The organism is Duganella sp. P38, from assembly GCF_050859475.1.
Taxonomy (GTDB): Bacteria; Pseudomonadota; Gammaproteobacteria; order Burkholderiales; family Burkholderiaceae_D; genus Rugamonas.
Window position 1 is genome coordinate 3,683,608 of record NZ_CP193936.1, and the last position, 55,081, is coordinate 3,738,688.

Sequence of the window (55,081 nt, forward strand, 5' to 3'; positions counted from 1 at the left end):
GTCCGAAGATCGATGGCGACGCCAAGACCAAGGATGAAAACATCATCGAGAAGGTCACCACCAACTACAACATCGAAGGCGCGGCGGTCGGCTACAAGTGGTTCGACCTGAAAGGCCACAAGCCGCTGTTCCCGTTCGGTTACGGCCTGTCGTACAGCACCTTCGCTTACGACGACCTGAGCGCCAAGCCGGCCGGCAACGGCATCGAGGTCACCTTCAGCATCAGAAACACCGGCAAGCGCGATGGCAAATCGGTGGGCCAGGTGTACGTGTCGCCGGTGTCCGGCGGCTGGGAAGCGCCCAAGCGCCTCGCCGGCTGGGACAAGCTGGACCTGAAGGCCGGCGCCAGTGGCAAGGCCACGGTCAAGGTCGACCCGCGCCTGCTGGGCGTCTACGACAGCGCCAGCAAAACCTGGAAAATCGCCGCCGGCGAATACCTCGTGACGCTGGCCGATTCGGCCGGCGCCAAACCGGCTGCCAGCGTCAAGGTCAAGCTGGACGCCAAAACGGTGGACGTCAACGGCCGCTGATTGCGCTTATCCCGGCCAGGTTGGTAAAATAGCTATTTACCTTGCCCTGGCCCAATGAACCTCATGACCTACAAGGGCGGCATTGCCGCCCTGCTCCTTTGGCGTCGTCAGGCGCCAGCGCGCAGGAAATCAGCGACTACACGCCCAGGTTCGCCCGCCCGCAGCGCGGCGCGGAACCGATCGCCGGCACCTGCAACAAGCCTGAGTGGCCAGTTGCCTCGTTGCGCAACGAGGAAACCGGCATCGTCACGCTGCGCTTCACCATCGCCCCGAACGGCCAGTTGATCAAGAATGAAGTAAGCCGCAGCACGGGTTTCCCGCTGCTCGACAAGGCTTCACTTGTGGGCCTGGCCAGTTGCCGCTTCCGCCCCGCCAGCATCAACGGCAAGCCGGTGCAGTCGGTCGCTTACATGCAATACGTGTGGAGGCTGGACTGATGATCGCAAAAAAACTGATGATGGCCGCGCTGCTGGCCGCCAGCGCCGCGGCGCACGCCGAGACGCCGCCCGCCGGCCTGTCCTGCGCGAGCAAGGGTTATCTGAATGCGTCCACGCTGATGCCGCAGGCGCAATCCAATCTGCGCGCTGTACGCCGCAGCGGCACGCAGGCGGAAGCAGACGCGCTGTATGCGGTGGCAGAACTCAGTACCGGCGCGATGCGCGATGCGTTGATCAAGGAGGCCACCGCCATCTGGGCCGCACAGCCGGCTGACGCCCGGCTGGTGGGCCAGATGCATGAACAGGCACGGAAGCTGATGAAGTCCGGCAACTGCATGGCAGCCGCCGCACTGCTGCGCAGCACCGCTGCCGCTGGCCGAGCAATTCATGCCGCGGGACGAGGTGCAAATCCATGCCGTGCTCGCCGACCTGGTTCGCGTTGCCGCCGTCCAGCGCGACAAGGCGGCCTTGCTGCAAAACGGGCCGCGCCTGACAGCCTACTGGGAGCGCCAAGGCATGCCGGAGGATGCGATCGCATCCCAGGCCTACAGCACCTTGGCGGCGGAGTATCTCAAGGACGCGCAATACGCGCTGGCCGAGCCGCTGGTGCTGCGCAACTTGTACAACGGCGAGCAGAAATACGGCGCCGACCATGTGGCGCTGGCGCCGCGCTTGCAGGATCTGGCGTCGCTGTATTACGGCCAGTTGCGCTTCAACGAGGGCGAGGCGGCCATGGAGCGTGTTGCGACGATCCAGCGCAACGCCAACGCCGCCAGCGCGCAGCGTCCGCTGAGCGCGCAGCAACGCAGCGAGGCCGAGATGCGCCGCCTGTTCAACCAGGGGGATATCGCCGGTGCGCTGGCGCATGGCGAGCAGGAAGTGGCGCGGTTGGAGCCGGTCGCATCAGCGGCCACGCAAGCGCTGCAAGCGGCCACCAAGGCACGCGAGGAGCACCCGCCCGGCAGCGCCACCGCTCACATGCTGGCGCGCCCGGAACAGCAGGCGCGCTACAGGATGGCCGCCAGCGTCGGCGAACTGGCCGCGGCCCGCCTGCGCATCGCGGAAATCCTGCACGCGCAGAAGCGCTACGATCAGGCGCAGGCGCTGTACCAGCAGGCGCTTGACGATATCGCGCGCGCCGGCGGCGATGCGCTGCAAACGGCGCTCGCCAAAAGCGCCCTGGCGATGCTGTATCGCGCCCGGGGCAACCAGGCGGCAGCGCTGCCGATGCAGTCCGAGGCGCTGGAGCTGATGCTGCCGCTGTACGGCCGGGACCATCCCGACGTCATCGACAGTGCGCGGGAGCTGGCCGCCATGTACCAACGCCAGGGCCAAAACGCCGAACTTGCCGCTCTGGCCGAGCGGGTGCCGGCGCTGCGGGCGCGCTGAGAAAGGTTATAGGCGCCCGCACTGTGAATCATCTTTACAACAGTGCAAAGTGTGCATCGCCGGAAGCTGTACACTGGCGGCATGCAGCTGACTCCCAACAAGCAAGCCGAACTCCACCGCGCCTTGCAGGACGCGCTGGACGATCACGCCCTGGCGGCGGCGATGCCAGACCTGGAGCCGCTGGCCGGCACGCCGCCGCTGCCGGCATCGCTGATCGAGGACGAAGCGCTGCATATCGTGCGCCACAGAAACAGTGGCTGCGTGCAATTCGTCTTCCCCGCCAACGGCGCCGGCGCGTCCTCGCCCGCGCTGGTGTCGCAGGGCTGGGACTGGATCGTGCAGGCCTCGCTGCGCGCCGGCGAACGCATGACGCAGGTCATGATCAACAAGATCGAGCAACACAACAAGCCCGAACAATTGCTGGCCCTGAGCCGCGGCCACGGACAGCCGGTGATGCCGGAAGACCTGGCCGCCGCGCGTGGTCGCAAGGTGCTGTTGCTGGTGCATGGCTTGTTCAGCTCGGTGGAAGGCGGGTTTGCCGACCTGGACCTGCAAGCGCTGCTGCAACGCTACGAGGGACGCGTGTTCGGCTACGACCACTGGACCGTCGCCAAGACGCCGCAGCAAAACGCGCTCAACCTGCTGCAACGACTGCCGCCGGACGCCGGCTGGGAGCTGGACATCCTCTGCCACAGCCGTGGCGGCCTGGTGGTGCGCTCATTGCTGACCGAAGGCATGGCCGACATCGCGCAGGCGCGCGCCGGACGCATTGCCGGCGTCGGCAAGGTGATATTTGTGGCCGCCGCCAACCAAGGCTCGCCGCTGGCGTCGCCGGACGACATCAAGCAATTTCTGAATGTGGCGGCCATGCTGGCCTCGTTCAGCCGGGGCATGGCGCTGGACGTGGTGATCGGCCTGGCGCGAATGGTAGTGGCGCTGGGCTACGGCCGCCCCAGCGTGCAGGCGCTGGCGACCGGCTCGGCGCTGATCGAACAGCTGGGCCACGCCGGCACGCTGCTCAACGCCGCCAACAGCTACTACGCCCGCGCCAATTTTGATTACGGCGATTCGCTGCTGGAACGCACCGGCGCCCTCCTCAACCGCGCGCTGATCGACGGCGCCAACGACCTGGTGGTTCCCTACAGCAGCGTGCTGCTGCCGCACGCCATCCCGGACGACAACCACATCCTCAACTTCGGCAGCGCCGAACAGAAACAACGCGAGGTCTGGCATACCGAATTCTTCCGGCACCCCGCCACCCGCGCCTTCATCACTCGGCAGCTGGGCTAGCCTTGCGCCGGCGGCGGGCGTTCTTCGGATCGGCGATCAGCGGGCGGTACAGCTCCACCCGGTCGTGGGCGCGCAGCACCGTGTCCAGCGGCTTTTTCTTGGCGTAGATGCCGGTTTGCAGCTGGCTCAGGTCCAGGCCGGGCACCTCGCTCAGCACGCCGCTGAGCGCAATCGCCTGCTCCAGCGTGGTGCCGGCCGGCACCTGCAAGTCGCGCAGGAATTGCAACGCGTCGCTGGCATAGCACACCTGGATCGTGAAGGTGTCAGCCGCCATACACCGTTTCCGCCCGCTTGCAGAAGGAGTCGACCATGCTGTTGGCGATCATGCCGAACACCGGGCCGATCAGCTTGTCCAGCAGTCCGCTGGAAAACTCGTAATGCAGGTCCAGTTCGATCTTGCAGGCGTCCTCGCGCAAGGCCTTGAAAGTCCACACGCCGTCCAGGGTCTTGAAAGGACCGTCCACCAGCTTCATCTTGATCGACGAGGGCGCGGTGTTTTCATTGGCCGTGGTGAAGGCCTGCTTGACGCCGTGATAGTTGATGCCGACACTGGCCACCACCGTGTTGCCGTTGCGCTCCCTGATTTCGACACCACCGCACCACGGCAGAAATTTGGGATAGTCCTCGATCGCCGCCACCAGATCGAACATTTGCTGGGCGCTGTAACCGAGGAAAACTGATTTGTGCACTACTGCCATTGTCTAACCATTTGCTATGATGTTGAAATATTCGCGCCTGAAGGCGCGCAGCAGTAGTTTAACCGATACCACCACATGACCATAGCCGATAACAAAAAAGCCTTTTTTGACTATTTCATCGAAGACCGCTACGAAGCCGGCATCGTGCTCGAAGGCTGGGAAGTCAAAGCCATCCGCGACAACAAGGTGCAGATCAAGGAAGCCTACGTCACCATCAAGGGCGACGAGCTATACCTGTTCGGCGCCCACATCAGCGCGCTGCCGACCGCCTCCACCCATATCACGCCGGACATGGTGCGCACCCGCAAACTGCTGCTGCACCGCGAGCAGATCGACAAGCTGATCGGCAAGGTCACGCGCGCCGGCTACACGCTGGTGCCGCTGAACCTGCACTTCAAGGGCGGCCGCGTCAAATGCGAAATCGGCTTGGCCAAGGGCAAGAAACAGCATGACAAGCGTGCCACCGAGAAAGATCGCGACAACAAGCGCGAGGTGCAACAGGCGATGAAAGTCCACAAGCGCTAAAACTGTTGCGCACGCTGTACACCACCCGGCCCCGCGCCGGGTTTTTTATCGCCGCAAGAATTTCTAATTAGAAACATCCATGCTAAACTGGGCGCTGGATGATTTTACATTCACGGCCGCCCTGCGGCCGTCAATCTGGACAATTTTGACGACGAGGCAATCATGGCGCTGAAAACTGCAATGGCTCTGGCGGCCGGCATCCTGCTGGCGGGCTGCGCGTCGCACTACACGCCGACGCCGCTGCCGGCCAACTTCGCCACCACCAAGCAAGCCAAGCTGCAAGCGGCTTACCATTGGGGCGTGATTTCCGACAACATCGCCAAGGGCGTGGCGCTGGAACTGCGCAAGAGCCCGCCCCGCCCGGTGTACATCGATGAACCGAAAGACGCCAGCCCGTTCCAGCGCGCGCTGGCCACCCAGCTGACCACCTCGCTGCTGAACGAAGGCTATGTGGTGTCGCGCACGCCGGCCGGCTCGCTGAAAGTGGAGCTGGACGTGCAGGCCGTGACCTTCAGCGCCGACCGCCCGCAATACCGCTACCACGGCGAGAAAAGCATGCTAGCCGGCGGCGTCTGGGTGCTGAGCGAGATCCATATGGGCGCCGCCCTCAACGCCGTCACCGCCGTCGGCGCGATCGACAGCCATCAATGGTTCAATTCGCAGTTCGCGCCGGGCGACACGCCGAAGACCGAAATCATCGTCACCGTCTCGGTGTCCGACCAATACCGCTACCTGGCGCGCAACACCTCGGCCTACTACGTGGCCGACACCGACCGCGCGCTGTACGGCATTGTCGAGCCGAACGCTGATGACGCCACCAAAGTTAGCCGTACCTTCCAGGTACGCGGAGATATCTAATGCAGATGACAACCCTGCTTCGCGCCTCGCTGCTGGCGCTGCCGCTGCTGCTGGCCGGCTGCTCGTCGACGCCGAAGAATGACGAAGGCAATTACGCCACCATCTCGTCGAACCAGTTCATCAACGCCAACTACAAGGCGGCCGACACGCTGCTGGCGCAACTGAACGGCAAGCTGCGCACCGACAAGCCGCTGATCATGGCCACCGTGGTCAATATCGATGCGCTGGACCAGACCACCACGCTGGGTCGGCTGGTGTCCGAACAGCTATCGACACGCCTCGCCCAAGGCGGCCTGAGCATGCTGGAAATGAAGCTGCGCAACAGCGTCTACCTGAAGCGCAACCAGGGCGAGCTGATGCTGACGCGCGAAATCGGCGAGGTAGCCACCACCCACAACGCCCAGGCGATCGTGGTCGGCTCCTACGCCGAAACCAGCGACATGGTGTTCATCAACGTCAAAGTGATCCAGCCGAACACCAACTTCGTGCTGGCCGGGCACGACTACGTGCTGGCCAAGGAAGCCATCGTCCGCTCGATGCTGCAGCGGAACTAAACCAGCAACGGCAGCACCTCCACTGCCGAGGCCTCGACTTTCAAGCCGATCAAGTCATCCGCCCGGGTTTTGCCCAGGTTGATGGCGGCGATCGGCTTATTCGTTTGCGCGGCCAGCTTGGCGAAGCGGTAGCCCGAAAACACCATCAGCGACGAGCCGACCACCAGCACCGCGTCGGCCTGGTCGGCCAATTGCAGCGCGTCGGCGGTGCGCTGCGGCGGGATGTTATCCCCGAAGAAAATCACGTCCGGCTGCAAGGTGCCGCCGCAGGCGCCACAGTAAGGCAGGCGGAAGTCCTGGAACTCGTCCAGTTCGACCTCGGCGTCGCCATCGGGCCGAGCCTCCGGCACCACCTCGCCGGCCGGCCCGGTCGGCACCAGCGACGGATTCGCCTCGACCAGCCAGTGCTGGATTTCGCTGCGCGGATGCACGCGGCGGCAGTCCAGGCACAACACGCCATGAATATTACCGTGCAGCTCGATCAACTTGCGGCTGCCGGCGGCGGTGTGCAAGCCGTCGACGTTTTGCGTGATGATGGCATGGATGCGCCCGGCCGCCTCCAGTGCGGCCAGCGCGCGGTGGCCGGCGTTGGGCGCGGCGCCGGCCAAGGTCGGATAGCCGGCCATGCTGCGCGCCCAATAGCGGCGGCGCACCGCCTCGGACTTGCGGAAATCGGGGCCCTGAATGGGATTACGGCCGCGCCGCACGCCATCCTTATCGCGGTAATCGGGAATACCGGAAGCGGTGCTCAGGCCTGCTCCGGTCAGCACCAGCACGCGCTGATGCTGGTGTAAAAAGTCTGCAGATGATCTACTTGCTGATTCAGGTTCATCCCCGAATGTTACCGCACTATCGGGGTCAGGTCTGACAAACGCACACAGACACTGCTGTAGCCCCCCGCTGAATTGATTTGACAACTTTGCAAATAGCAATTTAATATGGATATACATAAGCACTTATGAATTATTCTTCTTTTACGGAGCCGACTCAAAAATGCGTAAATTTTTCCCCTTGGCCGCCATGGTCTTCTGCGCTCTCGCCACGCTCACCAACGCCGGCGCGCAAGCGCAGGAGCCTCCGCCCGCCACGCAGCGGTCCCAGCCGTTGAGCGCCACCAGCAAGGCTGCCGCCGTCGATCTGCTGGCCCAGCGCCTGTCGGCGAAATACGTTTTCGCCGACGTGGGCGACACGATGGCTGCGGCAGTTCGCGAGCATTTGCGCAAGGGTGACTACGAGAAGGTCGCGACCGACGCGGAGTTTGCCGATTTGCTGAACAAACATATTCGAGCCGTCAATCCAGACAAGCACTTGAGCATCCTCTACGTCCCCAACGCGCGGCCTGACATGCCGCGCCCCTCGATCAAGCAAGGCATGCCTGCCGAAGTGAAACAGCGCATGACCGAAGTGGGCAAACATATCAACTTCACCTTTGAAAAGGTGGAGCGCCTGCCGGGCAATATCATGTACGTCAAGTTCGACGGTTTCTTCGACTTGGATATCGCCAAAGACGCTGCTACGGCCGCCATGACGCTGGCTGCCAACGGCGACGCCATGATCATCGACCTGCGCGAAAACCGCGGCGGCAATCCACGCATGGTGGCCTACATGTCGAGTTTCCTCCTCGGCGACAAGAAGATTCATCTGTCGGACATCTACTTCCGCGCCGATAATGAAACCAATTCGTTCTGGAGCGATCCTACCGTACCTGGCCCGCGCTTTGGCGCCGACAAGCCGGTGTATGTGCTGACCAGCGGAGAGACCTTCTCTGCCGCTGAAGATTTCACCTACAATCTGCAAGCGCTCAAGCGCATCACTGTCGTGGGTGAAACCACCGGCGGCGGCGCGCATCCGATCCAACCGTTCCGCATCGACACCAATCTGGTCGCCGTCATTCCGGTCGGCCGTTCCATCAACCCGGTCACGCAGGGCAACTGGGAAGGTGTGGGCATCAAGCCCGACGTCGCCGTCGCCGCCGACAAGGCGCTGGCCAAGGCCAACGCGCTGGCCCTGCGCCAAGTGCTGCCGCAAATCAAAAATCCGCAAGAACGGACGAGCGTGGAGAAGAAGCTCGCCGAGCTGGAAGCGACCCTGTAACAGGCGCGCCCGCGAAACACGGCCGCCGGCGGCGCGAAACAGGCAGGCGCTAACCCGCTCCGTGCGCGACGGCACCCGGCGTTGCCGGGCGCCCGTCTGTATTGCCGGATGCCGCCGCTGACGGCGCGGTCGCGCATGGAATGCTGAACCTGACGATGACGCCTCTTCTTGGCCCATTCTTCACTGTCAGGTCGCCGCCGAGTCGGGAGATGCGCTCGCGCATCCCGGCGATCCCCCAATGCCGCGTCACGCCATCGTTACCGGCACTGTCAGCCAGGCCGACGCCGTCGTCGATCACGGTTCCTTCCAGCCAATCGCGGTTAAAACTGAGCGTCACAAGGATGTGGCTCGGCCTGGCGTGCCTCGCACTATTCCAGACGGCTTCGCGCAGCACGTAGAAAATTTCGTGCGCGACGATGCGCGATAGCGGAACCACCATTCCCCTCGTTGAACAATTCAACACACGCTGCGCGTCCGGCGTCACGCTCAGGAAGGCCTTGCGCAGGGCGTCGAACAACTCTTCGCAGGACATTTCCCGTCGCAACTCCATGACCTCATCGCGCGTGCTTTCGACCAGTTCTTCGGCATAGCTCAGCACGGCGTCGAGCTTGGCCTGCACCCGCGCCTCGTGCGGCATTTGATACTGGACGCTCTGGAAGCGCAGGATCAGCGCCTGAACAGCCTGCAACAGATTATCGTGCAGCGACCTGGCGATGCGGTTGCGCTCGCTGAGAGTGGCGGACATGCGGACACAGACGCGTTCGTCCGCAAGCTCGGCGGCGCGCCGTTTCCCCCGACGATACGCCATCTGTACACAAGGTAAGCCGCGCCAGCGCATGACAGCGCGCAGCCAAGCTGAAACCAGAAAGTTTCCCAAAACGCTGGCAATATGCGGAACGGCACCGACGCTCCCGCGAGATTCCATACACCGTCTTCGTTGGCTGCAATGACACGAAAGCGATAACTGCCTGGCGACAGATTGGTGTACTGCGCAATACGGCCCCGTTGCGCGAGCTGCCAGTCATCATCAACGCCGTCGAGACGATATTTCAGCTTGACGCGTTCCGGTATCGACAGCGCGGTCGCCGTGAAATGGAAGTCGATCGCCGTGGTGCGCGGCGCCAGCGTCATGCCGCTTACCGCATCGAATTCGCCCTTCTGAGTCCGCAAGGATTGAATAATCACTTCGGGCGGCGTCCTGTTTTGCACCAGCTGCGCTGGATCGACCCACCCCAGCCGCGACGTGGTCGCGTAAAAGACCCGGCCCGCCGCGTCCACGCTCAGCGACGGCAGCGGACGGACCGACGCTGCTGCGCCGATGACGCCGTCTTCGAAGTCGAATAGCTCGGCCTTGACCGGTTGGGTGGGAGAGCGCCAGAAACGCGCGAGTTCAGCGGCGGGGAGCATCAACAGGCCTTCATCGCTGTGCACCCAGAGCTGCTTTTTTGTCCAGCACGATCCCGGTCACGCGCCCTACGGCGTCGTAGCCTGCAAACTGCATGGCGTGCGCGGCGTCCCCTTGAACCCATGCAAGACCCGCTTCGCCACCGGCCAGAATCCGGCCGTCAATGTCGGCGAGACTGAGGACATTGCCGATACGCAGGCGGCCGCTTTCAGGAACAAGCTGTACCGCATCGGCGGCGAGCAGGCCAAGCCGGTTGTTTGTCAGGCCGATCCAGGTTCTGCCGGCGGAGTCGCGCAGCATGCTGACAGGCGTATTGTCGGCCACCTGGCTTAATCGCTGGTCCTTGCTCCACACGCCGCGCTCGAAGCGCCACAAGCCATTGCGCATGATGGACACCAACAATGTCCCGTCGGCATCGAGCGCCAGCGCCTGTAAGTCGAACTTGCCGTTCAGCGAGGCCGGCAATTGCCAAAACCGCTGGCTGCCGCGCTTGAACTCCCACAGGCCGTTTTCGACGCCGACCCACACGTGATCGCCAGCCGCGCGCAGGATGGCGTAGACCTTCCTGACGTTGGTTGCCGCGCTCGTCCCGTCCGGCTTGCGCCGCGACATCGGCTGCGACCAGCCGCCAATCCACATCTCGTCAGCAAGACCTGGCTGGGCCAGCCATAGACTGTCTTTCCTCTGGATCAGATTGAAGCGATGGGCGCGGATCTTTTCGATGCCATCGTAGGTGGTGCGCCACAGGTTGCCTTCACGGTCGGTCAGCAAGCTGATGCCGATACCATCGGTCATGGCCTGCTCGAACGAGCCGTAAACCGCCGGATAATACGCGATTTCGCGCCATACTCCGTTAGGGTCCGGCGCCAGATGGCCGAAACCACCGTCGCGACTGGCGATAAGCGTGCCTTTCGGGCCTGCGGCCAGCCTGCTGTAGCGCCAAGGCTGAGCAAGCTTCATGGGCGCCAGCTTGCCCGATGCTGACGCGGCGGCGAACTGTCCGTTCGGCAGCTTCAGCAGCAATCGATGGTTGTAAAAGACCAGTTGCGACGGCGAGATGTATTTCGTCACGAACGAAAACTCGAGGTCGCCTTTTTCCGGGCGTAAGCCTCATCGTTGGTGAGCACCCAAAAGTTCTCCTCGTTATCGAAACCGGCCGCGTACACCGGGCCGGCAGGCGAGGCTGTGCTTGCCTACAGGACGCCAGCCGTCCGGCCGCAACTGCACCAGGCCGGTGGTGGTGCAAGCATAAATCTCGTCATTGCTGCTGGCAATCGCGTAGACCGTACCTGCTGGAAAGTCCTTTCCTGCGCGGAAATGGGTAACGGCGGACGGACTGAAAATACTCAGCCCGCCGAAAGAATAGCCGACCGCGATCCGCTTGCCGGGCAGCGCCCGCACGGCGGAGATGTTCTGCGACAAGGGCGAGGCGCCGTACACCGACCTCTGGCGTTTGAATGTCACGCCGTCGAAGCTGTACAAGCCTTTCGGCGACGTCAGCCAGAGCATGCCATCGCTGGCCTGGGTCATGCCGAATGCCTGCGGCGGCGCGCCGTCCGCCTGCACCCATCGCCGGCGCTCGAACGAGACATCGGCGGGCGATGCAGCGGCCAGGTGCGGGCACACCAAAAGCAGACATAAATGAACCCACGCTAAACACCGCATAGCATAGCCCTGTTGGTTGAACTCGTAGGCAGCATCAGGCCGATGGTAGCGGTTTTACCCTGTGGCCATATTGAAGAAAAACGGCGTGCCTTTGAACAAAAGCGGCGGCCACTGGCATAAAAAGTTAGAATCAGCAGTTCAAGTTACGTGGAAATATATGGGCAAGGCTTACGGCGATACTATCGGCGGCTATTTCAGGGCAACGCAGCAGCCTTTGTTCGTTCAAAGCGCCGCGATGGAGAGTGACGTCGCCGTCACCTATCTGCGCAGCGAGGGTGGCGGCACCGGTGTCACCGCGCCGATTCCGCCGGAGCCGGCCATCCTGCTGGCGATCCAGTTGCAGCCGCTGCGCGAGCATCGCTTGTGGCTCGATGGCGTCGACATGGCGGTCAAACCCTACGATGCCGGCGCGCTGACGATGCTGGACCTGCGGGCAAGGCCGGTCGCCGACCTCGCCAGCTCCTACGAGTGCGTGCAGATGTATTTTCCGCATGCAGCAATGGATGCCCTGTCGGATGCCGACGACGCGCCCCGCCTCGGCGACCTGCCTCTGCTTAACGGGGCCACGGACCCGGTGCTTGCCCATCTGGCGCACATCGCCAGGGCAGCGGTTTCGCCACCCGGTCCCGCGAGCGCTCTGTTTGTCGAATCCTTGTTTCTGACGGTGCACCGGCATCTGCGCCGGCAGTACGCGGGCATCCAAACGGCCCGGCCCGGCGGAGCCGGCAAGCTCGCTGCGTGGCAGGAAAGGTGCGCCAAGGAGTACATGGAGGCACATCTGGCGCAAAACATTACCCTCGCCGAAATGGCGGCCTTGTGCAAACTTTCAGTGAGCTGGTTTGGCCGCGCATTCAAGGCGACGACCGGCGTGAGCCCGTACCAGTGGCTGTCGGCACGCCGCATCGAGCGGGCCAAGCGCCTGTTGATGGCCGATACAAAGATTGTGGAAATAGCGCTGCAATGCGGCTTTGCCGATCAGAGCCATCTCAGTAGGGAGTTCCGGCGCGCCGTGGGCGCCAGCCCGGCCGCATGGCGTCAGGCGGTCTGCAAAAAGAGGTAAGCCATCCGCTACATTCTGCCAGACGCGTCCCCCTCCTGAATTGTTTATTCTGCCCCCGATTAGCTGACAGCAGGCTAAGGAAAATGACGTTCAACCGCATGGAGGGAAGAAAAATGACGACTACTTTGGAGAAGAAAACAGCGAATCTGGGCGTTGCCTGGGAAGGCATTTACGGCTACAGCCAGGCCGTCCAGGTCAAGGACACGATCTACCTCTCGGGCCAGTTGAGCCATGATGGCGAAGGCAAGCTGGTGGCGCCCGCGGCACTGGACGCCAGCGGCAAGCCGGTCAATTTCGACGCCATGGCCGACCAAATGCGCCAGACCTATCAGAACGCCATCAAACTGCTGGCGGAGTTCGGCGCCACGCTGGACAACGTGGTCGAAGAAACCTTGTACGTGCTGGACGTGGACGCCGCATTCAAGGTCGCCGGCGAGGTGAGGAAAGAACTGTATGGCGCCGGGCAGCCCGCTGTCGCCAGCAATCTGATCGGCGTTTCGCGGCTGGCCTTCCCGGACCAGCTGATCGAAATCACCTTCCGCGCGATTGTCTGACTGTAGCTCAGTTCGTGTGCGTTTGTCAGACCTGACCCCGGGGTTGGTTTAGAGGCGGGCGCGCAGGTCGGCGATGGCGGCTTGCCAGTCGCTGTAGTGCTCGCTCTCCTGCCATAGCTGGCGCAGCTCGCTGTCTTCGGCGACGATGCGCTCGAGCGCGCGCATGGCTTTGTCGGCCAGGTCGGCGCGCGGCTTCGCCTTGGGCTTGCGCGCGGCCACCCATTCGTCGACCGCGGCGCTGTCCTCGCTCGACGCGCCGCCCTTGCCTTGCAGCCGGGCCAGCACTTCGATCGCCACCAGCGCCTCGGCGGCGAACGGCGCTTCCAGTTCGCCCGCCGCCTCCAGCACCGTGTTGAGCGTGTCTTCCACCGCGTCCAGATTGCTTGTTTCGTGCAGGTCTTCCGCCCAGTCTTGCGCGTAGTCGTTGCCGAAGGCGTCTACCGCCCAGGTGCCCATAGTCTTACTCCTTGATGATTTTGCTTTGCGATTTGACGACCTGCATGGCCGTCGCGATCAGGCCGCTCATGTCGCCCATATTGGCCGGGATGATGATCGAGTTGTTGGTCTTGGCCAGCTGGCTGAAGGCGTTGACGTATTGCTCCGCCACTTTCAGGTTCATCGCCTCGTCGCCGCCCGGCTCGCGCAACGCCGCGCCGACCTGGCGCAATGCGCTGGCGTTTGCCTCGGCCAACGCGACAATCGCGCCGGCCTGGCCCTGCGCGCGGTTGATGGCGGCCTGCTTGTCGCCTTCCGAACGGGCGATCTGCGCTTCGCGTTCGCCGTTGGCGATGTTGATCTGCTCCTGCTTGCGGCCTTCCGAGGCGGCGATCAGCGCGCGCTTTTCACGCTCGGCGGTGATCTGCGCCTGCATCGCGTGCAGGATTTCTTTCGGCGGCGTCAGGTCCTTGATTTCGTAGCGCAGCACCTTCACGCCCCAGTTGGCGGCCGATTCGTCGATGGCGTTGACGATGGTGGTGTTGATGTGCTCGCGCTCCTCGAACGTCTTGTCCAGCTCCATGCGGCCGATCACCGAACGCAGCGTGGTCTGCGCCAGCTGGGTAATGGCGGCGATGTAGTTCGACGAGCCGTACGAGGCGCGCATCGCGTCCGTCACCTGGAAGTACAAAATGCCGTCCACCTGCAGCTGCGTGTTGTCGCGCGTGATGCAGACCTGCGGCGGCACGTCCAGCGGGATCTCCTTCAGCAGGTGCTTGTAGGCGATGCGGTCGACGAACGGAATCACGATGTTCAGGCCCGGACCCAGCGTGGCGTGGTATTTGCCGAGGCGCTCGACCACCCACGCGTGCTGCTGCGGCACCACGTTGATCGTCTTGAAGACGAATACCAGCGCCAGGATAAACAGTATGAAGGTGACGTTGCCGATGCTTATATCCATGTAGTTCTCCGTGTGTTAATTCTTATGCCGCCACGATCAGGCGGCTGCCGCGTACTTCGCGTATGGTGTACGCGCCCGGCGCGGCGGTGCCGCCGGGGGCTAATTCCACGTCCCACAGCGCACCGCGGTACATCACCCGCGCCGCGTTGTCCTGCCAGGCCGGCACGTGGATGGTTTGACCGATATCGAGGTTGACGTTGGGATCGCGCTCGGCCTGCACCCGCTGCTGCGCGCGGCCGTAACGGCTGCGCCGCAGCGCCACGGTCGCCGCCACGCCCACCAGCGCGGCCGCCAGCAGCTGCGCTGCCGCGCCCAGGCCCAGCAGCGCCGCGATGCCGCCCGCCGCCAGCCCGATGGCGATCATCAGCAGGTAGAAGGTGCCGACAAACAGTTCCAGTATCACCGTCGCGCCGGCCGCGGCCAGCCAGTAGCTCCAGTCAGTCATCATGCTCTCCTTTTCAAATGCAAACCCCGCCTCCCGTGACGGGAGGCGAGGGTTCATTTATACCACGTTAGCGTTGCGTCAATTACTTTTGCAGACTGGCGAGCTTTTGCCAGGTGTCGATCACCGAGTCGGGATTGAGCGACATCGATTCGATGCCCTGCTCCATCAGCCACGCGGCGAAGTCCGGGTGGTCCGACGGGCCCTGGCCACAGATGCCGATGTACTTGCCCTGCGCGCGGCACGCCTTGATCGCCTGCGACAGCAGCGCCTTGACGGCGTCGTCGCGTTCGTCGAAGTCGGCCGCCAGCAGCGCCATGCCGGAGTCGCGGTCCAGGCCCAGCGTCAGCTGGGTCAGGTCGTTGGAACCGATCGAGAAGCCGTCGAAGTGCTCCAGGAAGCGCTCCGCCAGAATCGCGTTCGATGGCACTTCGCACATCATGATCAGGCGCAGGCCGTTTTCGCCGCGCACCAGGCCGTTCTTGCCCAGCAGGCCGACCACTTTCTCGGCCTGGCCCAGCGTGCGCACGAACGGCACCATGATCTCGACGTTGGTCAGGCCCATGTCGTTGCGTACGCGCTTCATGGCGGCGCATTCCATTTCGAAGGCGCCGGCGAAATCGTCGGCCAGGTAGCGGGCGGCGCCGCGGAAGCCCAGCATCGGGTTTTCCTCGTCCGGCTCGTAACGCGAACCGCCGATCAGCTTCTTGTACTCGTTGGACTTGAAGTCCGACAGACGCACGATCACCGGTTTCGGCCAGAACGCGGCGGCGATGGTGGCGATACCCTCGGCCAGCTTGTCGACGTAGAAGGCGCGCGGCGACGCATGGCCACGGGCCACCGACTCCACCGCTTTCTTCAGGTCGGCGTCGATGTTCGGGTATTCCAGAATCGCTTTCGGGTGCACACCAATATTGTTATTGATGATGAACTCCAGGCGCGCCAGGCCCACGCCGCCATTCGGCACGGCCTGGAAGTCGAACGCCAGCTGCGGGTTGCCGACGTTGAGCATGATCTTGGTCGGCAGTTTCGGCAGCTCGCCGCGCGAGACTTCCGAGATTTCCGTCTCCAGCAGGCCATCGTAGATCTTGCCTTCGTCGCCTTCGGCGCAGGAGACGGTGACGAAGGTGCCGTCCTTCAGCACTTCGGTGGCGTCGCCGCAGCCCACCACGGCCGGCACGCCCAGTTCCCGCGCGATGATCGCCGCGTGGCAGGTACGGCCGCCACGGTTGGTGACGATGGCGGAGGCGCGCTTCATCACCGGTTCCCAGTTAGGGTCGGTCATGTCGGCCACCAGCACGTCGCCCGGCTGCACGCGTTCCATTTCCGACGGGTCGGTAATCACGCGCACCGGGCCGGCGCCGATCTTCTGGCCGATCGCGCGGCCCGAGGCCAGCACGGTGCCCGACGATTTCAGCTTGAAGCGCTGCTGCACGTCGGTCGCCTTCTGCTGCGACTTCACGGTTTCAGGACGCGCCTGCAGGATGTACAGCCTGCCGTCGCGGCCGTCCTTGCCCCACTCGATGTCCATCGGACGGCCGTAGTGGTTTTCGATGATGACGGCGTACTTGGCCAGTTCCACCACTTCGTCGTCGTTCAGCGAGTAGCGGTTGCGCAGCTCGACCGGCACGTCGACGGTCTTCACCGAGCGGCCAGCCTTGGCTTCGCTGGTGAATTCCATTTTCAGCAGCTTGGAACCGATGTTGCGGCGGATGACAGGCGACTTGCCCTTTTCCAGCATCGGCTTGTGGACGTAGAACTCGTCCGGGTTGACCGCGCCCTGCACCACCGTCTCGCCCAGGCCATAGCTGGAGGTGACGAACACCACGTCCTTGAAGCCGGACTCGGTATCGATGGTGAACATGACGCCGGCGGCGCCCAGGTCCGAGCGCACCATGCGCTGCACGCCGGCCGACAGTGCCACCTCGGCGTGGGTGAAGCCCTTGTGCACGCGGTAGGAGATGGCGCGGTCGTTGTACAGCGAGGCGAACACGTGTTTCATCGCGTCCAGCACGTTCTCGATGCCGACCACGTTGAGGAAGGTTTCCTGCTGGCCGGCGAACGAGGCGTCCGGCAAGTCTTCGGCGGTGGCCGACGAGCGCACGGCGAACGAGACTTCGGTCGACGAATCGGCCACCAGTTTCTCGTAGAACGCGTGAATCTCCTGCTCCAGGCGCGGCTGGAATGGCGTGTCGATGATCCACTGGCGGATTTCGGCGCCGGCTTGCGCCAGCGAGCGAACGTCGTCAATGTTCAGGTCCGCCAGGCGGTCGGCGATGCGGTCGGCCAGCGACTTGCCGCCGTCCGCGCTGTGCGACAGGAAGTCGCGGAAGGCCTGGGCCGTGGTGGCAAAGCCGCCCGGCACACGCACACCGGCACCCGCCAGCTGGCTGATCATCTCGCCGAGCGAGGCGTTCTTGCCGCCGACAGATTCGACATCCGTCATCCGTAAATTTTCAAACGAGGCAACGTATACTGCTTCGTTGTTCTGCTCCTTCAATGCTGCGTTGGACATAAAAACACCTTTTTGATGATAGAAATCTTTCCGGCGGTGGGCAGCCCATGTTCTTGTTATTCTGCTGGGCGTGCCGCACAATGCATCCTGTTGGCGCACATTCTACAGCCTGTGACGCGAATTGACGATTCACAATACGATACATGCACTAAACATGACACTAGAACAACGCCCACCCCTGCCCGCAGCCGCCCGCACTGTCTTTTTTGTTTCCGACGGGACAGGCATTACCGCTGAAACCTTTGGTCACTCGGTGCTGACCCAGTTCGAGCTGCGCTTTCGCCAGGTGCGCCTGCCGTTCATCGATACGCTGGACAAGGCGTACGACGCGGTGCGCAAGATCAACGAGGCGTTTGCGACCGACGGTCAACGGCCGATCGTTTTTTCGACGCTGGTGCATACCGAGCTGTCTGATGTCATACGGCAATGCAAGGGCATGTATATGGACATGTTCCAGACGTTTGTTGCTCCGCTGGAACAAGAACTGGGCGTGAAGTCGACCCACACCATCGGCCGCTCGCACAATATCGTCGATAGCGAGGAGTACAAGAACCGCATCGAGGCGATCAACTTCTCGCTGGCGCATGATGACGGCCAGTCGCACAAGAACCTGGCCGAGGCCGATGTGATCCTGGTCGGCGTGTCGCGCTCGGGCAAGACGCCGACCAGCTTGTATCTGGCGATGCAGTACGGGATCAAGGCGGCCAACTACCCGCTGATTCCGGACGATTTTGAGCGCGCCCGGCTGCCGTCGTCGCTGTACGAGTTCAAATCGAAGATTTTCGGGCTGACCATTACGCCCGAGCGGCTGACCGAAATCCGCAACGAGCGGCGCGCGGGGAGCAAGTACGCGTCGCTGGAGAATTGCCGGTACGAGGTGAATGAGGCGGAGGCGATGATGAAGCGCGAAGGCATTCGCTGGCTGTCGTCGACCACCAAGTCGATTGAAGAAATCTCCACCACCATCCTGCAAGAGATCAAGCCGGACCGGCGCGAATACTGACCGTCATCGCAAAATATAACCGTCGTCCCCGCGAAGGCGGGGACCCATGCGGCGCCTACCAGCCAGCGCACCGCTGCGACAGCTAAACCCGCAACGACTCAGCCTCCCGCGCATAAACGCGATGCTGCGCCAACACCGCCTTAAAGCCGGCCAATCCCTCCGCCGCCGCCTGCGGCTCCACGACAATCACCCCCGGATCGGGCAAGCCCTGCGGCAGCTTGCGCGGAATCCGCGCCGCCTTCAGCAACTCCGCGCCGCCGCCCAGCGCCAGTAACGGCTTGTCATGCCGGTACTGCAGCTTCACGAACTCCACCGCCAGCGCATCCGCCGCCAGCGCCGCGCCGCCAGCCACAATCGCCCCATCCCACAACACCGACGGCCCGGTCTCGAAGCTGATCTCCGCATCCAGCGCCGCATCGGTGGCCGATTCAACCGCACCGATGCGCGCGCCGATCAGGCGCGGCGCCGCGCCGTCATCGAGCAGCGACGCATACAGCTTGCGCACCAGCGCCCCATCCACGCCCGGCGCCACCATGATCGCGACGCGCCGCGTGCGTATGCCCGTCACGCCCGGCCGCGCGAACAGCGACAGCGAAGGCGACGGCATATAGTCATACGGCGGCCGCCCGGTGGCCAGCGGCAGCGGCGGCGGCACCTCCATGCCCAAGCCGGCGGCGACGGCGGCGGCCAGCCCGGCATCGATATTCACCAGCAGCGCCAGGGTGCGGCGGCGCACGGCCGGCGTCTGCACCCGCGTCAGCTCGAAACGGAAGGCATTGATGATATGCCGCTGCTCGGTCGCGCTCTGGCTGATCCAGAACAGGCGCGCCTGCGCGTAATGGTCGGCAAACAGCTCCGGCTTGCCGCGCACCTCGTTGCCGCGCGACGGCTCCGGCACGCTGACGAAGCCGCGCGCGCCGGCCTGAAACGGACAGCCGCCGGCCAGCGAATTGGGCTCATAATTTACGCGGCCCCGGTTGATCTGCTGGCGATGCAGGCCGTCGCGCTGGTTGTTATGGATCTGCGCCAGCGGCGTATTAATCGGAATTTCGTGGAAGTTCGGCCCGCCCAGCCGCGTGATCTGCGTATCGATGTACGAGTGCAGCCGCCCTTGCAGCAGCGGATCGTTGGTGAAGTCGATGCCCGGCACCACGTGGGCCGCGCAAAAAGCCACCTGCTCGGTCTCACCGAAGAAGTAGTCGGGATTGCGGTCCAGTACCAGCTTGCCGACCGGGCGCACCGCCACCATTTCCTCCGGCACGATCTTGGTGGGGTCCAGGATATCGAAGGGGAACTGCGCCGCCTGGTCCGCGGTGAAGATTTGCAGCCCCAGCTCGTACTCGGGAAACTGGCCGGCGTCGATGGCCTCCCACAGATCGCGGCGATGATAGTCAGGGTCGGCGCCGGCCAGGCGCAGCGCCTCGTCCCATACCAGCGAATGCGTGCCGGCCAGCGGCGTCCAGTGGAATTTGCAGAACAGCGACGCCCCCTTGGCGTTCACCAGCCGGAAGGTGTGCACGCCGAAGCCCTGCATCATCCGGTAGCTGCGCGGGATGGCGCGGTCGGACGTGTGCCACAGCAGCATGTGCGCGATCTCGGGACTGAGCGAGGCGAAGTCCCAGAAGGTATCGTGCGCGCTGGACGCTTGCGGCATCGCGTGGTGCGGCTCCGGCTTCACGGCGTGCACCAGGTCCGGGAACTTCATCGCGTCCTGGATGAAGAACACCGGGATGTTGTTGGCCACTAGGTCCCAGTTGCCCTCGTCGGTGTAGAACTTGGTGGCGAAGCCGCGCACATCGCGCACCGTGTCGGCCGAGCCGCGCTCCCCCACCACCGTCGAAAAGCGCACGAACACCGGCGTGCGCTTGCCCTTGGCCGCGAACGGCGCGGCGCGGGTGATGGCGCGCAGGTCGCCGTAGCTTTCGAAATAGCCGTGCGCCGCCGACCCGCGCGCGTGCACCACGCGCTCCGGAATGCGTTCATGGTCGAAGTGCGTGATCTTCTCGCGCAGGATGAAGTCTTCCATCAGCGTCGGCCCGCGCGGGCCGGCTTTCAGCGAGTTCTGGTTATCGGCCACCGGCACGCCCTGGCTGGTGGTCAGCTCGCGGCCGGTGTCGTCGACGCGCACGCGGTCGAGCGGGCGGTTGATGGCGTTGTCGCCGATCTCCGGGTCGCCGTCGCCGACCTTGGGCGAGGCGACCGTCTCGGTGCTGGTGCTGGCCGTGACCAGCGGCGACACCGGCGCATGCGTCTCGCCGACATGCGGCGTGTAGGCCGCCTCGCCATACTCCAGCGGCTTGGTGGCATTGAAGGGCATGGCGGCGGCCAGCTTGTCGTCGCCGGTGTTCTTCTGCAAAAGCTGGTCCGCGACCGGATTGGGCGGGCCAAGGCGCGACGGCTGCGGCGGCGCGGCCGGCCCGGCGATCGTGCTCAGTATCGTGCCGGCGCCATCCACCGCGCCGCCGTTGGTTTTACGTTTAGCCATTTCGACCTCCCAGGTTAGCAAGAAGTCGAGTGTGCAATCCTCACAGCCGCGTGTGTTGATGAGCCGCAAATCCCGGATTTAAAAGAAGTGCTGCCAGTCGGCCAGCCAGGCGGGGAAGTCTTCGGCCGCCATCGGCTTGGCGATGTAGTAGCCTTGCGCGTACGTGCAGCCCAGGCCTTGCAGGAAGTCCCAATCCTGCTTGGTTTCGACGCCTACCGCCACCGAGCGCCTATCCAGGCTGCGCGCCAGGCCAAGACAGGAACGCAGCACGGTGCCGATGGCCGGCCGCCGGGCGGCGCCGTCGACGAAGCTGGGGTCAATCTTCAATTCGGAGAACGGAATCCGCGCCAGCAGTTGCAGGTTGCTGCGCCCCGTGCCGTAGTCGTCGATCGCCAGGCCGAAGCCGGCCATGCGCAGCCGCAGCAGCCGTTCGAGGAAGTGCGGGTCGGTGGTGAGCACCGCCGATTCGGTCATTTCGAAGGTGATGTAATCGGCCATGACGCGGTGCCGTCCGAGGCAGGCCGCGATCTGCTCCATGAACTGCGGGTGCGCCAGCGTGCTCTGGTCGACATTGATCGATACCGAAATCGGCACGCCCTTCTCATGCAGCCGGCGGCACGCCGCCACCGATTTCTCGATCATGGTCCAGTCGAGAAAGTCGATCCGCTGCGCGCTGTCCAGCGCCGGCATGAAGGAGGCCGGCCCCAGCACGCCATGCAGCGGATGGCGCCAGCGCGCGAACATTTCCAGCCCTTTGACCTGGCCCGATTCCAGTTCGATTTTGGGCTGGAAAAAGGGATCGAATTCGCGCTTCTGCAAGCCTTCGCCCACTTCGGCAAACGACAGTGCTGGCGCGCTTTCGCGCACGCCGTGCGCTTCGCCGGCGGCAAGGTAGTCCTGCAGCAGCGCCGCCAGCCGGCTGCCGATCACCGGTTTGCCGATGGCGCCCAGCACGTTGACGCCATACGCGGCGGCCATGGTCTCCACCGAGAACAGCACCGCGTTGGTTTGCGCGCCGACGACGATTACGCCGGCCTTGCTGTGCGCCTCGCCGAGGCGGCGTATCAGTTCCAGCGCGTCCATGCCCGGCAAGGCCAGGTCGATGACGACGATATCGACCTGCGGCGTGATGCCGCCGTTGAAGTGGCGCAGCGCCGTGTGGCCATCGGGCGCCTGCGTGATCCTGCCCACGCCCAGGTGCACCAGGATGTCGGCCAGGGCGTGCCGTTGTACCTGATCCCCTTCGGCTACCAGAAAGTGCAACTGCGCGATGTCCATGACCGCCTCCAGTTTGTGCTTCAGGTCTGATTCTGCTGATTCTGCCTCAGTTGTTCAAAAAGCATACCGCCGCACATGCGGCGACGTTCAGCGACTCCACCTGCCCCAGGTGCGGGATCACGACTTTGTGAGTCGCCTGCGACAGCAGGTCGTCCGCCACGCCCTGCCCTTCGTGGCCGAAAATCCACGCCACCGGCCGCCGCAGGTCGATGTCGTACAGCGTTTGCGTGGCGTAGCCGCTGGTGGCCAGCGTCGGCACGCTGGCATGGCGCAGCAGCTCGGCCAGATCGACGTTTTCAAAGATGTCCAGCACGAAGTGCGCGCCCATGGCCGCGCGCAGCACTTTCGGCGACCAGCAGAACGCCGTGCCGCTGCTGCAGTAAACTTGCTTGATGCCAGCCGCCGCCGCGCTGCGCAGGATGGAACCAACATTGCCGGGATCCTGCACGCCGTCCAGCAGCACCGCCGAGACACTGAGCGGCGCACCGGCGCTGCGTTCCGGCGTATCGATCAGGAACATCACGCCGACGCCATGCTCGACCTGGCTGATGCCGTTGTACAGCGCATCCGGCAGCGCCAGCACATGCGCGCGCCGGGCTTCCAGCTGGCCGACGATGTCCATCACTTCCGGGTTGTGCAGCGCGGTTTCGCTGACCACGCACTGCTCCGGCAGGCCGCGCAGCTGGAGGTAGGACTGGCACAGGTGCACGCCGTCGAGCAGCGTGCGGCCGGCCTTGCGGCGCGCCTGCTGGCTGCCGGCCAGCTTGACCAGCTCCTTGTATTGCGCGTTGTCGCGCGAGGTGATGGTTTTCACAGGTCCACCTCCAGCAATGCGCGCACCGGCGCGAACGAACGGCGGTGCACCGGCGACGGGCCGTGCTCGCGCAGCCGTTCCAGGTGCAGCGCCGTGCCGTAGCCCTTGTGCTGGTCGAAGCAGTATTGCGGATAGCGCTGGTGCAGCGTCACCAGCGCGGCGTCGCGCGCGGTCTTGGCGAGGATGGAGGCGGCCGAGATGGCGTCCACCTTGTCGTCGCCGCCGATGACGGCGATGCTCTGGATTTTCATCACCGGGCAGCGGTTGCCGTCGATCAGGGCCAGGGTCGGCACGGTGCTCAATGCTTCCACCGCGCGGCGCATCGCCAGCATCGACGCCTGCAGGATATTCAGCTTGTCGATTTCCTCTTCCGAGGCCTCGGCGATGGCCCACGCCAGCGCGTTCTGCCTGATCAGCGGGGCCAGCATGTCGCGCTTGGCTTCGGTCAGTTTTTCGAGTCGCGCAGGCCTTCGATCGGGCGCGCGGCGTCGAGGATGACGGCGGCGGCGAACACCGGGCCGGCCAGCGGGCCGCGCCCGGCCTCGTCCACGCCGCAGATGATTTCATCCGGCGAATCTGGCAGGTCATCGAATAAACCCAGGTTTTGATTTTTCACGTTTCGTTACTCTTAATTCCGTCATTCCCGCGCAGGCGGGAATGACGTGTGGTTCAGGCGCCGATTATACGCAGCACCGCAGCCGCGCTTTCCGCCGCGCTGTCGCGCAGCAGGCTGTGATGCATGTCGGTGAAGCGCTGCACCAGCCGTTGCCGGTGCGGCGCGTCGCTCAACTGCCGCCACATCGCCTCGGCCAGCGCTTCGGCGCTGGCGGCGTGCTGCAGCAGCTCCGGCACCAGGAATTCGCGCGCCAGGATGTTCGGCAGGCCGATCCACGGCTGGTAGCCGAAGTGGCGCAAGATCTGCCACTCCAGTTCCATCATCTTGTAGGCGATGACCATCGGCTTCTTGAACAGCGCCACTTCCAGCGAGGCCGTGCCGGATGCCACCATCACCGCCTCGGCGGCGGCGATCGCGGTATGCGACTGGCCGTCCAGCAGCGTGATCTCGACGTCCTGCAAGCCGGCCTGCGCGACCAGTTGCTGGAAATAGGCGCGCTGCCGCTCGCCCGCCATCGGCGCGACGAAACGCAAGCTGCCGTCGCGCTGCTTCAGCAGCCGCGCCGCCTGCACGAAGGCCACCGTGTTGTATTTCAGCTCGGACATGCGGCTGCCCGGCATGATGGCCACCACGTTGGCGTCCTCCGCCAGCCCGAGCGCGCGGCGCGCGGCGCCGACGTCCGGCTTTAGCGGAATCAGCTCCGCCAGCGGGTGGCCGACATAGCTGACCGGCACGCCGGCCTGCTTGTAGATCGCTTCCTCGAACGGGAAGATCACCAGCATGTGCGACACCGCGCGCTGGATTTTCTTGATGCGGCCGCCGCGCCAGGCCCAGATCTGGGGCCCGATGTAATGCACGGTCGGGATGCCGGCCGCCTTCAGCTGCTCTTCCAGCCCGAGGTTGAAGCCCGGGTAGTCGGCGCCGATGAAGGCGGCCGGGCGCTCGGCCAGCAGCTGGTCGCGCAGCGCGCTTTGCACGCCTTTCAGTTCGCGGTAGCGCATCAGCACCGGCAGCAGGCCGCGCACGGTCAGCTGGTCCATCGGCCAATGCGATACCAGGCCCTGCTCGATCATCCGCGGCCCGCCGATGCCGTGGAAGCGCGCCTGCGGCAGGTGCGGACGCAGGCCCGAAAGCAAACGAGCCGCCAGCATGTCGCCGGACGGCTCGCCTGCCACCAGGGCCAGGGACAAGGGGCGGGACGCATCGCCCCGCCCCGCCCCGCCGCCGGCCTGCGCGGCGGCGCCAACTGGCGACGCCGCAGCCTGCGGCGCGATGTTATCGAACGATGCCACGGCTTGCGGTGTCCAGGAACTCGCGCATGGCGCGCATGTGCAGCGCCACGTCGGCCGGCACGGCGGCTTCCTCGGCGATCAGCGCCGCCTTGGCCTCGTCCAGCGTCAGGCCCTGACGGTAGATGATCTTGTACGCAGCGCGGATGCCGTTGATCTGCTCGCGGCTAAAGCCGCGGCGCTTCAGGCCTTCGATGTTGACGCCGTGGGCGGCGGCCGGATTACCGTTCAACAGCACGAACGGCGGCACGTCCTGCGTCAGCGAGGTGCTCATGCCGACAAACGCGTGCGCGCCGATCTTGCAGAACTGGTGCACATTGGCGAAGCCGCTCATGATGACGTGGTCGCCGATTTCGACGTGGCCGGCGATCTGCGCGTTGTTCGAGAAGATCGTGTTGCTGCCGACGACGCAGTCGTGCGCCAGGTGGACGTAGGCCGAAATCCAGTTGTCGTTGCCGAGCGAGGTCACGCCCTTGTCCTGCACCGTGCCGGTGTTGAAGGTGCAGAATTCGCGGATGGTGTTGCGGTCGCCGATGGTCAGGCGGGTCGGCTCGCCGTTCCACTTCTTGTCCTGCGGCGCGGCGCCGATCGACGAGAACTGGAAGAACTTGTTGTCGCTGCCGATGCTCGTGTGGCCTTCGATGACCACGTGCGGACCCACCACCGTGCCGGAGCCAATGGTGACGTTCGGGCCGATCACCGAATACGGGCCAACCTCGACGCTCTCGTGCAGCTCGGCCTTGCTGTCGACGATGGCGGTGGCATGAATCTTGGCCATGATTACTGACCTGCGGCTGGCTGCGAGGCGTCGGTGGTGCTGCGGATGGTGCACATCAGTTCCGCTTCCACCGCGGTCTGGCCGTCAACCGAACCGACCGCCTTGTATTTCCAGATGCCGCGCGCCACGCGCAGGATCTCGATGTCCATCTTCAGCTGGTCGCCAGGACCGACCGGACGCTTGAAGCGCGCGTTGTCGATGCCGACGAAGTACACCACCGAGTTCTCGTCCGGCTTGATGCCCATGGTCTTGAACGACAGCAGCGCGGCCGTCTGCGCCATCGCCTCGATCATCAGCACGCCCGGCATCACCGGCTTGTGCGGGAAGTGGCCGTTGAAGAATTCCTCGTTGACGGTCACGTTCTTGATGGCGGTGATGGACTTGTTCTCTTCATACGAGAGCACGCGGTCGACCAGCAGCAGCGGATAGCGGTGCGGCAGGTAGGACTTGATCTCGCAGATGTCCATCGTTTTGGCGTTTTCGGTAGTGGTCATGATTCGTTATTCTCAGTTTTGGTCTTGATAATTTTTTCCAGCGCGCGGATTTTATCGCGCATCGACGACAGGTTGCGGACAATGACTGCCGATTTTTCCCACTCGGCGTTTTTCGCCAGCGGATAGAAGCCGGTGTACTGGCCCGGCTCCAGGATCGAGCGCGACACCATCGAGCCGGAGCCGACGTGCACCTTGTCGACGATGGTCAGGTGGCCCAGCACCATGGCGGCGCCGCCGAAGGTGCAGTATTTGCCGATCTTCGCGCTGCCGGCCACGCCGACGCAGCCGGCCATCGCCGTGTGCGCGCCGATGTGGCAGTTATGGCCGATCTGGATCTGGTTATCCAGCTTGACGCCATCCTCGATGACGGTGTCGGCCAGCGCGCCGCGGTCGATGGTGGTGTTGGCGCCGATGTCCACATCGTCGCCGATCATCACGCGCCCGGTCTGCGGGATCTTGATGTAGACGCCGCCCTCGTTGGCGAAGCCGAAACCGTCGGTGCCGATCACCGCGCCGGAGTGAATGATGCCGCGCTTGCCGATCTGGCAGTAGGCCTGGAAGGTGACGTTGGCGAACAGCCTGGTGCCGTCGCCGATCACCGCCTCGCGGCCGATGAAGCAGCCGGCGCCGATGACGGCGTGCTCGCCGATCACCGCGCCATCCTCGATCACCACGCGGGCGGCGATGTGCGCCGACGGCGCGATCTGCGCCGTTTCCGCCACCACCGCGCTCGGATGCACGCCGGCCGCCGGCACGATGGCCGTCAGCGACTCGAAATACTGCGCCGCGCGGGCGAAGTACACATACGGGTTCGGGACGACGATGCGCGCGCCGCTGTAGCCGGCGGCGATAAAAGCGTCATCGGCGGCCGACACGATCAGTGCCGCCGCCCTGGTCTGCAGCGCCTGCGCGCGCAGCTTGCTATTGCTGAGAAAGCTGATGTGCGAAACGCCGGCGTCAGCCAGTGGCGCGATCCCGGTCACTTCCAGGTCCGGGTCGCCCACCAGCTGACCACCAAAGCGTTCGACCAATGCTCCTAGTCGAGTGCCCATCGGGTGATCCAATCGTTGAGTTGTTACTTGTCTTTATCCAGCGCGGCCAGCACCTTGTCGGTGATGTCGATGCGCGGGCTGGCCCAGACGGCGTCCTGCAGCACGATGTCGAAGCCTTCCACATTGGCCATCTGCTTGATGATCTTGGTGGCTTTTTCCGAAATCGCCTGGCGCTCCTCGTTGGTGCGCTGGCTCAGGTCTTCGCGGAACTCGCGCTGGCGGCGCTGGTACTCCTTGTCCAGCTCGAACACGTCGCGCTGGCGTTTGACGCGGTCCGCCTCGCTCAGCGCCGGCGCATCTTTTTCCAGCTTTTCCGACGCCGTCTTCAGGCGCTGGCCCATGTCGTTCATGGCCTTTTCGCGGCTCTTGAACTCTTCCTGCAGCTTCTCGCCGGCCAGCTTGGCCAGCTTGGATTCATTGTAGATGCGCTCGGGGCTGATCCAGGCGATGCGCGAGACCGAGGTCTGAGCCTGCACCGGCGCCAATGAACACCAGCCCAATGCAAGCACGGCAAGATATTTGGTCATGGTTGCGGATGCAGTCTTCAACTTAATTCTCCGAGATAAAATATATTACTAACCAGCATTAGAAGCCGGTGCCCATCTGGAACTGGAAGCGCTCCAGGCGGTCGCCATACTTGGCGTTCAACGGCTTAGCATAACTCAACTTGAGCGGGCCGACCGGCGAAATCCAGCTGATGCCCAGACCAGAAGAATAACGCAATTGCGACAAACGCAGCTTTTCAGCCTCCTGGTACACCTGGCCGCCGTCGAGGAACACGAACCAGCGCAGGCTGCGGTCCTGGCCGGAGCCGGGGAACGGCATCTGCAGCTCGGCGTTGCCGATCAGGCGCGAGGCGCCGCCCAGCGCGTCGCCGTAGCGGGTGTCGACCGCGCCCAGCGACGAGCTGTAGTAGCCGCGCACCGAGCCGATGCCGCCGGCGTAGAAGTTCTTGAAGACCGGATAGCTGCTGTTGCCGAGGCCGCGGCCGTAGTCGATTTCGCCCTTCAGGGCCAGCGTGACTTTCGAGAACAGCGGCTTGTACCACTGCTGCTCGTACACGGCGCGGTAGTATTTCTGCTCGCCGACCACGTCCAGCTCCAGGTTGGCGCGCTGGTAGCGGCCGATGGTCGGCGTGGTGGCCGAGTCGCGGCTGTCGCGCGCCCACGCCACGGTCAGCGGCACGGCGGTGGCTTCGGCGGTGCCGACACCGCTGGCGACGCCGGTGATCGAGCGCACGTAGTCGAGGAAGCGGGTCGGCGAGGTGGTGTCGGTGGTGATCTTCGAGCGCTCCAGGCCGACGCCGAAGAACACCGTGTCGACTTCCGAGAACGGCACGCCCCAGCTGACGCGGCCGCCCTGCTGTTTAATCGTGTACATACCGATGTTGACCGCCGGCGGCTTGGTGGTGCGCAGGTACAGCTCGTAGCCGCGCGACACGCCGTCGTCGGTGTAGTACGGGTCGGTCTGCGAGAACGAAATCGTGCGGCTGTATTTCGAGGTGTTCAGCTCGAGGCCGACGGTGGTGCCGGAACCGGCGAAGTTGGCCTGCTGCACCGCCGCCTGGAACGAGAACTTCTCCGACTGCGAGAACGCGCCGCCGATCTGGAAGTTGCCGGTCGGGCGCTCGGTCACGGTCAGGTTGACGTCCACCTGGTCGGAGGTGCCCTGCGCTTCCGGCGTGTCGACCGTGACGTCCTTGAAGTAGCCGAGGCGGTCGACGCGATCGCGCGACAGCTTGATCTTGTTGGCGTCGTACCAGCTCGACTCGAACTGGCGGAACTCGCGGCGGATCACCTCGTCGCGGGTGGAGGTGTTGCCGGCGATGTTCATGTGGCGCACGTAGGCGCGCTTGCCCGGATCGATGAAGAAGGTGAACGCCACTTCGCGCTTGTCGCGGTTGATGTCGGGGTTGGCGTTGACGTTGGCAAAGGCGTAGCCGAAGGTGCCCAGGCGGTCCGAGATCAGCTTGTTGGTGGCGGTCAGCAGCTCGCCCGAATAGGTCGCGCCCGGGCGCAGCAGCACCAGCTGGCGCAGCTCGTCCTCACGGCCGAAGGTCTCGCCCTCGAACTTGATGCCGGAAACCTTGTACTGCTCACCCTCGGTGATGTTGATGGTGATGTAGATGTCCTTCTTGTCGGGCGTGATCGACACCTGGGTCGAATCGATGTTCATCTCGATGTAGCCGCGATTGAGGTAGTAGGACTTGAGCGACTCGATGTCGCCGGTCAGCTTGGTCTTGGAGTACTGGTTGGCCTTGGTGTACCAGCTGAACCAGCCGCCGGTGTTGAGCGCCAGCTGTTCTTTCAGCTCCTTGTCGGAGAACACCTTGTTGCCGACGATGTTGATTTCCTTGATCTTGGCGACCTCGCCCTCGTCGACCACGAAGTTGATGTTGACGCGGTTGCGTTCGAGCGGCGTGACGGTGGTTTCCACCTTCACGCCATACAGGCCGTGCGACAGGTACTGGCGCTTCAGTTCCTGCTCGGCGCGGTCGACCGACGCCTTGTCGAAAATCTTGGCCTCGCCCACGCCGATGTCTTTCAGCGCCTTGACCAGCACGTCCTTTTCAAATTCCTTGGTGCCGGTGAAATCCACCTTGGCGATGGCCGGGCGTTCCTCGACCAGCACCACCAGCACCTGGCCATCCTTCTCCAGCTTGACGTCCTTGAAGAAGCCGGTCGCATACAGCGCCTTGATGGCGGTGACCGATTTGTCGTCGTTGAAGGTTTCGCCGACACGCACCGGCAGATAGCTGAAGACCGTACCGGCTTCCGTACGCTGAATCCCTTCGACGCGGATATCTTTGATGACGAAAGGATCGATCGCCATGGCGCTGCCGCTGCACAGTGCCAGAACAGCGGCGCCGATCAGGCTGCGGCGCAAGGAAGTTGAAGTAATACGGTCAGAATATAATTTCATCGGGTTCAATGGCTCAATCAACGAGAACTACACATTACAGCTACAGCAACCGGACGACGTCGTTAAACACCGCCAGCAGCATCAGGCTGAGTAACAAACCCATGCCGAGGCGCTGCGCGATTTCACCGACGCGTTCCGGCACAGAACGCCCAGTTAAAACTTCCAGCGAATAATACAGCAAATGCCCCCCGTCTAGAACGGGAATCGGCAGCAAATTCATCACGCCCAGGCTGATGCTGATGAAGGCGATGAAGCTCAAATAGTATTCCAGGCCCAGCCGCGCGGTCTGGCCGGCGTAGTCGGCAATCGTGATCGGCCCGGTCACATTCTTCAGCGACACCTCGCCGGTGAACATTTTGCCGATCATCTTCAGCGTCATCGCGCACGTATCCCAGACCCGCACCACGGCTTTTTGCACGGCCGCAAACGGTGCCGACGGCACCCGGATCATATCGGGGCGGTTGGCGATTTCGGCGTTGATCTTACCGACTGTTACAGTTCCTTTGCCGGATTTTGCCTGGCCGGCCTCGGGCACCACGCTCACCGTCAGCGGCTGGCCGGCGCGCTGCAGCGTCACCTGCACCGCCTGCCCGGCCGAGGCGCGGATTTTTCGATGAAGCCCTGGCCGTCCGCCACCGCCGCGCCGTCGACGCCGGTCAGCAGGTCGCCGGCCTGCAGGCCGGCGCGTTCGGCCGGGCTGCCCGGCAGCACGCGCAGCACCACCGGCGCCGGCAGCGCCACGCCGAGGCCCAGCTGATGCGGCACGTCGCCTTCCAGCTCCAGCCCTTGCAGCGCCGAGGCCGGCACGGTGACGGCCACGCGGCCCTGCCCCGCGCGCTCGACGGCCAGGCGCAGCTCGTGCCGGTCGACGGCCGACTGGATGAACTGCCAGCGCAGCTCGGACCACACGTGCACCGGCTGCCCGTTGACGGCGGTGACGGTGTCGCCGCTGTGCAGGCCGGCCAGCGCGGCCGGCGTATCGGCGCGCACGCTGATCTTGCTGCTGGGTTCCTCGACGCCGTGCATGTACAGGCCGGCGAACAGCACGATCGCCACCAGGAAGTTGGCGAGCGGGCCGGCGGCCACGATGGCGATGCGCTTCCAGACGTTCTGGCGCGTGAATTCGCGCTGCAGGTCGGACTCGGGCAGGTTGGCCAGCTCGCCTTCGCGCGCGTCCAGCATCTTGACGTAGCCGCCCAGCGGCAGCGCCGACAGCGCCCATTCGGTCTGGTCCTTGCCGAACCGGCGCGACCACACCACCTTGCCCATGCCGACCGAAAAGCGCAGCACCTTCACGCCGCACCAGCGCGCCACGAGGTAGTGGCCCAGCTCGTGGAACACCACCAGCGGGCCGAGGCAGAAGATGAACGCCAGAACCGTCTGGACGGCGCTCATTTTGCCAGCCCGTCGATGTAGTTGGCGGCGGCGGCGCGGGCGGCGGCGTCCTGCGCCAGCACCGCCTCGATGCTGTGGGCGGCGCCGTGCGGCAGCGTGTCGACCACGTGGCCGATCACGCGGTCGATCTGGCGGAAGCCGATTTTCAGGTCGAGGAAGGCTTGCACCGCCACCTCGTTGGCGGCGTTCAGCAGGGCCGGCGCGGTGCCGCCGGCGCGCAGCGCCGCGAACGCCAGCGCCAGGCACGGGAAGCGGCCGAAGTCAGGCTGGTGGAATTGCAGCGTGGCGATTTGCGTCAGGTCCAGCTGGGCGACGCCGGAGGCGATGCGCTCCGGGTAGGCCAGCGCGTGGGCGATCGGCGTGCGCATGTCCGGGTTGCCCAGCTGCGCCAGCACCGAGCCGTCGACGTAGGACACCATCGAATGGATCACCGATTGCGGGTGGATCACCACTTCGATCTGCTCGGCCGGGGCGCCGAACAACCAGTGCGCCTCGATCACTTCCAGCCCCTTGTTCATCATCGTGGCCGAGTCGACCGAGATCTTGCGCCCCATCGACCAGTTCGGGTGCTTGCAGGCCTGTTCCGGCGTCACCGCGTCCAGCGTGGCGACGTCGCGCGTCAGGAACGGGCCGCCGGAAGCGGTCAGCAGGATCTTGGCGACGCCGGCCGGCGCATGGCGCACTTGCGGCATCTTGCCGCCGAATTGCGGCATCGACTGGAAGATGGCGTTGTGTTCGCTGTCAATCGGCAGCAGCACGGCGCCCGATTCCTGCACGGCGTCCATGAACAGCTGGCCCGACATGACCAGCGCTTCCTTGTTGGCCAACAGGATTTTCTTGCCGGCGCGGGCCGCCGCCAGCGTCGGCGCCAGGCCGGCGGCGCCGACAATCGCAGCCATCACGCTGTCGACTTCGGGCGCGCTGGCGATGGCGCACAGCGCCTGCTCGCCCCACTCCACCTCGGTCCCGACGCCGGCCGCGCGCAGCAGCGCGGCCAGCTGGGCGGCGGCGGCGGCGGTGCCGACCACCGCGCGCGCCGGGCGGAACTGCACGCACTGCGCGGCCAGCTCCTCGACCCGGCTATGCGCCGACAGCGCGTAGACGGCATAGCGCTGCGGGTGGCGGGCGATCACGTCCAGCGTGGAAACGCCGATCGAACCGGTGGCGCCTAATACGGTAATACGTTGCATGGTAATTCTTTCAGATCCAGGACGACACCAGCGCGGCCATCGGCAGCACCGGGACCAGCGCGTCCACGCGGTCCAGCACGCCGCCGTGGCCAGGCAGCAGGTTGCTGCTGTCCTTCATGCCGGCGCGGCGTTTCAATTGGGATTCAAACAGGTCGCCGATGACCGAGAACATCACCAGCACCAGCAGCACCAGCAAGGCCACGGCCCAGCCGAAGCGCGCCTGCAGCCTGAAGGCGAAGGTGTCCTGCAGCCACGGCGCGGCGCCGCCGGCCAGCACGATCGAGACGGCCGCCAGCACCAGCACGGCGACGGCGCCGCCGACGGCGCCCTCCCACGACTTGCCCGGCGAAATGGTCGGCGCCAGCTTGCGCTTGCCGAAGGCCTTGCCGGAGAAATAGGCGCCGATGTCGGCGATCCACACCAGCACCATCACCGACAGCAAGTACAGCGGCGACTTCAGGTACAGGCCGACCAGCGCGAAGAAGGCGGCAAACACGGCAAAGGTAAACGTGATGGCCAGCGACCAGTTGGCGGCCGTGCCCAGCTGCGGCAGGCCGAGGCCGAGCGTGGGCGCATAGCGGATCAGCCACAGCAGCGCGGCCACGCCGTACAGCGCGTTGACCGCGCCCGGCTTGGCCGAGTACATCAGCAGCACGAACAGGCCGCCGCCGATGAAGCCGAACACGCGCGCCTTGCTTTCGTTGAGGCCGAACAGGCGCGCGCCCTCCCACACGGCGGCGCCGACAAACAGCGTCACCACCAGGGCGAACGCGGGGAAATAGTTGAAGAACAGGACCGGCAGCAGCACCGCCAGCAACGCCAGAGCGGTAATAATCCTCGTTTTCAGCATCAGTTTGTCTTTTCAGCCAGTTGCGCGCCGGTGCGGCCGAAACGCCGCTCGCGGTGCTGGTAGGAGGCGATCGCCTCGTCGAGACACTCGGCGGTGAAATCCGGCCAGTAAATGTCAGTGAAGAACAGCTCGGTGTAAGCCAGCTGCCACAGCAGGAAATTCGAGATGCGCTGCTCGCCGCCGGTGCGGATGAACAGGTCGGGCTCGGGCGCGTAGGCCATGGCCAGGTGCGGCGCCAGCTGCTCCTCGGTGAAGTCGGTCACGCCCGGGTGGGCCTTGGCCATCTGCGACACGGCCTGCATGATGTCCCAGCGGCCGCCGTAGTTGGCGCAGATGGTGACGGTCATGCGGGTGTTGGCGGCGGTCTTGCGCTCGGCGGCGGCAATCATGCCTTGCAGCTTGCTGTCAAAGCGGCTCAGGTCGCCCACGACCTTGAGGCGGATGTTGTTGGCGTGCAGCTTGGAGACTTCGCGCTCCAGCGCGGTCACGAACAGGCGCATCAGCAGGGAGACTTCCTCCTCCGGGCGGCGCCAGTTTTCGGAGCTGAAGGCAAACAGGGTCAGGTATTCGACGCCGCGGCGGGCGCAGGACTCGACCACGGTGCGCACGGCTTCCACGCCCTTGACGTGGCCGCCCACGCGCGGCAGGAAGCGCTTGGTGGCCCAGCGGCCGTTGCCGTCCATGATGATGGCTACGTGGCGCGGCACGGCAGGTGCGTCCGGAACCTCGGTTGTCGAACTCGTATATTTCATGAAAACGTCGGTGCCAAAGTATAAAGTATTGCAGGTGTGCGATAAAAAGACAAGACAAGCGCCGTACAAACGTCATTCCCGCGCAGGCGGGAACCCATGCGGCGCGTGCGGGCACGCGGCCGATGGATTCCCGCCGGCGCGGGAAGTCGGTTCGCCCAGTGGGCGAAGTGACGGGACGTTGCAGCCGCAGCTTAAACCGTCAGAATCTCTTTTTCCTTCTCGCCCAGCACCTTGTCGATGTCGGCGATGAACTTGTCGGTCAGCTTCTGCACGTCGTCGGCGCCGCGGCGCTCGTCGTCTTCCGAGATGGCCTTGTCCTTGACCAGCTTTTTCAGGCTCTCGTTGGCGTCGCGGCGGATGTTGCGCACGGCCACCTTGGCGTCTTCCGCCTCGCCCTTGGCCAGCTTGACCATTTCCTTGCGGCGCTCTTCGGTCAGCGGCGGGGTCGGCACGCGGATCACGTCGCCCTGCGCGGCCGGGTTCAGGCCCAGGTCGGCGTCGCGGATGGCTTTCTCGATGGCGGCCGCCATTTTTTCTCGAACGGCTGCACGCCGATCGTGCGGGCGTCCACCAGCGTCAGGTTGGCCACCTGGTTGATCGGGGTCGGGTTACCGTAGTAATCGACGGTCACGTGGTCGAGAATACCGGTGTGGGCACGGCCGGTGCGCACCTTGGCCAGATCGGCGCGCAGGGTTTCCAGCGATTTGGTCATGCGCTCTTGCGCGCTCTTTTTAACGTCAGCTACGGACATTGCTGCTCTCCTGTGTATCTAAATCTAATTAAACGTGAACCAGTGTACCTTCATCCTCGCCCATGATGACGCGTTTCAGCGCGCCCGGCTTGGTGATGGAGAACACCTTGATCGGCAGCTTCTGGTCGCGGCACAGCGCAAAGGCGGTGGCGTCCATCACCTGCAGGTGCTTGGCGATTGCTTCGTCGAAGCTGATCGAATGGTACAGCGTGGCGTTCGGGTCCTTCTTCGGGTCGGCAGTATACACGCCATCGACCTTGGTGGCCTTGAGCACGATCTCCGCGCTCACTTCCGAACCGCGCAGTGCCGCTGCGGTGTCGGTGGTGAAGAACGGGTTGCCGGTGCCGGCCGCGAACACCACCACCTTGCCTTCCTCCAGGTATTGCAACGCTTTCGGGCGCACATACGGCTCGACCACCTGCTCGATGCCGATCGCCGACATGACGCGCGCGGTGATGCCGACGTGGCGCATGGCGTCGGCCAGCGCCAGCGCGTTCATCACGGTGGCCAGCATACCCATGTAGTCGGCGGTGGCGCGGTCCATGCCCTGGGCGCCCGGCGCGACGCCGCGGAAGATATTGCCGCCGCCGATGACGATCGCCAGTTCCACGCCCAGTTTCGCGACCTCGGCCACATCGGCTACCGTCCGCTCGATCGTGGCGCGGTTGATGCCGTAAGGGTCATCGCCCATCAGGGCTTCGCCGGACAATTTGAGGAGGACGCGCTTGTAGGCTGGTTTGGACATGAGACGGGGCTCCTAAGTTGAGGGGTTAATTCGGGGTAAGTCGGTCGGCGCCTATGATACCTTGCCCGGCGCCGCGTACTGCTGCGGGCTTAAAAAAACGGGCCTCTCGGCCCGTTTCTTTTATTACGCTCCTTTGGAAGCGGCCACCTGCGCGGCCACTTCTGCTGCGAAGTCGTCTACCTTCTTCTCGATACCTTCGCCAACGACGTACATGACGAACGATTTGACGGTGGTCGATTTTTCTTTCAGCATCTGCTCGATCGATTGCTTGTCGTTCTTCACGAAAGCCTGGTTCAGCAGCGATACTTCTTTCAGGTACTTCTGTACCGAGCCTTCCAGGCGCTTGGCGACGATGTCGGCAGGCTGTGCTGGCTTGCCGGCGGCCACAGCGGCGGCGGCATCTTCGTCCGCTTTCAGCTGAGCAACCGAGCGCTCTTTTTCGATCAGTTCGGCTGGAACCTGGTCGGCCGACAGCGACACCGGCTTCATTGCAGCGATGTGCATGGCCACGTCTTTACCGACTTGCTCGTCGGCGCCGTCGAACTCGACGATCACGCCGATGCGGGTGCCGTGCAGGTACGACGCCAGCTTGGCGCTGGTTTCGAAACGCTGGAAGCGGCGGATCGACATGTTTTCGCCGATCTTACCGATCAGGGCCGAACGCACTTCGTCCAGGGTTTTGCCGTCGTCGCCGGCTGGCAGGGCCAGCAGGGCAGCCACGTCGGCCGGGTTTTTCTCAGCCACCAGGCGGGCGGCGGTGTTGGCCAGGGCCAGGAAGTCGTCGTTTTTCGCAACGAAGTCGGTTTCCGAGTTCACTTCGACCAGCGCGCCCACGCCGCCGGCGATGTAGGTTGCCACCACGCCTTCAGCGGTGATGCGGCTGGCGGCTTTACCAGCCTTGCCGCCCAGCTTGACGCGCAGGATCTCTTCCGCACGGGCCATGTCGCCTTCGGCTTCGGTCAGTGCTTTTTGCATTCCATCATCGGCGCGTCGGTTTTCGCGCGCAGTTCGCCTACCATTGCTGCAGTAATCGCTGCCATGTATTTCTCCTGTAATTCGGTATTCGGGGGTGGTTAGTTAAAAAAAGGGGGAGCTGATGGCCACCCCTTTTTCGTACAGCCTGTCAGGAACGATTAAGCCTGTTCGCTGACTTCGACGAATTCGTCGCCGGCTGCGGCTTTAACCATCTCAACAACTTCAGCGCCAGCTGCCGAACGGCCTTCCAGGATCGCGTCTGCTACGCCGCGGGCGTACAGGGTGATGGCTTTCGACGAGTCGTCGTTGCCTGGAATGACGTACTGCACGCCTTCTGGCGAGTGGTTGGTATCGACCACGCCGATGACTGGGATGCCCAGTTTGGCGGCTTCGGTGATGGCGCCCTTGTGGTAGCCGACGTCAACGACGAAGATGGCGTCAGGAACGCCGCCCATGTCTTTGATGCCACCGATCGATTTTTGCAGCTTGACGATTTCGCGTTGGAACATCAGCGCTTCTTTTTTCGACAGCTTCTCAACCGAACCGTCTTGCAGAGCGGCTTCCATGTCTTTCAGGCGCTTGATCGAGGTCTTGATGGTTTTGAAGTTGGTCAGCATGCCGCCCAGCCAACGCTGGTCAACATAAGGAACGCCTGCGCGCTGGGCTTCTGCAGCGATGATATCGCGAGCTTGACGCTTGGTGCCCACCATCAGGATGGTGCCACGCGAAGCGGCCACTTGCTTAACATGCTTCATCGCTTCTTGATACATACCCATCGTCTTTTCCAGATTGATGATATGGATCTTGTTGCGGTGACCGAAGATGAACGGCGCCATCTTTGGGTTCCAGAAACGGGTTTGGTGACCGAAGTGGACACCGGCTTCCAGCATTTCGCGCATAGTTACGGACATAATTTACTCCAGGGTTAGTTCTGGAATCCGATCAGTCACCAAAGCGTTTGCCTGGCACCCTTGTCGACCGGATTCGCGTGTTTAAATTAACGAGAATAACAACATTGCTTAAACCAAATTCAAGCAACCCGGGATTCTACCGCAAAAACCCCTGTTACAGCAAACTTTTCACTGTGAGCGGGCGGCATGACACATAAATGCACTAAAACAACGCGACAATGGAAAAGATAAAGAAAATGTAATACCATTACACAAAGAGAAATCGAAATTTTTTAATACCAATCCTCGTTGCGCCCAGCCAATGCGATGACGTCCATTTAACGAAAAATCGCCCTCATGTCATTATTGCTCGCAGTAACTCTCGCCGCCGCAGTACAACCTGCTTGTTCGTGGGACCGCCCGGGACACAACCCGTACACCGGCAGCGCCGCCGCCGCGATCGACCGCTACACCGACATCCCGGAAGCCGTGCGCCGCACGCTCAAGCGCCGCATCGAGGAACACCAGCCCGACGATGAAGTCGCCATCACCCGCGACGCCATCGGCGGCAAGCACCAGTACAATCCGGCCATCCGCGACATGCACTTCGGCGCCGCCTCGGTGTGCGCCAGCGTGACCCGCAGCAAATGGGCGGCCGCCCGCAGCGAGCCGGGCGCCGTGTACTGCGTGGACGAACACTGCATCCTGGTGCCGCAGATTTGCGGCAACGTCAGCCGCATCTCGCGCCAGGCCACCACGGTCGCGCAATCGGCCGAGCCGGAAGTCGGCCTGCTGGGCGACGAGGCCGAGGCACCGCCGGAATTCAAGAACGTGAACCTGGTCGACACCGACGACGCCCGCAGGGCGCCGCCGGCCGAAGAGGAAGAGCAGGAACCGCGCGTGCGCCGCGCCAGCAACCCGGGCGTCAAGGAATTCGTCGTCGGCGACGAACTCGATATTGACGACCTGGCAACGGAACTGGTGCGCCATATCGACTTCGACTTCAACGACGAGGTCGACAACGTGCTGCCGTCGGCGGTGCCCGAGCCTGCCACCTGGGCCATGCTGCTGGGCGGCCTCGGCCTGCTGGGCTGGCGCGCGCGCCGCCGCGCCGCCAGCCCGGCCGCCGCCGCTGCGCCGAACGCCGGCTAAGCGCCCGCCAGGCGCCGGCGCCGGCGCCGCACCGGCAAGCCCCGCCGTCGTTTATAATTTCCCCATATTCGCACGCCACGCGCCGCCGCTTTCCAGCGGGCGGCGCGCCGGGCGTGTTCACCGTTTACTTTGCTGATTGCGATTTTCTATGTCTATTTCCATCAAAACCGCCGAAGATATCGAAGGCATGCGCGTGGCGGGCCGGCTCGGCTCCGAAGTGCTGGACTACATCACGCCGTTCGTCAAGCCGGGCGTCACCACCGGCGAGCTGGACCGCCTGTGCCACGAATACATGGTCAACGTGCAGGGCACCGTGCCGGCGCCGCTGAACTACTGCCCGCCCGGCTACACGCCCTACCCCAAGGCCATCTGCACCTCGGTCAACGACGTCATCTGCCACGGCATCCCGGGCGACAAGGTGTTGAAGAACGGCGATGTCGTCAACCTCGACATCACCGTCATCAAGGATGGCTACCACGGCGACAACAGCCGCATGTTCTTCATCGGCGAACCGTCGATCCTGGCCAAGCGCCTGTCCGACATCACCTATGAATGCATGTGGCTGGGCATCGAGCAGGTCAAGCCGGGCGCCACGCTGGGCGATATCGGCCACGCCATCCAGCAGCACGCCGAAAAAGCCGGCTACAGCGTGGTGCGCGAGTTCTGCGGCCACGGCATCGGCAAGGTGTTCCACGAGGAGCCGCAGGTGCTGCACTACGGCAAGCCGGGCACCGGCGTCAAGCTCGAAGCCGGCATGATCTTCACCATCGAGCCGATGATCAACGCCGGCCGCCGCGAGATCCGCGAAATGAACGACGGCTGGACCATCAAGACCAAGGACCGCAGCCTGTCGGCGCAATGGGAGCACATGATCCTGGTGACCGACAGCGGCTACGAGGTGCTGACGCTGTCGGCCGGCAGCCCGCCGCCGCCGGCTTTCGTCACCGGCATGAGCGCCAAGGCGGCCTGACCCGATGAACGCGGCCGTGATGAAGAGTGAACTGCGCGAGCGGCTCAAGCGCCAGCTGAAGGCCGACCGCCAGGTCGTCATTGCCGCCTTCAAGGAAGACGGCAAGCCGGAAAAGCTGCTGCGCAGCCTGCGCCAGAGCGTCGACGCGGTGCTCGCCACGGCCTGGCACGCGGCCGCGCTGCCGGAGGACACGGCGCTGGTCGGCGTCGGCGGCTACGGCCGCGGCGAGCTGTTCCCCTATTCCGACGTCGACCTGCTGATCCTGCTGGCGCAGGCGCCCGACGCCGCCACCACCGAAAAGCTGGAGGAGCTGGTGCAGCTGCTGTGGGACCTGGGCCTCGAAATCGGCCACAGCATCCGCACCGTCGACGAGTGCCTGAGCGAATCGGCGGCCGACATCACGGTGCAGACCAGCCTGCTGGAAGCGCGCATCATCTGCGGCGACGAGCAGCTGTTTGCCGAACTGCAGGCGCGCTACGACGCTGCCATGGACCCGCGCGCGTTCTACCAGGCCAAGGTGCTGGAGATGAAGCAGCGCCACGCCAAGTACGAGGACACCGCCTTCAGCCTGGAGCCGAACTGCAAGGAAAGCCCGGGCGGCCTGCGCGACCTGCAAGTGATCCTGTGGCTGGTGAAGGCGGCCGGCCTGGCCAGCTCGTGGCGCACGCTGGCCACCAGCGGCCTGATCACGCAGACCGAGGCGCGCCAGCTGATGGAGAAGGAGCGCGCCTTCAAGGACATCCGCGTGCGCCTGCATTTGCACGCCGGCCGGCGCGAGGACCGGCTGGTGTTCGACGTCCAGACCGCCATCGCCGAATCGCTGGGCCTGACCGCCACCGGCAGCGGCGTGCACATGCGCCGCGCCAGCGAGTACCTGATGCAGCGCTATTACTGGGCCGCCAAGACCGTCACCCAGCTCAACACCATCCTGCTGCAAAACATCGAGGAACGGCTGTTCCCGCAGGACGGCGTGGCGGTGCCGATCAACGCCCGCTTCAACGACGTCAACGGCCTGATCGACATCGCCGCCGACGACACCTTCGAGAAAACCCCGTCGGCGATGCTGGAAATCTTCCTGCTGATGACCGAACGGCCGTCGATCAAGGGCATGACCGCGCGCGCCACCCGCGCGCTGTGGCACGAGCGCTTCCAGATCGACGCCGCCTTCCGCGCCGACCCGGCCAACCGCTCGCTGTTCCTGCAAATCATGCAGGCGCCGCGCGGCATCATCCACGCGCTGCGGCGCATGAACGACCTGTCGGTGCTGGGCCGCTACCTGCCCAACTTCCGCAAGATCGTCGGCCAGATGCAGCACGACCTGTTCCACGTCTACACGGTCGACCAGCACATCCTGATGGTGGTGCGCAATATGCGCCGCTTCACGATGGCCGAGCACGCGCACGAATACCCGTTCTGCAGCCAGCTGATGGCCAACTTCCGCAAGCCGTGGGTGCTGTTCCTGGCGGCGCTGTTCCACGACATCGCCAAGGGCCGCGGCGGCGACCACTCCAAGCTCGGCATGGCCGACGCCGAACAGTTCTGCCGCGACCACGGCATGAGCGAGGCCGACACCGAGCTGGTGGTGTTCCTGGTCGAAAACCACCTGACCATGTCGCAGGTGGCGCAGAAGCAGGACCTGTCCGATCCGGACGTGATCCAGGCCTTCGCCACGGTGGTCGGCGACGAGCGCCACCTGACCGGCCTGTACCTGCTGACGGTGGCCGACATCCGCGGCACCAGCCCGAAAGTGTGGAACGCCTGGAAGGCCAAGCTGCTGGAGGACCTGTACAAGATCACGCTGCGCGTGCTCGGCGGCGAGCCGCACAGCGCCGACAACGAGCTGCGCACCCGCCAGCAGGAAGCGCTGGCCACGCTGCGCCTGTACGGCCTGGCGCCGGACGCGCACGAGGCCTTCTGGCGGCAGCTCGACGTCGCCTACTTCCTGCGCCACGACGCCTCCGACATCGCCTGGCAGACGCGCGCACTGTACGAGCGCTTCAACAGCGCCCAGCCGGTGGTCAAGTGCCGCCTGGCGCCGATCGGCGAGGGCTTGCAGATCGCCGTCTACATCCAGGACCAGCCCGACCTGTTCGCGCGCATTTGCAGCTATTTCGACCGCAAGAACTTCTCCATCCTCGACGCCAAGATCCACACCACGCGCCACGGCTACGCGCTCGACACCTTCATGGTCACCGAGCAGAACTTCGCCAAGAACTACCGCGACATCATCAACCTGATCGAGCACGAGCTGTGCGCGCTGCTGACCCATCCGGAGCCGCTGCCGGCGCCCGGCAAGGGCCGGCTGTCGCGCCTGTCGCGCACCTTCCCGATCCAGCCGACGGTCGACCTGCGGCCGGACGAGCGCGGCCAGTACTACCTGCTGTCGGTGGCCGCCAACGACCGCACCGGCCTGCTGTACGCGATCGCCAACGTGCTGACCAAGTACAAGATCAACCTGCACACGGCCAAGGTCATGACGCTGGGCGAACGCGTGGAAGACGTGTTCCTGATCGACGGCGCGGCGCTGTCCAACGCCCGCAACCAGATCCAGCTGGAAACCGACCTGCTGGACGCCATCAAGGTTTAACCTGTTTTATAAGAGTTTAGAAATGTCTGAAGAATTACTCCGCCTGTCCAAACGCATGTCCGAACTGGGCTTGTGCTCGCGCCGCGAGGCCGATGAATGGATCGCGCGCGGCTGGGTCCGGGTAGACGGCAAGGTCGTCTCGGAACTGGGCACCAAGATTTACCCGAGCCAGAAAGTCACCGTCGAGCGCCAGGCCGCCGCCGAGCAATCGAAGCGCGTGACCATCCTGATCAACAAGCCGATGGGCTATGTGTCCGGCCAGGCCGAGGACGGCTACCAGCCGGCGGTGGCGCTGATCAAGCCGGAAAACCGCTGGCCGGACGATCCGTCGCCGGAGCAATTCCACCCGACGCAGCTGCGCTCGCTGGTGCCGGCCGGCCGGCTCGACATCGACTCGGTCGGCCTGCTGGTGCTGACCCAGGACGGCCGCGTGGCCAAGCACCTGATCGGCGAAACCACCGACGTCGACAAGGAATACCTGGTGCGCGTCGAGTACAGCAAGCCCGGCAAGCTGCCCGACAGCGACCTGAAAAAACTCAACCACGGCCTGTGGATGGACGGCAAGCCGCTGCTGCCGGCCAAGGTGCGCTGGCAAAACGACGACCAGCTCAGCTTCACGCTGAAAGAAGGCAAAAAGCGCCAGATTCGCCGCATGTGCGAAATGGTTGGCTTGAAAGTTGTCGGTTTGAAACGTGTTCGTATCGGCAAAGTGAAACTGGGCGACCTGCCGGTCGGCCAGTGGCGCTATTTGCGCCCCGATGAACGCTTTTGAACCACAACACGCTAAAATTTCTTGCTATTTTGCAAGCCAAGATCGCCAATCCGCCGTAAAATGCGCAGATCGACCTCGCATTGTAGAAGTCATTATCAAAGAGATATGCCGTCGTGAACGATCCTATACCAAATGAATTCCGTCGCGGGCCTCCCACCCTAAAAGACGCTGTGGAGCCAATCGCCGCGGGTTCGAAACCGCACGACATGACCGATGAACACGACATCGGCGATGCGCTGACCTATCTGGCCGAGTCCGGCGAGGCGGTGTCGGTGTACCCGTCCAGCGCCACCAATGTGGTGATGGCGCGCATCAAATCGGTCGATCCTGAACAGCCCTACTTCGTGCTGGAGCTGAACGAAGGCGAATTCCTGCCGCCCGGCGACGCGGTGTTCGTGGCCCGGCTGCGCTCGGCCAAGATCCAGTTCCTGCTGTCGTCGCCGCAATGGTCGTCCAAGCCCAACGAGCCGACCCTGATTCCGCTGGAATTCCCGCTGAAATGCCAGGTGCTGAACCGCCGCGCCTCGGCGCGGCTGGAAACGCCGCTGGGCGTGTACTACATGGCCTCGTTCGTGCTGAACGGCAAGCCGTATGAATTGCAGCTGTACGATTTCTCCGCCGGCGGCGTCGGCATGCGCGCCGCCCCGCGCGACGCGGTCGGCCTGCACGTCGGCCGCAAGCTGCAGCGCGTGCGGCTGGAGCTGGGCCCGGACTCGGTGATGATCGCCGACCTCGAAGTGCGGCTGTCGCGCACCTTCCGCTCCTTCCTGCTCGGCGAGCAGGTGCAGATCGGCTGCCAGTTCATCAATTTGTCGCAGTCGATGCAGGATGAGCTGAAGCGCCTGCTGGACAACCTCAACAGCAACAAGCACCGCTGATTTCTAGCACTGATCGCGCGCCGAAATCCAACCGTGCGCGATAAAATTAATTATTCTATTTGCATTCATTTGTGACATGAATTTAGTGTCATACTCCGCTGCTGGGGAGAGGATGCAGAATGAAGACGCCACTATTGCGCGGGGTGGCCGCGGCTATCGGTCTGGCCTGCGGCGCCGCCCACGCCGCCAGCTACGTCAAGCTGGCCGGCGAGCACATCGATTTTTACTACGACAGCGACTTCTGGACGCTGGGCGCCGCCGTCAGCGGCACTACCATCTCGCTGCGGCCGGGCGGGATGGCCGCCAGCGCGCAGGTGACCGAGGGCGCCGCCGATCCCAACGACGGGCCGCTGTTTACCGCCGGCGTCGCGGTCAACCGCGCGTTCGACCAGGCGGTCATCGCGGTGGCGCACGCCGGCTACACGCTGAATAACCAGCTCAACGCGGTGGGCGCCTACACGCTGCGCTACACCGGCTATTACGGCGATTCGACGCAAAGCCTCATCAGCGATTTCACCAGCGGCACCTTCGGCAGCGGCGGCTTCAGCGCCGGCGCCGCGCTGGGCCGGCAGATCCAGTGGTCCTATCGCTACACCCATGAGTTCACCTGGGACGGCGCCGCCAGCTACGAGCCGCTGGAACTGGCCACCAGCCTGAACGCGCATGCGGCGATCGCCGCCAGCGGCGTGTTCAGCGCCAGCGCGTCCACCAGCGGCCTCGGCCTGGCCGAAGCGGGGCTGGACAGCGTCAGCTACACCTTTGATGTCAGCGCGGTGCCGGAACCGGAGCAGTACGCGCTGCTCGGCGCCGGCCTCGCTTTATTAGCCTTTGTGGCGCGCAAGCGCCGGCAGGAGAATCGCGGATGAAATTTCCCATGTTAGGTGTTGTGATGGCGGCCGCCACGCTGGCCGCCGGCGCCGCGCAAGCGGCCAACTATGTCAAGCTGAGCGGCGACAAGGTCGACTTTTATTACGACCGCGACTTCTGGACGCTGGGCGCCACCGTCAGCGGCAATTCGATCAGCGTGCTGACCGGCCTGGTCGGCGAGAGCGTTGCCGTCAGCGAGGGCGCGCAAGATCCCTACCAGGGGCCGGTCTTCAGCAAGGCGCTGAACTTTGAGTACGCCTATGACAACAGCATCATCGCGGTGGCCCACGACGGCTACTGGCTCAACAACAATATCACGGCGGCCGCCGACGTCAGCCTGCAATCGTCCGGCTTTTCAGGCTCGTCGAGCTTCACGCTGGAAAACGTCTACACCAGAGGCGAGTACAGCGGCGGCAGCTTCGTGCCGGCCGGGGCACTGGGCACCAATGTCGAGCACCGCTATTTCTACTTCGACGGTTATGGCAACGGCGGCGCCGGCGAGGACAACTCGCCCATTTATCTGGGCACCACCCGCGAGCGGCACCAGGCCATCGCCGCCGGCGGCGTCTATTACGGCACCGCCGAGGTGACCGGGCTGGGCATCGGCAGCTCCACGCTGAACGGCATCAATTACAACTTCAGCGTCACCGCCGTGCCGGAGCCGGACCGGTACGCGCTGCTGGGGGCCGGGCTGGCACTGCTGGGCTATCTGGCGCGCCGCCGGCAAAGGAGCGTGCCATAATCGGCGCATGACCAAAGAAGCGGAATTAACACGTTCCAAGCAACTGGCACTGGCGCTGCTGGCAGCGGCGGCGGCGGTGTTTGTCGTCACCTCGCTGCTGCCGCGCGGCTTCTGGGTGGACGCCCTGCGCGCCGTGTCGGAGGCGGCCATGGTCGGCGCGCTGGCCGACTGGTTTGCCGTGGTGGCGCTGTTCCGCAAGGTGCCGATCCCCTTCATCCAGCACCACACCGCCATCATTCCCGGCAATAAGCACCGCATCGCCGACAACCTGGCCGGCTTTGTCGAGGAAAAGTTCCTCAGGCCGGAAGCGCTGGCGGCGGTGATCCTGAAGACCGATCCGTCGACCCACGTGGCCGAATGGCTGCAATCGCCGGACAACCGCGCCTACCTGGCGCGCCACCTGCTCAAGCTGCTGCCGGAAATCCTCGCCACCGCCGACGACGCCCGCATCCAGCAGTTGCTGCGCGACGCGCTCAACGCCGCCATCGGCAAGCTGGACCTGTCGCGTTCGCTGGGCACGGTGCTGGCGGGGCTGACCAGGGACGGCCGCCACCAGGAGCTGCTGGACGACGGCATAGTGGCACTGATCGGCGTGGTCAACCGCCCCGCCACGCGCGACATGATCGCCGGCCAGATCGCTGCCTGGCTCAAGCGCGAACACGCCACCATGGAGCTGATGCTGCCGACCGAATGGATCAGCGAAAGCGGCGCCGCCATGATTGCCAGGGCGCTGCAAAACATCATGGAGGACATCGCCGCCGACCGCGACCACAAGCTACGCCTGAAGTTCGACGACATGGTGCAGCGCTTCCTGGCGCGGCTGGAATCCGATCCATCGTTTGCCGCCAGGGGCGAGGAATTCAAGCGCTACCTGCGCGACGGCGACGCCTTCAACAACTACATCCACGGCCTGTGGGGCAGCGTGCGCGACTGGATCAAGGCCGATATCGCCGGCGGCGACTCGCGCCTGCACGACGGCGTGTTGCAGGCCGCCGGCTGGCTCAGCGAGGAACTGCTGCGCCACCCGGCGATGCGCGCCTCGCTCAACCAGCACCTGGCCGGCATGGCGCGTACGCTGGCGCCGGCCTTCGCCAGCTTTTTCACGCGCCACATCAGCGACACGGTCAAGGCCTGGGACGACCGCGACATGTCGCGCCAGATCGAGCTCAATATCGGCAAGGACCTGCAATTCATCCGCGTCAACGGCACGCTGGTTGGCGGCATGATCGGGCTGCTGCTTTACCTGTCGTCCCAGCTCATCGAGTGGGCAGCCCGCTGACCAGGTACACCGCCAGCGCCAGCACCGCGCCTTGCAGCGTCACGTAGTGCCACACCAGCGCGCAGTTATCCGCGGTGGCGCGGTTGACCGCGCTCAGGCGGCCGCTCCATGAGCGCAGCCACAGGTAGACGCCCAGGATCGCCAGCAGCACCGCGTGCAGTCCCTGATAAGCCAGCATCGCGGCGATGGTCGCGCCCCAGGCTGTCGCCACCGGGTCCAGCCCGGCCGCGACGTGGCCGCCGATCTGCAGCGCCACCCCGGCCAGCATGCATGGCAGCGCCGCCGCCAGCGCCAGCCGCTGCCAGCCGTCCGCCGCGCGCCGGCGCGCCCACTCCAGCAGCAGCGAGCCGGCCGCCAGGGCGCCGCACGCGGCCCAGTTCCACCACGCCGGCGGCAGGCTGCTGCCCGGTGGCGGGCACACCTCCAGCCGCATCGCCGTGTGGATGTGCGCGAACACGAAGGAGGCAAACACCGTGGCGTCCACCACCAGCATGATGACGGTGGCCCACCACGAGTGGGACAGCACGCCGCGCGCGCCCAGCGGCAGTGTGACGTCGTCCGCCACGCGCACCTGGCGCTGCATCGGCAGGCTGTCGGACTGCCACATCCACGCCAGCACCGACACCACGGCGACGATGCCGCACGCCCACGCCGCCAGCGCCATCTTCACCGTCAGCAGCAGGAAGAAGCCGGCCGTGCCCAGCGCGGCGGCGAGCGGCCACCAGCTGTCGCCCGGCAGCACCTGCACATACAGCGGCCTGGCCTGCACCGGGCTGGTGACGATGGTTTCGCGCCGGCCGGTGCCGGTGCCGGGCAGCCAGTGGGCGCCGGCCTCCACCTCGTGCGCCAACTGCGGATCGTCCCATAGCGGTTCGCGCGAGCGCACGTCGGGGATGCTGCGCGTGGCGTAGTCTTCGGCCGCTATCCATTCCAGCGTTGGCGCCTGCCACGGATTGCCATGCGCGCGCTTCGGCTTGCGCAGCGTGCGCAGCATGTCCACCATGAATAGCAGCACGCCCAGTCCCAGCATGAAGGCGCCGATGCTGGAAGCGAGGTTCAATCCATCCCAGCCCATTTCGGTCGAATAGGTGTAGACCCGGCGCGGCATGCCGAGCAGGCCGCTGATATGCATCGGGAAGAACGCCAGGTTCATGCCGGCGAACATCAGGCCGAACACCCAGCGCGCCAGCCGTTCCGACATGCGCTGGCCGTTCACCAGCGGCAGCCAGTAATACAGGGCGCCGAACATCGGGAACACCAGGCCGCCGATCAGCACATAGTGCAAGTGGGCGACGATGAAGTAGCTGTCGTGCGCCTGCCAGTCGAACGGCAGCACCGCCACCATCACGCCGGTCAGCCCGCCCAGCACGAAGATGAACAGGAAGCCCAGCACGAACAGCATCGGCGCGTTGATGCGCACCTGGCCGCGCCACAAGGTGGCGATCCACGCGAACACTTGTAACGCCGTCGGCACGGCGACGATCATGCTGGCAGCCGAAACCAGCGTCGACGACCACAGGCTCAGGCCGGCGGTGAACATATGGTGCGCCCATAGCGCGAAACTGATCGCCCCCACCGCCGCCAGCGCGATCACCACCGGCCGGTAACCGACCAGCGGCGCGCCGACCAGCGACGGCAGCATCATCGACACCATGCCGGCCGCCGGCAGGAAGATGATGTACACCTCCGGATGGCCGAAGAACCAGAACAGGTGCTGCCATAGAACCGGGTCGCCGCCGCGCGCCGGGATGAAGAACGGCCAGTCGTAGGCGCGCTCCAGCTCCAGCAGCGTGGTGCCGGCGATAATCGCCGGGAATGCAAACACGATCATCAGCGCGATCACCAGCATGGCCCAGGCGTAGACCGGCATGCGGCCCAGCGTCATTCCCGGCGCGCGCGTGAACAAAATGCCGACGATCAGCTCAATCGCGCCGGCGATGGCGGAGATTTCGATAAAGCCTATCCCCAGCAGCCAGAAGTCGGCGTTGATGCCGGGCGAGTGCTCCTTGCTCGTCAGCGGCGGATACATGAACCAGCCGCCGTCCGGCGCCAGCCCGGCGAACAGGCTGACAAAGAAACCCAGGCCGCCGGCGGCGTAGGCCCAATAGGCATACGCGGACAGGCGCGGGAACGGCAGGTCGCGCGCGCCCAGCATGGCCGGCAGCAGGAACACCGAGATCGCTTCCACCACCGGGATGGCGAACAAGAACATCATCACCGTGCCGTGCATGGTGAACACCTGGTTGTACAGGCCGGGACTCAGCAGGTTGCTGTCGGGCGTCGCCAGCTGCGCGCGTATCATCAGCCCGAGTATGCCGGCCAGCACGAAGAACAGCAGCGCGGTGCCGATGTATAGCTGGCCGATGGTGGCGTTGTTGACGGTGGTGAGAAAGCGCAGCCCGCGCGGCGTGCGCCACACGCGTTCCAGATCTTCGAGTTCGCCCTCGGGGCGCGGCAGCGAGCTGCGTCGGGTCATTTGAGTTGCTCCAGGTAGGCGGCCAGCGCTTGCAGCGTGTCCTGGTCCATGTCCGCGCTGGCCGGCATGCGCACGCCCGGCTTGACGCTGTGCGGATTGGCGATCCATGCCGCCAGCGCCCCGCGCCCATTGCGCACCGTGCCTGCGCCCAGATACAGGCGGCTGCCGATGTGCGTCAGGTCTGGCCCAAGCCCGCCCTCGCCCACGACCGTACGGTCGGTGTCCAACGTGCCACTCGTTCCGCTCGCGCCCCTGATGCCGCCCGTGTCGCCGGTGACGCCGGTGACGCTGATGCCGCTGGCAGCGCCCGTGGCCTGCGCTGTGTCGCTGACGCTACGCACGGTGTGGCACGCGCCGCAGCGCTGCTGCGCGAACGCCCGCTGCCCCGCCGCGACCTGTCCCGTCAGCCCCGCCGTGCGCGCAGGCGCGGCCTGCTGCGCCAGCCATGCCCGAAACTCGTCCGGGCTTTGCGCCACCACGTGCAAAGCCATGCGCGCATGTTGCTCGCCGCAATACTCGGCGCACTGCGCGCGATAAACGCCGGCACGGTCCGCCTGCAGCGTCATGCCGTGCAGCCGTCCCGGCACCATATCCACCTTGCCCGCCAGCGCCGGCACCCAAAAACTGTGAATCACATCCGCGCTGCTCAAGCCCAGATACACCGGCTGCCCGACCGGCAAACGGATTTCATTGGCCAGCACAATATCCGGCCCGCCAGCGGGATCGGTATAGCGCACCTCCCACCACCACAGCCGCGCCACCACGGCAATCTTCACCGCATGCTGCGACGACGGCATGCTCAATTGCGCGCTGCGCCACGTAGAAAACGCCAACAGCGACGACAACACCAGCACCGGCAGCACAACGCCGCCGCCCCACAGCCACCAGCGCGGATGCACAACACGCCGGCCGCGCAAGCCCATCACGCACAGCACCATCACACCGATCAGCGCCACAGTGGCGCCGCCGGTCAGCACCCAGGCCAGCTGCGCGATCACTTCCGCATCCGGCCCGGCCGGGTGCAAGGCGGATTGTTGAGGATTGCTCATGGCGTCGCATACAGGTAAGCGGCCATGTGGCGCGCGTCCTGTTCTGACACGCCCATCGCCGGCATGCTGGCGCCAGGCTTGAGTGCGGACGGGTCGACCAGCCAGCGCACCAGCGTCTCCGGGGCGTTGGGCAGGCTGCCGGCGATGTAGCTGCGGCGCCCAAAACCATCGAGCGGTGGCCCCAACTGGCCGCGCGCCGCCGCCACGCCGCCGATCTGATGACAGGCGCCGCACTGATACTGCGCCAGCAGCACCCTCCCCAGCTTTGCATCGCCGCCGGCCACGCGCGCAGGCGGCGGCCCGCCGCTATCGCAAGCGGCCAGCCACGCCAGAGGAAGAAGAAAAAGGATGCGCACGATTGAGAACCAGCTCAAGCCCGAGGTCTGGCTATACTATAAGAATTACAATATTCTTGTCTTTTCAATAGGACGCAGCCACATGACCTCCGCCCGCCGCCGACTCGTCGCCGCCACTGTGGCCGCCACCCTGGCGGTACTGGCGGTGCTTGGCGCGGCCGGCGGCTTGCTGGTGATGCACGGCGGTTTTTACAACACCGGCGCCACGCAATCGCATTTCCAGTGGGTGCATAGTGTGCTGGAAATCGCGCTGGAACGCTCGGTGCGCTACCACGCACGCGACATCGTCGCGCCGTCCGCGCTGACCGGCGTAAAACCGGACAGCCCGCTGGCCTTGCGCGGCGCAGCCTTATATCGCGACAACTGCGTGGTGTGCCACGGCGCGCCCGGCGTCGCGCAAGGCGACATCGGGAAAAGCATGCAGCCGATACCCGGCCCGCTGTCCGATGCCGCGCGCCGCTGGCAAACGCCCGAGCTGTATTGGATCACCCGTCACGGCGTAAAGATGAGCGGCATGCCGGCATGGCAGTATCGCCTGGCCGATGAAGATATCTGGGCGGTGGTGGCCTTCCTGACGGTGCTGCCGGTGCTGTCGCCGCCGGCCTACAGCGCAATGGCAGAACAGGCGGGCCATCCACAGCGCGCCGCGCGCGCCGCACATACGCAGCCGGATACGGAACGCGGCCGCCTGGCGCTGACGCAATACGCATGCAACGCCTGCCACCAGATCGAAGGCGTTACCGGCCCCGCAACCATGGTCGGGCCGCCGCTGCGCGATCTGGCCAAGCGCCAGTACATCGGCGGCCACCTGCCCAACAACGCCGCCAATCTGGCGCGCTGGATACAGGACCCGCAGCGCTACCAGCCGCAGAGCGCCATGCCGGCCATGGGCGTGAGCGAATCGGACGCGCGCGACATCGCCGCCTATCTGCTCAAGCCCTGATCAACGCTTGCCAAGTTCCGCCAGCGCACGCTCCAGCACCGGATCGCGCCCTGCGCGCAGCCCGGCCACCGTCTGCCTTACCTCGACGGACGGCGCCACGCCAGCGCCGACAAACTCGCGGCCATCGGGGTAGGTGTCGCGCTTGGCGCAGACGCGTGCCGCGCCGCCGCCGGGCAACGTAAAGTTGATCGCCTGTCCAGTGCTGCCGCCCGTGGCCTCGCCGATTGTCAGCCCGCGCTGCATGATGGTGAAACTGAGGACAAAATCCTCGCCCGCCGAATATGTCTGTGGCCCCGTCAACACGGCGACCGGACCGTCGTACACCTGCTCGCGCGCCAGCGTGTACTGCCAGTCCGGCATACGGTGCCAGCTCACCAGGCTGGCCATGGAAGCGCGCAGGTAGCTGTCGGCGCCACGCACGTAGCTGGTGGCGCCCAGCAGCGGCTTGCGGGTCAGGTAGCTCAGAATCTTGTAGCCAATGTCGCCGTTGCGCCGCCGCCATTGCGGCGCATGTCGATCACCAGGCCGCGCGCTTTCAGTATCTGCGGCAGCGCGGCCTCGAAGGCTTTGAGGCCGCTATCGTCGGTAAAATGCTCGATGCGGATGTAGGCCACACCGTTGTCCAGCATCCTGAACTCCGGCGCCTCCGGCCAGTGGTAGCCGGCGCTGCGGGCCGAAACTTTCGTCACGCTCCTTGCCGTTGGCGGCGCGCAGGCGCAGTACGGCCGGTGCCTTGGCCGCCCCGCGCAGCAGGCCAACCGTGTAGGTCTGGAAGTCGCGGTCCTGCGGCGCGCCGGCGCTCACCAGCGGCATCACGCGCTGTCGGGCGTAATCGTGCACCGCCATGCCGTCGACGGCCAGCACTTCATCGCCGACGCGAACCCGATCGCGCAGCGCCGCATCGCCGACATGCGCCACCAGCACCCTGCCTTCGACCAGCGTGGTGCGCAGCGGCGGCACCGCTTCAAATTCCGCATTCAGTTCGCCGGGCGCCCAGATGTTGGTGTGGCCGTCCTTCAGCAACGGCGCCAGCTCGCGCAGCACGGCATAGTAATCGCGCGTGGTCTGCGCGGCCATCACCTTGGGCAGATAGTCCATATAGACCTGATTCCAGTCCAGTTCCGGCACCTTGTCGAAGTAGACGAAACTGTGGCGCGCCTCTGCCCAGAACTGCGTCAGGCCGGCGATGCGCTCCTCGACCGTCAGCGCCTCCTTGTAGGGATGATCGCTGGCGGGGCCTTTCCACAAGCGATGCGGCGCCTCGGAGGCCGTCAGCATCGCCTGAAAGCGCGGCTCGTTGCGCAAGGCGTCGAAAGCGCTGTCGTTGCGCAGCATCTGTGCGGCCGCCGGGAGCCAGATCACTGTGCGCGCCTGATCCAGCGCATCCAGCGCCTGTTCCTTGCGGCCCTGGCGGCCATAGAGCGCGGCCAGCGGCAGCAGCGTGTTGTAGCTCTCCTGGCGCAGCGCCGGGTTGGCGGTGGCCTGCTCCGCCGCCTTCAGTGAACGCAAAGCTTCCTCCAGCAGCGCCGTGGCGCGCTCCACGTCAGCCGTGGCGGCGGCCTGCTGGCGCAAGTCACGCGCGTGCGCCACCGTGTCCGCCCCTGCCGGCAGCGCCGCGTGGGACAACGGCGCACACGTCGCCCATACCAATAATATCGAAGCGGATAAACGGCGCATGGCTTCCTTGCCCGAAAAGTAATGGGCCGCATCTTAATACAGTCGCGCCGTCGTGGCACAATAACGGCTTACATTTTTGGAAGACCATCATGACCATCTTTGCCGCTCCCGTGTTCGACGCCACCGTCATCTACGAAGGCAACGAATTATTTAAAGGCCAGGGCGCCGCCAAAGGCTGGGCCGAAAAACTCGCGCGCGAACTGGAATGCGATATCGGCGTCGAGAAGATCGGCACCGGCTGGGTATTGACCGGCGCCCCCGACGGCGTCGCCTGCAAGTGGAGCATCGTCGGCCAGCGCCTCAAGCGCATGGATTAATCGTGCGCTAGCGCACATCGTCCGTCCATTTGGCCGGGTACGATTCAACGTACACAGCCAACAAGGATAGCGATGAAGCGTGATGACATTCCAGCCGCCGACCTGGCGCCAATTGCCGCCAAACTGGCGGGGCTGCGCTATGTGCACGACGACCAGCCGGGCATCGCGCGCCGCCTGCGCGGCAAACAGTTCCGCTATCTCGACAGCGACGGCAAGGCTGTCACCGACGAAGACACGCTGGCGCGCATCAAATCCCTGGTGATACCGCCGGCTTGGACCGATGTCTGGATCTGCAAGCATGCGCTGGGCCACTTGCAGGCCACTGGCCGCGATGCGCGCGGGCGCAAGCAATACCGCTACCACCCGCGCTGGCGCAGCCACCGCGATGAAGCTAAGTACGAGCGCATGCTCAGCTTCGGCAAGGCGTTGCCGGCAATCCGCAAGGCGGTGGACGAGGCGCTGCGCAAACCGGGCCTGCCGCGCGAGAAGGTGCTGGCCACCATCGTCTACCTGCTGGAGGCGACGCTGATGCGCATCGGGAACGAGGAGTATGCGCGCGAGAACAAATCATTCGGCCTGACCACGCTGCGCGACCGCCATGTGCGCCTCAATGGCGGCAAGGTGGAATTCCGTTTTCGCGGCAAGAGCGGCGTCCATCACGCGGTCGAGGTGCATGACCGCCGCCTGGCCAATATTATCCGCAAGGTGCGCGACCTGCCCGGCCAGGAGTTATTCCAGTACGAGGACGACGACGGCAATCCGCACGCCATCGGTTCGGCGGACGTCAACGACTATCTGCAATCGATCACCGGCGCGGACTACACCGCCAAGGATTTCCGCACCTGGGCCGGCACCGTGCTGGCCGCCGTCGCGCTGCTGGAATACGAGAAGTACGACTCCGAAGCGCAGGCCAAGAAGAACGTGGTGCAGGCCATCGAATCGGTCGCGAAAAACCTCGGCAACACGCCGACCATCTGCCGCAAGTGCTATGTGCACCCGGCGGTCATCGAGTCCTACCTCGACGGCACCATGCTGACCGCCCTGCGCCGCCGCGCGCAGCAGGAGCTCAAGGAAGACCTGCACGCACTGCGCCCCGAAGAGGCAGCCGTCCTGGCCCTGCTTCAACAGCGCTTGCGCCAGGGCTGAAACCGCGTCAGCGATTGCCGACAGATTCGCGCCGGCACATCCGTGGGTGGGAGTAAAATCGTCCGCATGCCGCCCATCCTGCCCTTCCCGATCCGTAAAGAGTGCCCGCCCGGCGCCTGCGAATGCCGCCAGGGCGAGCTATTGGACGCCTGGGAGCGCGACACCCAGACCGACATCCG

Annotated in this window: 54 protein-coding genes and 5 pseudogenes (2 of these 59 running past the window's edge); 23 read left to right on the plus strand and 36 right to left on the minus strand. The window is 64.6% G+C overall.

The features are described 5' to 3' along the window. Positions 1 to 530: the 3' portion of a beta-glucosidase gene (locus ACRQ5J_RS17020; RefSeq protein ID WP_432378271.1), read on the plus strand. 1,672 nt of this gene lie to the left of the window's left edge; only the last 530 of its 2,202 coding nucleotides appear in the window; its start codon lies beyond the left edge, outside the window; its stop codon occupies positions 528 to 530. A 98-nt stretch (positions 531 to 628) separates the two neighbouring features. Next, a complete protein-coding gene (locus ACRQ5J_RS17025; RefSeq protein WP_432378273.1) occupies positions 629 to 967 on the plus strand; it encodes an energy transducer TonB in 339 nt (112 codons plus the stop codon). Here the strand turns inward: ACRQ5J_RS17025 and ACRQ5J_RS17030 are convergent. After that, positions 937 to 1,356, minus strand: coding sequence for a hypothetical protein (locus ACRQ5J_RS17030; protein WP_432378274.1), 420 nt, complete (start codon positions 1,354 to 1,356; stop codon positions 937 to 939). The two genes, ACRQ5J_RS17025 and ACRQ5J_RS17030, sit on opposite strands and share 31 nt — an antisense overlap. Between ACRQ5J_RS17030 and ACRQ5J_RS17035 the strand changes: the two genes are divergently transcribed. Both ACRQ5J_RS17035 and ACRQ5J_RS17040 read left to right on the plus strand, forming a co-directional pair. Continuing rightward, complete coding sequence (locus ACRQ5J_RS17035; RefSeq protein WP_432378276.1) at positions 1,355 to 2,356, plus strand: tetratricopeptide repeat protein; 1,002 nt, start codon at positions 1,355 to 1,357, stop codon at positions 2,354 to 2,356. The two genes, ACRQ5J_RS17030 and ACRQ5J_RS17035, sit on opposite strands and share 2 nt — an antisense overlap. 81 nt (positions 2,357 to 2,437) lie before the next feature. After that, positions 2,438 to 3,646, plus strand: a complete 1,209-nt coding sequence (locus tag ACRQ5J_RS17040) for an esterase/lipase family protein (protein WP_432378277.1) — start codon at positions 2,438 to 2,440, stop codon at positions 3,644 to 3,646. Here the strand turns inward: ACRQ5J_RS17040 and ACRQ5J_RS17045 are convergent. Both ACRQ5J_RS17045 and ACRQ5J_RS17050 read right to left on the minus strand, forming a co-directional pair. After that, positions 3,627 to 3,920 carry an RnfH family protein gene (locus ACRQ5J_RS17045; RefSeq protein ID WP_432378279.1) on the minus strand — a complete coding sequence of 98 codons (294 nt, stop codon included), beginning with the start codon at positions 3,918 to 3,920 and terminating at the stop codon, positions 3,627 to 3,629. The two genes, ACRQ5J_RS17040 and ACRQ5J_RS17045, sit on opposite strands and share 20 nt — an antisense overlap. Next, complete coding sequence (locus ACRQ5J_RS17050) at positions 3,910 to 4,344, minus strand: type II toxin-antitoxin system RatA family toxin (protein WP_432378281.1); 435 nt, start codon at positions 4,342 to 4,344, stop codon at positions 3,910 to 3,912. Before ACRQ5J_RS17050 ends, ACRQ5J_RS17045 begins: the two co-directional genes overlap by 11 nt. A 75-nt stretch (positions 4,345 to 4,419) precedes the next feature. Between ACRQ5J_RS17050 and smpB the strand changes: the two genes are divergently transcribed. From smpB to ACRQ5J_RS17065, 3 genes are all read left to right on the plus strand, one after another. Then, positions 4,420 to 4,869 carry an SsrA-binding protein SmpB gene (gene smpB, locus ACRQ5J_RS17055; protein ID WP_432378283.1) on the plus strand — a complete coding sequence of 150 codons (450 nt, stop codon included), beginning with the start codon at positions 4,420 to 4,422 and terminating at the stop codon, positions 4,867 to 4,869. A 162-nt stretch (positions 4,870 to 5,031) separates the two neighbouring features. Continuing rightward, entirely contained in the window at positions 5,032 to 5,727 is a 696-nt protein-coding gene (locus ACRQ5J_RS17060; protein ID WP_432378285.1) for a hypothetical protein, read from the plus strand. Continuing rightward, positions 5,727 to 6,281: a FlgO family outer membrane protein gene (locus tag ACRQ5J_RS17065; protein ID WP_432378286.1), complete on the plus strand. Its 555-nt coding sequence runs from the start codon at positions 5,727 to 5,729 to the stop codon at positions 6,279 to 6,281. The genes ACRQ5J_RS17060 and ACRQ5J_RS17065 overlap by 1 nt, the downstream gene beginning before the upstream one ends. Here ACRQ5J_RS17065 and ACRQ5J_RS17070 read toward each other — a convergent pair. Then, positions 6,278 to 7,162, minus strand: coding sequence for an NAD-dependent protein deacetylase (locus tag ACRQ5J_RS17070; RefSeq protein ID WP_432383673.1), 885 nt, complete (start codon positions 7,160 to 7,162; stop codon positions 6,278 to 6,280). The genes ACRQ5J_RS17065 and ACRQ5J_RS17070 overlap by 4 nt on opposite strands. Before the next feature lie 112 nt (positions 7,163 to 7,274). Here ACRQ5J_RS17070 and ACRQ5J_RS17075 point away from each other — a divergent pair, with 112 nt between their 5' ends. Further along, positions 7,275 to 8,375: a S41 family peptidase gene (locus ACRQ5J_RS17075; protein ID WP_432378287.1), complete on the plus strand. Its 1,101-nt coding sequence runs from the start codon at positions 7,275 to 7,277 to the stop codon at positions 8,373 to 8,375. 49 nt (positions 8,376 to 8,424) lie between these two features. Here the strand turns inward: ACRQ5J_RS17075 and ACRQ5J_RS17080 are convergent, their stop codons facing one another. The 4 genes from ACRQ5J_RS17080 to ACRQ5J_RS17095 all read right to left on the minus strand — a co-directional run bounded on the left by ACRQ5J_RS17080 (position 8,425) and on the right by ACRQ5J_RS17095 (position 11,310). Beyond that, complete coding sequence (locus tag ACRQ5J_RS17080; RefSeq protein ID WP_432378289.1) at positions 8,425 to 9,120, minus strand: sensor histidine kinase; 696 nt, start codon at positions 9,118 to 9,120, stop codon at positions 8,425 to 8,427. Next, positions 9,042 to 9,806 (minus strand): triple tyrosine motif-containing protein, encoded by a 765-nt coding sequence (locus ACRQ5J_RS17085; protein ID WP_432378291.1) that lies wholly within the window; start codon positions 9,804 to 9,806, stop codon positions 9,042 to 9,044. The genes ACRQ5J_RS17080 and ACRQ5J_RS17085 overlap by 79 nt, the downstream gene beginning before the upstream one ends. Continuing rightward, positions 9,793 to 10,851, minus strand: coding sequence for a hypothetical protein (locus tag ACRQ5J_RS17090; protein ID WP_432378292.1), 1,059 nt, complete (start codon positions 10,849 to 10,851; stop codon positions 9,793 to 9,795). The genes ACRQ5J_RS17085 and ACRQ5J_RS17090 overlap by 14 nt, the downstream gene beginning before the upstream one ends. Positions 10,852 to 10,923: 72 nt before the next feature. Beyond that, positions 10,924 to 11,310 (minus strand): hypothetical protein, encoded by a 387-nt coding sequence (locus tag ACRQ5J_RS17095; RefSeq protein WP_432378293.1) that lies wholly within the window; start codon positions 11,308 to 11,310, stop codon positions 10,924 to 10,926. Positions 11,311 to 11,515: 205 nt separating this feature from the next. On the opposite strand from ACRQ5J_RS17095, the gene ACRQ5J_RS17100 reads away from it, so the two are divergent. After that, a complete protein-coding gene (locus ACRQ5J_RS17100; protein WP_432378294.1) occupies positions 11,516 to 12,505 on the plus strand; it encodes a helix-turn-helix domain-containing protein in 990 nt (329 codons plus the stop codon). A 113-nt stretch (positions 12,506 to 12,618) separates the two neighbouring features. Then, positions 12,619 to 13,059: a RidA family protein gene (locus ACRQ5J_RS17105; RefSeq protein WP_432378295.1), complete on the plus strand. Its 441-nt coding sequence runs from the start codon at positions 12,619 to 12,621 to the stop codon at positions 13,057 to 13,059. Between the two features lie 48 nt (positions 13,060 to 13,107). Here ACRQ5J_RS17105 and ACRQ5J_RS17110 read toward each other — a convergent pair whose 3' ends face one another. The 4 genes from ACRQ5J_RS17110 to ppsA all read right to left on the minus strand — a co-directional run bounded on the left by ACRQ5J_RS17110 (position 13,108) and on the right by ppsA (position 17,412). Continuing rightward, entirely contained in the window at positions 13,108 to 13,515 is a 408-nt protein-coding gene (locus ACRQ5J_RS17110; protein ID WP_432378296.1) for a DUF4259 domain-containing protein, read from the minus strand. A 4-nt stretch (positions 13,516 to 13,519) separates the two neighbouring features. After that, entirely contained in the window at positions 13,520 to 14,455 is a 936-nt protein-coding gene (locus tag ACRQ5J_RS17115; RefSeq protein ID WP_432378298.1) for an SPFH domain-containing protein, read from the minus strand. Positions 14,456 to 14,477: 22 nt separating this feature from the next. Next, positions 14,478 to 14,900 carry an NfeD family protein gene (locus tag ACRQ5J_RS17120; protein ID WP_432378299.1) on the minus strand — a complete coding sequence of 141 codons (423 nt, stop codon included), beginning with the start codon at positions 14,898 to 14,900 and terminating at the stop codon, positions 14,478 to 14,480. A gap of 82 nt (positions 14,901 to 14,982) precedes the next feature. After that, positions 14,983 to 17,412, minus strand: coding sequence for a phosphoenolpyruvate synthase (gene ppsA, locus ACRQ5J_RS17125; RefSeq protein WP_432378301.1), 2,430 nt, complete (start codon positions 17,410 to 17,412; stop codon positions 14,983 to 14,985). Positions 17,413 to 17,566: 154 nt separating this feature from the next. Between ppsA and ppsR the strand changes: the two genes are divergently transcribed. Then, complete coding sequence (ppsR, locus tag ACRQ5J_RS17130; protein ID WP_432378302.1) at positions 17,567 to 18,415, plus strand: posphoenolpyruvate synthetase regulatory kinase/phosphorylase PpsR; 849 nt, start codon at positions 17,567 to 17,569, stop codon at positions 18,413 to 18,415. A gap of 82 nt (positions 18,416 to 18,497) precedes the next feature. On the opposite strand, the gene ACRQ5J_RS17135 is transcribed toward ppsR, so the two are convergent. The 18 genes and pseudogenes from ACRQ5J_RS17135 to rpsB form a co-directional block, all read right to left on the minus strand. Then, the gene (locus ACRQ5J_RS17135; protein ID WP_432378304.1) at positions 18,498 to 20,900 is read right to left on the minus strand and encodes a catalase; all 2,403 of its coding nucleotides are present in this window, start codon (positions 20,898 to 20,900) and stop codon (positions 18,498 to 18,500) included. Between the two features lie 78 nt (positions 20,901 to 20,978). After that, on the minus strand, positions 20,979 to 22,178 hold the full coding sequence (locus ACRQ5J_RS17140; RefSeq protein ID WP_432378306.1) for an EAL domain-containing response regulator: 1,200 nt from the start codon (positions 22,176 to 22,178) through the stop codon (positions 20,979 to 20,981). Positions 22,179 to 22,198: 20 nt separating this feature from the next. Continuing rightward, positions 22,199 to 22,992: pseudogene (locus ACRQ5J_RS17145) on the minus strand (TrmH family RNA methyltransferase). Further along, a pseudogene (gene rnhB / locus ACRQ5J_RS17150) lies at positions 22,989 to 23,608 on the minus strand (ribonuclease HII). Before rnhB ends, ACRQ5J_RS17145 begins: the two co-directional pseudogenes overlap by 4 nt. 53 nt (positions 23,609 to 23,661) lie before the next feature. Next, positions 23,662 to 24,798, minus strand: a complete 1,137-nt coding sequence (lpxB, locus tag ACRQ5J_RS17155; protein WP_432383674.1) for a lipid-A-disaccharide synthase — start codon at positions 24,796 to 24,798, stop codon at positions 23,662 to 23,664. 85 nt (positions 24,799 to 24,883) lie between these two features. Beyond that, positions 24,884 to 25,675 (minus strand): acyl-ACP--UDP-N-acetylglucosamine O-acyltransferase, encoded by a 792-nt coding sequence (gene lpxA / locus ACRQ5J_RS17160; RefSeq protein WP_432378308.1) that lies wholly within the window; start codon positions 25,673 to 25,675, stop codon positions 24,884 to 24,886. Between the two features lie 2 nt (positions 25,676 to 25,677). After that, on the minus strand, positions 25,678 to 26,169 hold the full coding sequence (fabZ, locus tag ACRQ5J_RS17165) for a 3-hydroxyacyl-ACP dehydratase FabZ (RefSeq protein WP_432378310.1): 492 nt from the start codon (positions 26,167 to 26,169) through the stop codon (positions 25,678 to 25,680). Further along, positions 26,166 to 27,221, minus strand: a complete 1,056-nt coding sequence (gene lpxD / locus ACRQ5J_RS17170) for a UDP-3-O-(3-hydroxymyristoyl)glucosamine N-acyltransferase (RefSeq protein ID WP_432378312.1) — start codon at positions 27,219 to 27,221, stop codon at positions 26,166 to 26,168. The genes fabZ and lpxD overlap by 4 nt, the downstream gene beginning before the upstream one ends. Positions 27,222 to 27,244: 23 nt before the next feature. Continuing rightward, the gene (locus tag ACRQ5J_RS17175) at positions 27,245 to 27,748 is read right to left on the minus strand and encodes an OmpH family outer membrane protein (RefSeq protein WP_432378313.1); all 504 of its coding nucleotides are present in this window, start codon (positions 27,746 to 27,748) and stop codon (positions 27,245 to 27,247) included. Between the two features lie 58 nt (positions 27,749 to 27,806). Further along, positions 27,807 to 30,143, minus strand: coding sequence for an outer membrane protein assembly factor BamA (gene bamA, locus ACRQ5J_RS17180; RefSeq protein ID WP_432378315.1), 2,337 nt, complete (start codon positions 30,141 to 30,143; stop codon positions 27,807 to 27,809). Positions 30,144 to 30,183: 40 nt separating this feature from the next. Continuing rightward, positions 30,184 to 31,538, minus strand: a pseudogene (gene rseP, locus ACRQ5J_RS17185) (RIP metalloprotease RseP). Further along, complete coding sequence (ispC, locus tag ACRQ5J_RS17190; RefSeq protein WP_432378317.1) at positions 31,535 to 32,728, minus strand: 1-deoxy-D-xylulose-5-phosphate reductoisomerase; 1,194 nt, start codon at positions 32,726 to 32,728, stop codon at positions 31,535 to 31,537. The pseudogene rseP and the gene ispC overlap by 4 nt, the downstream one beginning before the upstream one ends. Before the next feature lie 10 nt (positions 32,729 to 32,738). Next, entirely contained in the window at positions 32,739 to 33,578 is an 840-nt protein-coding gene (locus ACRQ5J_RS17195; RefSeq protein ID WP_432378318.1) for a phosphatidate cytidylyltransferase, read from the minus strand. Then, the gene (gene uppS, locus ACRQ5J_RS17200; protein WP_432378320.1) at positions 33,578 to 34,330 is read right to left on the minus strand and encodes a polyprenyl diphosphate synthase; all 753 of its coding nucleotides are present in this window, start codon (positions 34,328 to 34,330) and stop codon (positions 33,578 to 33,580) included. Before uppS ends, ACRQ5J_RS17195 begins: the two co-directional genes overlap by 1 nt. A 191-nt stretch (positions 34,331 to 34,521) precedes the next feature. Next, positions 34,522 to 35,081 (minus strand): annotated as a pseudogene (gene frr, locus ACRQ5J_RS17205) (ribosome recycling factor). Positions 35,082 to 35,109: 28 nt separating this feature from the next. Further along, positions 35,110 to 35,826 carry a UMP kinase gene (gene pyrH / locus ACRQ5J_RS17210; RefSeq protein WP_179671973.1) on the minus strand — a complete coding sequence of 239 codons (717 nt, stop codon included), beginning with the start codon at positions 35,824 to 35,826 and terminating at the stop codon, positions 35,110 to 35,112. Positions 35,827 to 35,949: 123 nt separating this feature from the next. Further along, a pseudogene (gene tsf / locus ACRQ5J_RS17215) lies at positions 35,950 to 36,866 on the minus strand (translation elongation factor Ts). A 93-nt stretch (positions 36,867 to 36,959) separates the two neighbouring features. Beyond that, positions 36,960 to 37,712 (minus strand): 30S ribosomal protein S2, encoded by a 753-nt coding sequence (gene rpsB, locus ACRQ5J_RS17220; RefSeq protein WP_432378322.1) that lies wholly within the window; start codon positions 37,710 to 37,712, stop codon positions 36,960 to 36,962. Between the two features lie 336 nt (positions 37,713 to 38,048). Between rpsB and ACRQ5J_RS17225 the strand changes: the two genes are divergently transcribed. The 8 genes from ACRQ5J_RS17225 (at position 38,049) to ACRQ5J_RS17260 (ending at position 46,938) form a co-directional block, all read left to right on the plus strand. Next, on the plus strand, positions 38,049 to 38,843 hold the full coding sequence (locus ACRQ5J_RS17225; protein ID WP_432378324.1) for an MHFG family PEP-CTERM protein: 795 nt from the start codon (positions 38,049 to 38,051) through the stop codon (positions 38,841 to 38,843). Positions 38,844 to 38,991: 148 nt separating this feature from the next. Further along, the gene (gene map, locus ACRQ5J_RS17230) at positions 38,992 to 39,813 is read left to right on the plus strand and encodes a type I methionyl aminopeptidase (RefSeq protein ID WP_432378326.1); all 822 of its coding nucleotides are present in this window, start codon (positions 38,992 to 38,994) and stop codon (positions 39,811 to 39,813) included. Positions 39,814 to 39,817: 4 nt separating this feature from the next. Next, entirely contained in the window at positions 39,818 to 42,400 is a 2,583-nt protein-coding gene (locus ACRQ5J_RS17235; protein WP_432378329.1) for a [protein-PII] uridylyltransferase, read from the plus strand. A 22-nt stretch (positions 42,401 to 42,422) separates the two neighbouring features. Then, positions 42,423 to 43,172 (plus strand): pseudouridine synthase, encoded by a 750-nt coding sequence (locus ACRQ5J_RS17240; protein ID WP_432378331.1) that lies wholly within the window; start codon positions 42,423 to 42,425, stop codon positions 43,170 to 43,172. 206 nt (positions 43,173 to 43,378) lie between these two features. Then, entirely contained in the window at positions 43,379 to 44,050 is a 672-nt protein-coding gene (locus ACRQ5J_RS17245; RefSeq protein WP_432378333.1) for a flagellar brake protein, read from the plus strand. A 119-nt stretch (positions 44,051 to 44,169) separates the two neighbouring features. Next, positions 44,170 to 44,916 (plus strand): PEP-CTERM sorting domain-containing protein, encoded by a 747-nt coding sequence (locus ACRQ5J_RS17250; RefSeq protein WP_432378335.1) that lies wholly within the window; start codon positions 44,170 to 44,172, stop codon positions 44,914 to 44,916. Beyond that, entirely contained in the window at positions 44,913 to 45,659 is a 747-nt protein-coding gene (locus ACRQ5J_RS17255) for a PEP-CTERM sorting domain-containing protein (RefSeq protein WP_432378337.1), read from the plus strand. Before ACRQ5J_RS17250 ends, ACRQ5J_RS17255 begins: the two co-directional genes overlap by 4 nt. 7 nt (positions 45,660 to 45,666) lie before the next feature. Beyond that, a complete protein-coding gene (locus tag ACRQ5J_RS17260; protein ID WP_432378339.1) occupies positions 45,667 to 46,938 on the plus strand; it encodes a DUF445 domain-containing protein in 1,272 nt (423 codons plus the stop codon). Here ACRQ5J_RS17260 and ctaD read toward each other — a convergent pair. The 3 genes from ctaD to ACRQ5J_RS17275 are packed head-to-tail and all read right to left on the minus strand — an operon-like array spanning position 46,916 to position 50,837. Continuing rightward, a complete protein-coding gene (gene ctaD / locus ACRQ5J_RS17265; protein WP_432378340.1) occupies positions 46,916 to 49,414 on the minus strand; it encodes a cytochrome c oxidase subunit I in 2,499 nt (832 codons plus the stop codon). The two genes, ACRQ5J_RS17260 and ctaD, sit on opposite strands and share 23 nt — an antisense overlap. Beyond that, positions 49,411 to 50,463: a cytochrome c oxidase subunit II gene (locus ACRQ5J_RS17270; RefSeq protein WP_432378342.1), complete on the minus strand. Its 1,053-nt coding sequence runs from the start codon at positions 50,461 to 50,463 to the stop codon at positions 49,411 to 49,413. The genes ctaD and ACRQ5J_RS17270 overlap by 4 nt, the downstream gene beginning before the upstream one ends. Continuing rightward, a complete protein-coding gene (locus ACRQ5J_RS17275) occupies positions 50,460 to 50,837 on the minus strand; it encodes a c-type cytochrome (RefSeq protein ID WP_432378343.1) in 378 nt (125 codons plus the stop codon). The genes ACRQ5J_RS17270 and ACRQ5J_RS17275 overlap by 4 nt, the downstream gene beginning before the upstream one ends. Before the next feature lie 64 nt (positions 50,838 to 50,901). On the opposite strand from ACRQ5J_RS17275, the gene ACRQ5J_RS17280 reads away from it, so the two are divergent. After that, positions 50,902 to 51,762, plus strand: coding sequence for a c-type cytochrome (locus ACRQ5J_RS17280; protein ID WP_432378345.1), 861 nt, complete (start codon positions 50,902 to 50,904; stop codon positions 51,760 to 51,762). On the opposite strand, the gene ACRQ5J_RS17285 is transcribed toward ACRQ5J_RS17280, so the two are convergent. From ACRQ5J_RS17285 to ACRQ5J_RS17295, 3 genes are read right to left on the minus strand one after another with little or no spacing between them, the layout of a single operon-like run. Continuing rightward, positions 51,763 to 52,182 (minus strand): S41 family peptidase, encoded by a 420-nt coding sequence (locus tag ACRQ5J_RS17285; RefSeq protein WP_432378347.1) that lies wholly within the window; start codon positions 52,180 to 52,182, stop codon positions 51,763 to 51,765. A gap of 41 nt (positions 52,183 to 52,223) precedes the next feature. After that, entirely contained in the window at positions 52,224 to 52,391 is a 168-nt protein-coding gene (locus ACRQ5J_RS17290; RefSeq protein WP_432378349.1) for a S41 family peptidase, read from the minus strand. Next, positions 52,339 to 53,439 (minus strand): TPR end-of-group domain-containing protein, encoded by a 1,101-nt coding sequence (locus tag ACRQ5J_RS17295; RefSeq protein WP_432378351.1) that lies wholly within the window; start codon positions 53,437 to 53,439, stop codon positions 52,339 to 52,341. Before ACRQ5J_RS17295 ends, ACRQ5J_RS17290 begins: the two co-directional genes overlap by 53 nt. 89 nt (positions 53,440 to 53,528) lie before the next feature. Between ACRQ5J_RS17295 and ACRQ5J_RS17300 the strand changes: the two genes are divergently transcribed. From ACRQ5J_RS17300 to ACRQ5J_RS17310, 3 genes are all read left to right on the plus strand, one after another. Then, complete coding sequence (locus ACRQ5J_RS17300; RefSeq protein ID WP_432378352.1) at positions 53,529 to 53,756, plus strand: hypothetical protein; 228 nt, start codon at positions 53,529 to 53,531, stop codon at positions 53,754 to 53,756. 72 nt (positions 53,757 to 53,828) lie between these two features. Beyond that, the gene (locus ACRQ5J_RS17305; protein ID WP_432378354.1) at positions 53,829 to 54,902 is read left to right on the plus strand and encodes a DNA topoisomerase IB; all 1,074 of its coding nucleotides are present in this window, start codon (positions 53,829 to 53,831) and stop codon (positions 54,900 to 54,902) included. Positions 54,903 to 54,968: 66 nt separating this feature from the next. Beyond that, on the plus strand, positions 54,969 to 55,081 hold the 5' portion of the coding sequence (locus ACRQ5J_RS17310) for a hypothetical protein (protein WP_432378356.1). It continues 313 nt past the right edge of the window; 113 of the gene's 426 nt are visible here — the first part of the coding sequence; it begins with the start codon at positions 54,969 to 54,971; its stop codon lies beyond the right edge, outside the window.

What these genes read in the sequence shown, in the direction of transcription:
- ACRQ5J_RS17035 (WP_432378276.1), top strand. Translation starts at nt 1,355, where the DNA reads ATGCCGCGGGACGAGGTGCAAATCCATGCCGTGCTCGCCGACCTGGTT.
- ACRQ5J_RS17030 (WP_432378274.1), bottom strand. Translation starts at nt 1,356, where the DNA reads ATGAATTGCTCGGCCAGCGGCAGCGGTGCTGCGCAGCAGTGCGGCGGC.
- ACRQ5J_RS17040 (WP_432378277.1), top strand. Translation starts at nt 2,438, where the DNA reads ATGCAGCTGACTCCCAACAAGCAAGCCGAACTCCACCGCGCCTTGCAG.
- ACRQ5J_RS17045 (WP_432378279.1), bottom strand. Translation starts at nt 3,920, where the DNA reads ATGGCGGCTGACACCTTCACGATCCAGGTGTGCTATGCCAGCGACGCG.
- ACRQ5J_RS17050 (WP_432378281.1), bottom strand. Translation starts at nt 4,344, where the DNA reads ATGGCAGTAGTGCACAAATCAGTTTTCCTCGGTTACAGCGCCCAGCAA.
- smpB (WP_432378283.1), top strand. Translation starts at nt 4,420, where the DNA reads ATGACCATAGCCGATAACAAAAAAGCCTTTTTTGACTATTTCATCGAA.
- ACRQ5J_RS17060 (WP_432378285.1), top strand. Translation starts at nt 5,032, where the DNA reads ATGGCGCTGAAAACTGCAATGGCTCTGGCGGCCGGCATCCTGCTGGCG.
- ACRQ5J_RS17065 (WP_432378286.1), top strand. Translation starts at nt 5,727, where the DNA reads ATGCAGATGACAACCCTGCTTCGCGCCTCGCTGCTGGCGCTGCCGCTG.
- ACRQ5J_RS17075 (WP_432378287.1), top strand. Translation starts at nt 7,275, where the DNA reads ATGCGTAAATTTTTCCCCTTGGCCGCCATGGTCTTCTGCGCTCTCGCC.
- ACRQ5J_RS17080 (WP_432378289.1), bottom strand. Translation starts at nt 9,120, where the DNA reads ATGTCCGCCACTCTCAGCGAGCGCAACCGCATCGCCAGGTCGCTGCAC.
- ACRQ5J_RS17095 (WP_432378293.1), bottom strand. Translation starts at nt 11,310, where the DNA reads ATGACCCAGGCCAGCGATGGCATGCTCTGGCTGACGTCGCCGAAAGGC.
- ACRQ5J_RS17105 (WP_432378295.1), top strand. Translation starts at nt 12,619, where the DNA reads ATGACGACTACTTTGGAGAAGAAAACAGCGAATCTGGGCGTTGCCTGG.
- ACRQ5J_RS17110 (WP_432378296.1), bottom strand. Translation starts at nt 13,515, where the DNA reads ATGGGCACCTGGGCGGTAGACGCCTTCGGCAACGACTACGCGCAAGAC.
- ACRQ5J_RS17115 (WP_432378298.1), bottom strand. Translation starts at nt 14,455, where the DNA reads ATGGATATAAGCATCGGCAACGTCACCTTCATACTGTTTATCCTGGCG.
- ACRQ5J_RS17120 (WP_432378299.1), bottom strand. Translation starts at nt 14,900, where the DNA reads ATGACTGACTGGAGCTACTGGCTGGCCGCGGCCGGCGCGACGGTGATA.
- ppsA (WP_432378301.1), bottom strand. Translation starts at nt 17,412, where the DNA reads ATGTCCAACGCAGCATTGAAGGAGCAGAACAACGAAGCAGTATACGTT.
- ppsR (WP_432378302.1), top strand. Translation starts at nt 17,567, where the DNA reads ATGACACTAGAACAACGCCCACCCCTGCCCGCAGCCGCCCGCACTGTC.
- ACRQ5J_RS17135 (WP_432378304.1), bottom strand. Translation starts at nt 20,900, where the DNA reads ATGGCTAAACGTAAAACCAACGGCGGCGCGGTGGATGGCGCCGGCACG.
- ACRQ5J_RS17140 (WP_432378306.1), bottom strand. Translation starts at nt 22,178, where the DNA reads ATGGACATCGCGCAGTTGCACTTTCTGGTAGCCGAAGGGGATCAGGTA.
- lpxA (WP_432378308.1), bottom strand. Translation starts at nt 25,675, where the DNA reads ATGGCCAAGATTCATGCCACCGCCATCGTCGACAGCAAGGCCGAGCTG.
- fabZ (WP_432378310.1), bottom strand. Translation starts at nt 26,169, where the DNA reads ATGACCACTACCGAAAACGCCAAAACGATGGACATCTGCGAGATCAAG.
- lpxD (WP_432378312.1), bottom strand. Translation starts at nt 27,221, where the DNA reads ATGGGCACTCGACTAGGAGCATTGGTCGAACGCTTTGGTGGTCAGCTG.
- ACRQ5J_RS17175 (WP_432378313.1), bottom strand. Translation starts at nt 27,748, where the DNA reads ATGACCAAATATCTTGCCGTGCTTGCATTGGGCTGGTGTTCATTGGCG.
- bamA (WP_432378315.1), bottom strand. Translation starts at nt 30,143, where the DNA reads ATGAAATTATATTCTGACCGTATTACTTCAACTTCCTTGCGCCGCAGC.
- ispC (WP_432378317.1), bottom strand. Translation starts at nt 32,728, where the DNA reads ATGCAACGTATTACCGTATTAGGCGCCACCGGTTCGATCGGCGTTTCC.
- ACRQ5J_RS17195 (WP_432378318.1), bottom strand. Translation starts at nt 33,578, where the DNA reads ATGCTGAAAACGAGGATTATTACCGCTCTGGCGTTGCTGGCGGTGCTG.
- uppS (WP_432378320.1), bottom strand. Translation starts at nt 34,330, where the DNA reads ATGAAATATACGAGTTCGACAACCGAGGTTCCGGACGCACCTGCCGTG.
- pyrH (WP_179671973.1), bottom strand. Translation starts at nt 35,826, where the DNA reads ATGTCCAAACCAGCCTACAAGCGCGTCCTCCTCAAATTGTCCGGCGAA.
- rpsB (WP_432378322.1), bottom strand. Translation starts at nt 37,712, where the DNA reads ATGTCCGTAACTATGCGCGAAATGCTGGAAGCCGGTGTCCACTTCGGT.
- ACRQ5J_RS17225 (WP_432378324.1), top strand. Translation starts at nt 38,049, where the DNA reads ATGTCATTATTGCTCGCAGTAACTCTCGCCGCCGCAGTACAACCTGCT.
- map (WP_432378326.1), top strand. Translation starts at nt 38,992, where the DNA reads ATGTCTATTTCCATCAAAACCGCCGAAGATATCGAAGGCATGCGCGTG.
- ACRQ5J_RS17235 (WP_432378329.1), top strand. Translation starts at nt 39,818, where the DNA reads ATGAACGCGGCCGTGATGAAGAGTGAACTGCGCGAGCGGCTCAAGCGC.
- ACRQ5J_RS17240 (WP_432378331.1), top strand. Translation starts at nt 42,423, where the DNA reads ATGTCTGAAGAATTACTCCGCCTGTCCAAACGCATGTCCGAACTGGGC.
- ACRQ5J_RS17245 (WP_432378333.1), top strand. Translation starts at nt 43,379, where the DNA reads ATGACCGATGAACACGACATCGGCGATGCGCTGACCTATCTGGCCGAG.
- ACRQ5J_RS17250 (WP_432378335.1), top strand. Translation starts at nt 44,170, where the DNA reads ATGAAGACGCCACTATTGCGCGGGGTGGCCGCGGCTATCGGTCTGGCC.
- ACRQ5J_RS17255 (WP_432378337.1), top strand. Translation starts at nt 44,913, where the DNA reads ATGAAATTTCCCATGTTAGGTGTTGTGATGGCGGCCGCCACGCTGGCC.
- ACRQ5J_RS17260 (WP_432378339.1), top strand. Translation starts at nt 45,667, where the DNA reads ATGACCAAAGAAGCGGAATTAACACGTTCCAAGCAACTGGCACTGGCG.
- ctaD (WP_432378340.1), bottom strand. Translation starts at nt 49,414, where the DNA reads ATGACCCGACGCAGCTCGCTGCCGCGCCCCGAGGGCGAACTCGAAGAT.
- ACRQ5J_RS17270 (WP_432378342.1), bottom strand. Translation starts at nt 50,463, where the DNA reads ATGAGCAATCCTCAACAATCCGCCTTGCACCCGGCCGGGCCGGATGCG.
- ACRQ5J_RS17280 (WP_432378345.1), top strand. Translation starts at nt 50,902, where the DNA reads ATGACCTCCGCCCGCCGCCGACTCGTCGCCGCCACTGTGGCCGCCACC.
- ACRQ5J_RS17290 (WP_432378349.1), bottom strand. Translation starts at nt 52,391, where the DNA reads ATGCTGGACAACGGTGTGGCCTACATCCGCATCGAGCATTTTACCGAC.
- ACRQ5J_RS17295 (WP_432378351.1), bottom strand. Translation starts at nt 53,439, where the DNA reads ATGCGCCGTTTATCCGCTTCGATATTATTGGTATGGGCGACGTGTGCG.
- ACRQ5J_RS17300 (WP_432378352.1), top strand. Translation starts at nt 53,529, where the DNA reads ATGACCATCTTTGCCGCTCCCGTGTTCGACGCCACCGTCATCTACGAA.
- ACRQ5J_RS17305 (WP_432378354.1), top strand. Translation starts at nt 53,829, where the DNA reads ATGAAGCGTGATGACATTCCAGCCGCCGACCTGGCGCCAATTGCCGCC.